Source organism: Sphingobium sp. LMA1-1-1.1, assembly GCF_040676365.1.
GTDB lineage: Bacteria > Pseudomonadota > Alphaproteobacteria > Sphingomonadales > Sphingomonadaceae > Sphingobium.
On record NZ_JBEGHS010000034.1, the window covers coordinates 115343 to 170861 of the forward strand.

The 55519-nt window shown below is 64.3% G+C and carries 59 protein-coding genes (2 of these 59 cut by a window edge); 29 read left to right on the plus strand and 30 right to left on the minus strand.

All coding sequences use genetic code 11. The annotated features are described in order from the left end of the window. The 6 genes in view from MRBLMA1_RS14580 to MRBLMA1_RS14605 are tightly spaced (at most 21 nt apart) and all read right to left on the minus strand, a layout consistent with a single transcriptional unit that may run on beyond the window. Positions 1–407, minus strand: the beginning of a protein-coding gene (locus tag MRBLMA1_RS14580) for an ABC transporter substrate-binding protein (protein ID WP_363737572.1). Its footprint begins 559 nt before the window's first position; 407 of the gene's 966 nt are visible here — the first part of the coding sequence; its start codon is at positions 405–407; the stop codon falls past the left edge of the window. A gap of 3 nt (positions 408–410) precedes the next feature. Beyond that, entirely contained in the window at positions 411–1499 is a 1089-nt protein-coding gene (locus MRBLMA1_RS14585) for an LLM class flavin-dependent oxidoreductase (RefSeq protein WP_363737574.1), read from the minus strand. A 21-nt stretch (positions 1500–1520) separates the two neighbouring features. Beyond that, complete coding sequence (locus tag MRBLMA1_RS14590) at positions 1521–2783, minus strand: rhodanese-like domain-containing protein (protein WP_363737576.1); 1263 nt, start codon at positions 2781–2783, stop codon at positions 1521–1523. Next, positions 2780–3394: a cysteine dioxygenase gene (locus MRBLMA1_RS14595; RefSeq protein ID WP_133652511.1), complete on the minus strand. Its 615-nt coding sequence runs from the start codon at positions 3392–3394 to the stop codon at positions 2780–2782. Before MRBLMA1_RS14595 ends, MRBLMA1_RS14590 begins: the two co-directional genes overlap by 4 nt. Continuing rightward, positions 3391–4173: an ABC transporter ATP-binding protein gene (locus tag MRBLMA1_RS14600; RefSeq protein WP_363737579.1), complete on the minus strand. Its 783-nt coding sequence runs from the start codon at positions 4171–4173 to the stop codon at positions 3391–3393. Before MRBLMA1_RS14600 ends, MRBLMA1_RS14595 begins: the two co-directional genes overlap by 4 nt. Before the next feature lie 2 nt (positions 4174–4175). Beyond that, a complete protein-coding gene (locus MRBLMA1_RS14605; protein ID WP_133652513.1) occupies positions 4176–4994 on the minus strand; it encodes an ABC transporter permease in 819 nt (272 codons plus the stop codon). A gap of 291 nt (positions 4995–5285) precedes the next feature. On the opposite strand from MRBLMA1_RS14605, the gene MRBLMA1_RS14610 reads away from it, so the two are divergent. Then, the gene (locus MRBLMA1_RS14610; protein ID WP_363737581.1) at positions 5286–6122 is read left to right on the plus strand and encodes a LysR substrate-binding domain-containing protein; all 837 of its coding nucleotides are present in this window, start codon (positions 5286–5288) and stop codon (positions 6120–6122) included. Between the two features lie 13 nt (positions 6123–6135). Here the strand turns inward: MRBLMA1_RS14610 and MRBLMA1_RS14615 are convergent, their stop codons facing one another. Genes MRBLMA1_RS14615 through MRBLMA1_RS14630 form a run of 4 tightly spaced genes read right to left on the minus strand, consistent with a single transcriptional unit; the run spans position 6136 to position 9389 of the window. Further along, positions 6136–7083, minus strand: coding sequence for a D-isomer specific 2-hydroxyacid dehydrogenase family protein (locus MRBLMA1_RS14615; protein WP_363737583.1), 948 nt, complete (start codon positions 7081–7083; stop codon positions 6136–6138). A gap of 2 nt (positions 7084–7085) precedes the next feature. Then, entirely contained in the window at positions 7086–8261 is a 1176-nt protein-coding gene (locus MRBLMA1_RS14620) for an acyl-CoA dehydrogenase family protein (RefSeq protein ID WP_363737585.1), read from the minus strand. Between the two features lie 5 nt (positions 8262–8266). Further along, positions 8267–9256: an ABC transporter substrate-binding protein gene (locus MRBLMA1_RS14625; RefSeq protein WP_363737587.1), complete on the minus strand. Its 990-nt coding sequence runs from the start codon at positions 9254–9256 to the stop codon at positions 8267–8269. Then, positions 9246–9389: a hypothetical protein gene (locus tag MRBLMA1_RS14630; RefSeq protein ID WP_166666323.1), complete on the minus strand. Its 144-nt coding sequence runs from the start codon at positions 9387–9389 to the stop codon at positions 9246–9248. The genes MRBLMA1_RS14625 and MRBLMA1_RS14630 overlap by 11 nt, the downstream gene beginning before the upstream one ends. A 104-nt stretch (positions 9390–9493) precedes the next feature. Between MRBLMA1_RS14630 and MRBLMA1_RS14635 the strand changes: the two genes are divergently transcribed. Next, on the plus strand, positions 9494–10846 hold the full coding sequence (locus MRBLMA1_RS14635; protein ID WP_363737588.1) for an FAD/NAD(P)-binding protein: 1353 nt from the start codon (positions 9494–9496) through the stop codon (positions 10844–10846). A 35-nt stretch (positions 10847–10881) separates the two neighbouring features. On the opposite strand, the gene MRBLMA1_RS14640 is transcribed toward MRBLMA1_RS14635, so the two are convergent. Beyond that, complete coding sequence (locus MRBLMA1_RS14640; protein WP_133652519.1) at positions 10882–11475, minus strand: nitroreductase family protein; 594 nt, start codon at positions 11473–11475, stop codon at positions 10882–10884. A gap of 170 nt (positions 11476–11645) precedes the next feature. Between MRBLMA1_RS14640 and MRBLMA1_RS14645 the strand changes: the two genes are divergently transcribed. Then, positions 11646–12983, plus strand: coding sequence for an LLM class flavin-dependent oxidoreductase (locus MRBLMA1_RS14645; protein WP_133652520.1), 1338 nt, complete (start codon positions 11646–11648; stop codon positions 12981–12983). A gap of 148 nt (positions 12984–13131) precedes the next feature. Here the strand turns inward: MRBLMA1_RS14645 and MRBLMA1_RS14650 are convergent, their stop codons facing one another. The 7 genes from MRBLMA1_RS14650 to MRBLMA1_RS14680 form a co-directional block, all read right to left on the minus strand. Next, the gene (locus tag MRBLMA1_RS14650) at positions 13132–14874 is read right to left on the minus strand and encodes an asparagine synthase-related protein (protein WP_363737590.1); all 1743 of its coding nucleotides are present in this window, start codon (positions 14872–14874) and stop codon (positions 13132–13134) included. After that, positions 14871–15581, minus strand: coding sequence for a lasso peptide biosynthesis B2 protein (locus MRBLMA1_RS14655; RefSeq protein WP_363737591.1), 711 nt, complete (start codon positions 15579–15581; stop codon positions 14871–14873). The genes MRBLMA1_RS14650 and MRBLMA1_RS14655 overlap by 4 nt, the downstream gene beginning before the upstream one ends. A 20-nt stretch (positions 15582–15601) precedes the next feature. Continuing rightward, a complete protein-coding gene (locus tag MRBLMA1_RS14660) occupies positions 15602–15721 on the minus strand; it encodes a benenodin family lasso peptide (RefSeq protein ID WP_129927693.1) in 120 nt (39 codons plus the stop codon). 114 nt (positions 15722–15835) lie between these two features. Next, a complete protein-coding gene (locus MRBLMA1_RS14665) occupies positions 15836–16444 on the minus strand; it encodes a GntR family transcriptional regulator (RefSeq protein ID WP_363737592.1) in 609 nt (202 codons plus the stop codon). After that, complete coding sequence (locus MRBLMA1_RS14670) at positions 16441–17313, minus strand: phytanoyl-CoA dioxygenase family protein (protein WP_363737593.1); 873 nt, start codon at positions 17311–17313, stop codon at positions 16441–16443. Before MRBLMA1_RS14670 ends, MRBLMA1_RS14665 begins: the two co-directional genes overlap by 4 nt. A gap of 16 nt (positions 17314–17329) precedes the next feature. Beyond that, on the minus strand, positions 17330–17947 hold the full coding sequence (locus MRBLMA1_RS14675; protein WP_363737595.1) for an acyl-homoserine-lactone synthase: 618 nt from the start codon (positions 17945–17947) through the stop codon (positions 17330–17332). A 57-nt stretch (positions 17948–18004) separates the two neighbouring features. Further along, positions 18005–18778 carry a LuxR family transcriptional regulator gene (locus MRBLMA1_RS14680; RefSeq protein ID WP_363737597.1) on the minus strand — a complete coding sequence of 258 codons (774 nt, stop codon included), beginning with the start codon at positions 18776–18778 and terminating at the stop codon, positions 18005–18007. A gap of 167 nt (positions 18779–18945) precedes the next feature. Here MRBLMA1_RS14680 and MRBLMA1_RS14685 point away from each other — a divergent pair, with 167 nt between their 5' ends. The 3 genes from MRBLMA1_RS14685 (at position 18946) to MRBLMA1_RS14695 (ending at position 20698) form a co-directional block, all read left to right on the plus strand. Next, positions 18946–19170 (plus strand): transcriptional regulator domain-containing protein, encoded by a 225-nt coding sequence (locus tag MRBLMA1_RS14685; RefSeq protein WP_363737599.1) that lies wholly within the window; start codon positions 18946–18948, stop codon positions 19168–19170. Then, positions 19103–19759: a DUF2285 domain-containing protein gene (locus MRBLMA1_RS14690; RefSeq protein WP_363737601.1), complete on the plus strand. Its 657-nt coding sequence runs from the start codon at positions 19103–19105 to the stop codon at positions 19757–19759. Before MRBLMA1_RS14685 ends, MRBLMA1_RS14690 begins: the two co-directional genes overlap by 68 nt. Before the next feature lie 666 nt (positions 19760–20425). Continuing rightward, positions 20426–20698, plus strand: coding sequence for a hypothetical protein (locus MRBLMA1_RS14695; RefSeq protein ID WP_312219411.1), 273 nt, complete (start codon positions 20426–20428; stop codon positions 20696–20698). A gap of 68 nt (positions 20699–20766) precedes the next feature. On the opposite strand, the gene MRBLMA1_RS14700 is transcribed toward MRBLMA1_RS14695, so the two are convergent. From MRBLMA1_RS14700 to MRBLMA1_RS14725, 6 genes are all read right to left on the minus strand, one after another. After that, positions 20767–21183 (minus strand): hypothetical protein, encoded by a 417-nt coding sequence (locus MRBLMA1_RS14700; RefSeq protein ID WP_363737603.1) that lies wholly within the window; start codon positions 21181–21183, stop codon positions 20767–20769. A 95-nt stretch (positions 21184–21278) separates the two neighbouring features. Further along, complete coding sequence (locus tag MRBLMA1_RS14705; protein ID WP_363737605.1) at positions 21279–21524, minus strand: hypothetical protein; 246 nt, start codon at positions 21522–21524, stop codon at positions 21279–21281. A 680-nt stretch (positions 21525–22204) separates the two neighbouring features. Next, positions 22205–23221: a sensor histidine kinase gene (locus MRBLMA1_RS14710; protein ID WP_363737606.1), complete on the minus strand. Its 1017-nt coding sequence runs from the start codon at positions 23219–23221 to the stop codon at positions 22205–22207. Between the two features lie 191 nt (positions 23222–23412). Continuing rightward, the gene (locus tag MRBLMA1_RS14715; protein ID WP_363737608.1) at positions 23413–23802 is read right to left on the minus strand and encodes a PRC-barrel domain-containing protein; all 390 of its coding nucleotides are present in this window, start codon (positions 23800–23802) and stop codon (positions 23413–23415) included. A 68-nt stretch (positions 23803–23870) separates the two neighbouring features. Next, positions 23871–24317 carry a ferritin-like domain-containing protein gene (locus MRBLMA1_RS14720; protein WP_363737610.1) on the minus strand — a complete coding sequence of 149 codons (447 nt, stop codon included), beginning with the start codon at positions 24315–24317 and terminating at the stop codon, positions 23871–23873. 63 nt (positions 24318–24380) lie between these two features. After that, positions 24381–24965: a DUF4142 domain-containing protein gene (locus MRBLMA1_RS14725; protein WP_363737612.1), complete on the minus strand. Its 585-nt coding sequence runs from the start codon at positions 24963–24965 to the stop codon at positions 24381–24383. Between the two features lie 324 nt (positions 24966–25289). Between MRBLMA1_RS14725 and MRBLMA1_RS14730 the strand changes: the two genes are divergently transcribed. Beyond that, positions 25290–25547 carry a GlsB/YeaQ/YmgE family stress response membrane protein gene (locus MRBLMA1_RS14730; RefSeq protein ID WP_363737614.1) on the plus strand — a complete coding sequence of 86 codons (258 nt, stop codon included), beginning with the start codon at positions 25290–25292 and terminating at the stop codon, positions 25545–25547. Positions 25548–25761: 214 nt separating this feature from the next. Beyond that, positions 25762–26115, plus strand: a complete 354-nt coding sequence (locus MRBLMA1_RS14735; protein WP_363738211.1) for a MarR family transcriptional regulator — start codon at positions 25762–25764, stop codon at positions 26113–26115. A 36-nt stretch (positions 26116–26151) separates the two neighbouring features. Here MRBLMA1_RS14735 and MRBLMA1_RS14740 read toward each other — a convergent pair whose 3' ends face one another. Together MRBLMA1_RS14740 and MRBLMA1_RS14745 are read right to left on the minus strand one after the other, a co-directional pair. Further along, positions 26152–26955: an SDR family oxidoreductase gene (locus MRBLMA1_RS14740; RefSeq protein ID WP_363737616.1), complete on the minus strand. Its 804-nt coding sequence runs from the start codon at positions 26953–26955 to the stop codon at positions 26152–26154. After that, a complete protein-coding gene (locus MRBLMA1_RS14745; protein WP_072894987.1) occupies positions 26952–27281 on the minus strand; it encodes a nuclear transport factor 2 family protein in 330 nt (109 codons plus the stop codon). Before MRBLMA1_RS14745 ends, MRBLMA1_RS14740 begins: the two co-directional genes overlap by 4 nt. Before the next feature lie 119 nt (positions 27282–27400). Between MRBLMA1_RS14745 and MRBLMA1_RS14750 the strand changes: the two genes are divergently transcribed. Both MRBLMA1_RS14750 and MRBLMA1_RS14755 read left to right on the plus strand, forming a co-directional pair. Continuing rightward, positions 27401–28294, plus strand: a complete 894-nt coding sequence (locus MRBLMA1_RS14750; RefSeq protein ID WP_072894990.1) for a LysR family transcriptional regulator — start codon at positions 27401–27403, stop codon at positions 28292–28294. A gap of 63 nt (positions 28295–28357) precedes the next feature. Continuing rightward, positions 28358–29470 (plus strand): DNA alkylation repair protein, encoded by a 1113-nt coding sequence (locus MRBLMA1_RS14755; RefSeq protein WP_363737618.1) that lies wholly within the window; start codon positions 28358–28360, stop codon positions 29468–29470. A gap of 271 nt (positions 29471–29741) precedes the next feature. Here MRBLMA1_RS14755 and MRBLMA1_RS14760 read toward each other — a convergent pair whose 3' ends face one another. Next, a complete protein-coding gene (locus MRBLMA1_RS14760; protein ID WP_363737620.1) occupies positions 29742–30011 on the minus strand; it encodes a hypothetical protein in 270 nt (89 codons plus the stop codon). 524 nt (positions 30012–30535) lie between these two features. Here MRBLMA1_RS14760 and MRBLMA1_RS14765 point away from each other — a divergent pair. The 18 genes from MRBLMA1_RS14765 to MRBLMA1_RS14850 all read left to right on the plus strand — a co-directional run bounded on the left by MRBLMA1_RS14765 (position 30536) and on the right by MRBLMA1_RS14850 (position 50070). Continuing rightward, positions 30536–31693: an ArdC family protein gene (locus MRBLMA1_RS14765; RefSeq protein WP_363737622.1), complete on the plus strand. Its 1158-nt coding sequence runs from the start codon at positions 30536–30538 to the stop codon at positions 31691–31693. Then, entirely contained in the window at positions 31690–32109 is a 420-nt protein-coding gene (locus MRBLMA1_RS14770) for a DUF2958 domain-containing protein (protein ID WP_363737624.1), read from the plus strand. Before MRBLMA1_RS14765 ends, MRBLMA1_RS14770 begins: the two co-directional genes overlap by 4 nt. A gap of 110 nt (positions 32110–32219) precedes the next feature. Beyond that, positions 32220–34070 carry a ParB/RepB/Spo0J family partition protein gene (locus MRBLMA1_RS14775; protein ID WP_363737626.1) on the plus strand — a complete coding sequence of 617 codons (1851 nt, stop codon included), beginning with the start codon at positions 32220–32222 and terminating at the stop codon, positions 34068–34070. A gap of 211 nt (positions 34071–34281) precedes the next feature. Beyond that, complete coding sequence (locus MRBLMA1_RS14780) at positions 34282–34620, plus strand: hypothetical protein (RefSeq protein WP_363737628.1); 339 nt, start codon at positions 34282–34284, stop codon at positions 34618–34620. A 2-nt stretch (positions 34621–34622) separates the two neighbouring features. After that, positions 34623–34946, plus strand: coding sequence for a hypothetical protein (locus MRBLMA1_RS14785; RefSeq protein WP_363737630.1), 324 nt, complete (start codon positions 34623–34625; stop codon positions 34944–34946). Between the two features lie 315 nt (positions 34947–35261). Then, complete coding sequence (locus tag MRBLMA1_RS14790; protein ID WP_363737631.1) at positions 35262–35582, plus strand: DUF736 domain-containing protein; 321 nt, start codon at positions 35262–35264, stop codon at positions 35580–35582. Positions 35583–35761: 179 nt separating this feature from the next. Then, positions 35762–35998, plus strand: coding sequence for a helix-turn-helix transcriptional regulator (locus MRBLMA1_RS14795; protein ID WP_363737632.1), 237 nt, complete (start codon positions 35762–35764; stop codon positions 35996–35998). Then, positions 35991–36587 (plus strand): S26 family signal peptidase, encoded by a 597-nt coding sequence (locus MRBLMA1_RS14800; RefSeq protein ID WP_363737634.1) that lies wholly within the window; start codon positions 35991–35993, stop codon positions 36585–36587. Before MRBLMA1_RS14795 ends, MRBLMA1_RS14800 begins: the two co-directional genes overlap by 8 nt. Further along, a complete protein-coding gene (locus MRBLMA1_RS14805) occupies positions 36575–37213 on the plus strand; it encodes a lytic transglycosylase domain-containing protein (protein WP_363737635.1) in 639 nt (212 codons plus the stop codon). The genes MRBLMA1_RS14800 and MRBLMA1_RS14805 overlap by 13 nt, the downstream gene beginning before the upstream one ends. Positions 37214–37539: 326 nt before the next feature. Further along, positions 37540–37905, plus strand: a complete 366-nt coding sequence (locus MRBLMA1_RS14810) for a hypothetical protein (RefSeq protein ID WP_363737637.1) — start codon at positions 37540–37542, stop codon at positions 37903–37905. A 356-nt stretch (positions 37906–38261) separates the two neighbouring features. Then, positions 38262–40250 carry a relaxase/mobilization nuclease RlxS gene (gene rlxS, locus MRBLMA1_RS14815; protein ID WP_363737638.1) on the plus strand — a complete coding sequence of 663 codons (1989 nt, stop codon included), beginning with the start codon at positions 38262–38264 and terminating at the stop codon, positions 40248–40250. Positions 40251–40448: 198 nt separating this feature from the next. Continuing rightward, positions 40449–40664 (plus strand): helix-turn-helix domain-containing protein, encoded by a 216-nt coding sequence (locus MRBLMA1_RS14820; RefSeq protein ID WP_363737640.1) that lies wholly within the window; start codon positions 40449–40451, stop codon positions 40662–40664. 16 nt (positions 40665–40680) lie between these two features. Then, positions 40681–41097 carry a very short patch repair endonuclease gene (locus MRBLMA1_RS14825; protein ID WP_363738212.1) on the plus strand — a complete coding sequence of 139 codons (417 nt, stop codon included), beginning with the start codon at positions 40681–40683 and terminating at the stop codon, positions 41095–41097. Then, the gene (locus MRBLMA1_RS14830) at positions 41084–42577 is read left to right on the plus strand and encodes a DNA cytosine methyltransferase (RefSeq protein ID WP_363737642.1); all 1494 of its coding nucleotides are present in this window, start codon (positions 41084–41086) and stop codon (positions 42575–42577) included. Before MRBLMA1_RS14825 ends, MRBLMA1_RS14830 begins: the two co-directional genes overlap by 14 nt. A 4-nt stretch (positions 42578–42581) precedes the next feature. Continuing rightward, complete coding sequence (locus MRBLMA1_RS14835; protein ID WP_363737644.1) at positions 42582–44120, plus strand: ATP-binding protein; 1539 nt, start codon at positions 42582–42584, stop codon at positions 44118–44120. A 1-nt stretch (position 44121) separates the two neighbouring features. Continuing rightward, complete coding sequence (locus MRBLMA1_RS14840; RefSeq protein ID WP_363737646.1) at positions 44122–47013, plus strand: Z1 domain-containing protein; 2892 nt, start codon at positions 44122–44124, stop codon at positions 47011–47013. Further along, positions 47010–48014 (plus strand): PD-(D/E)XK motif protein, encoded by a 1005-nt coding sequence (locus MRBLMA1_RS14845; protein WP_363737648.1) that lies wholly within the window; start codon positions 47010–47012, stop codon positions 48012–48014. The genes MRBLMA1_RS14840 and MRBLMA1_RS14845 overlap by 4 nt, the downstream gene beginning before the upstream one ends. Continuing rightward, positions 48007–50070, plus strand: a complete 2064-nt coding sequence (locus MRBLMA1_RS14850) for an AIPR family protein (protein WP_363737650.1) — start codon at positions 48007–48009, stop codon at positions 50068–50070. Before MRBLMA1_RS14845 ends, MRBLMA1_RS14850 begins: the two co-directional genes overlap by 8 nt. Positions 50071–50073: 3 nt before the next feature. On the opposite strand, the gene MRBLMA1_RS14855 is transcribed toward MRBLMA1_RS14850, so the two are convergent. The 3 genes from MRBLMA1_RS14855 to MRBLMA1_RS14865 all read right to left on the minus strand — a co-directional run bounded on the left by MRBLMA1_RS14855 (position 50074) and on the right by MRBLMA1_RS14865 (position 54893). Continuing rightward, complete coding sequence (locus MRBLMA1_RS14855) at positions 50074–52755, minus strand: hypothetical protein (protein WP_363737652.1); 2682 nt, start codon at positions 52753–52755, stop codon at positions 50074–50076. Beyond that, positions 52752–53564 (minus strand): hypothetical protein, encoded by an 813-nt coding sequence (locus MRBLMA1_RS14860; RefSeq protein ID WP_363737654.1) that lies wholly within the window; start codon positions 53562–53564, stop codon positions 52752–52754. Before MRBLMA1_RS14860 ends, MRBLMA1_RS14855 begins: the two co-directional genes overlap by 4 nt. A gap of 132 nt (positions 53565–53696) precedes the next feature. After that, entirely contained in the window at positions 53697–54893 is a 1197-nt protein-coding gene (locus MRBLMA1_RS14865; RefSeq protein ID WP_363738213.1) for a Fic family protein, read from the minus strand. A 276-nt stretch (positions 54894–55169) separates the two neighbouring features. Here MRBLMA1_RS14865 and MRBLMA1_RS14870 point away from each other — a divergent pair, with 276 nt between their 5' ends. Then, positions 55170–55519, plus strand: the 5' portion of a protein-coding gene (locus MRBLMA1_RS14870) for a HEPN domain-containing protein (protein ID WP_363737656.1). Its footprint extends 517 nt past the window's final position; the window shows 350 of its 867 coding nt (coding positions 1–350); it begins with the start codon at positions 55170–55172; its stop codon lies off the right edge, out of view.

The window sequence follows — 55519 nt, forward strand, 5'->3', positions numbered from 1 at the left end:
TTGCCGGCCAAGTCCTGTGCGCCCCGAACCGGGGAGCCCGCCTTCACTAGGATAGCGAGCGCTTCGCGCGCCTGATTGGCCGGGGCCTGCACCGCGATCGCCTTGACCGGGCTGCCGCTTTGATAGGCAAAGATGAAGGGCGCGTCCGCCGCCAGGCCCAGATCCGCCGCGCCGCCGCCGACCGCTTCGAGTAGAGGCTGGGCTGCGGGAAATTCCGACCATTCGACCGTGTAGGGCGCGCCTTCAAGGGCGTCCGAGGCGAGCATCATCGCCTTCACCTGCCCCTTCTGGTTGGCGACGCGCAGGACATTGTCGTCATTTCGCGAAAAGGTCGCGGCGGCGAGCCCGAGGCCCGCCACCGCGACGAGGGCCGTCGACAGGAGGACGACAGTCTTCTTTTTCGGCATGGATCAGCCCGCCAGCGCGAGACCGGCCGCTTCGCGCTCGGCCACCCTGGCGCGGACGCGCGGCAGCAGTTCGCGGCCGTAGAGGATGGAGTCTCCCAGCGGATCGAAGCCCCGGATCAGGAAATGGTCGATGCCGATGTCGTAATAGTCCAGCATAGCGTCGGCCACCTGCTCTGGCGTGCCGACAAGGCCGGTGCTGTTGCCGGCCGCGCCGGTGAGCGCCGCGACACCGGTCCAGAGGCGCTTGTCCTGCCGGTTGGCGCTGGCAGTTTCGAGGAGGCGGAGCGAGCCCGCATTGGGCGGGCGATGGCCGGTGAGCGGCAGGCCGGCGGCGACGCGGTTCTCGCGCACCTGCTCCTCGATCTCGGCAGCACGCTTCCACGCCGCTTCCTCGGTGTCGGCGATCACCGGGCGGAGCGAGAGCGAGAAGCCGGGGCTGCGGCCGTAGCGGGCGGCGGACTTGCGGACAGCACGAACGGTGTCCTGCACGGCGGCAAGGGTTTCGCCCCAGAGCGCATAGACATCGGCATGCCGGCCGGCGACCTCGATCGCCTCGTCCGACGATCCGCCGAAGAAGACTGGGAGATTGTCAGGCTTGATCGCGCTATATGCCTGGCGGATGTCGTAATATTTGCCTTGATGGTCGAAGGGTTTGGCGGCGGTCCATTCCTGCCGCAGGATGGTTAGATATTCGTCGGTGCGGGCGTAGCGTTCCGCCTTGACCGTCTTCGTGTCGCCGTCGCGCGCCATTTCATCGTCCGCGCCGCCGGTGATGATGTGGACGGCGACACGCCCGCCCGACAGTTGGTCCAGCGTCGCCAACTGGCGCGCCGCCACGGTGGGCTGGGTGAAGCCGGGGCGATGCGCGACGAGGAAGCCGAGGCGTGTGGTGCGCGCGGCGGCATGGGCCGCGACGATCTGGCTTTCCGGGCTGTTGGAACCGAAGGGAATGAGCACGCGATCGAAGCCGCCTTCCTCCTGCGCCTTCGCCGCGGCATCGACATAGTCGGTGTCGAGCGCACGGCTGCGCACCGCGGATTGTGTTTCGGAGCCGTTGTTGAAGCCGATATAGCCGATGAACTTGACGCTCATGATGCGTCCTCCTGCAAAAAATTAGATGACGTAGAAGCCGTGGGTGCCGTCGCGCTCCAGCTGGGCGACGAGGCCATATTCCCAGTCGAGATAGGCCTGCATCGCGGCGGCCTTGTTGTCGGTGCCTTCATAGGGGCGCTTGTAGCGACCCTCCGGGCCACGCGGCGGTGGCGCGCTGTCGGGGCCGCGCTCCAGCGTGGCGGCGGACCAGTCGATGTCGAGGACATAGACCTCCCACCCAAGCTGGGCGAGCCAGGAGGCGGTCATGTCGGCGCGGACGCCGGTGGGGTCGGTGACAACGATGCGTGCGCCGCGCACCGGGGCGTTATGGTCGGTTTCCTGCACCAGCTGACCACCCTGCGCGTTGCGGAAGCCGGGGAGGTGTCCGCTTTCATATTCGCGGGGCTGGCGCACGTCGTAGAGATAAAGGGTCCGGCCCGTCTCCGCCTGGAGCGCCTCCAGTTCCTGCCAGCCGATCCGCTTGACGCCGGCGCGATAGGCGACATCGCGGGCGTGGGCGCGCGCTTCGTCCGTTGCCGCGTCGTCCACTTCGGGCGCGGCGCGGGTTTGCCCGGTTTCCAGCTCTTGCCCCGCGAGCGTCCAGCCGATCGTACCGTTGCGAAGGGCATAGACCTTGTTCGGGATGCCGGCATTGACCAGCGACTGGGCTCCGATGATCGATCGCGTGCGGCCGGCGCAGTTGACGATGATCGTGGTGTCGGGATCAGGCGCGACCGTCTGCACGCGCAGCACCAGTTCCGCGCCGGGCACGCTGGTGCCGGTCGGGATGCTCATCGTGTTATATTCGTCGTAGCGGCGCGCATCGAGGATCTTGACGTCGGCCTTCTCGCGGATCAGCGCCTGCACTTCCTCGGCCGGCAGGCTGGGGGTATGGCGGCGATGCTCGACCAGTTCGCCGAACGCCTTGCTATAGCTGTTGACGTCCTCGAACAGTTCATAACCGGCCTCGCGCCAGCCAGAAAGGCCGCCTTCCAGCTCGCGCACGTCGGTGTAGCCGAGCGCCTCAAAACGCACAGCGGCCTTGCGCGCCAGCCCTTCGCCATTGTCATAAACGACGATCGGCGTGTCGAGCCGGGGGATGCGCCAGCGCGCTTCCTCATCGATGCGGCGGAGCGGGATCTGCGCTGCGAAGAGCGGGTGCCCTTGCGCGAACTCATGTTCCTCGCGCACGTCGATCAGCGCGATCTCGCTGCCGATCATCAGCGCGCGGCGGATGTCTTGCGGGGTGGCAACCTGGATGCGGTCAAGAATGTCGGTGGTCATGATTGTCTCGATCTGTCCCAGAGGTTGGGGATGACGCGGTTGGCGTATCCCGAGATGAAGGATTTAGGAGTGCCGTCCGGCGCGTAGGTCGCCCGCTCCACAGCGCCGATATTGGCGCCATAGACATGGATGCTGACGGAGGGGCGGTCGGCAAGGCCGTTGGTCACGCGATGGATGTCACCGATGCGCGGTGAAACGGCGTCCACTTCCCCGGCGCGGAGCAGTTCCTCGCCCTGCGCCGCCAGTGCGCCCGAAGGCAGACGGCCAAAGCGCTCCACTTTCTCAACGCCGCGCAGGACGCCGACGAGGCCCCAGACGCTGTGGTCGTGGATCGGCGTGGACTGACCCGGCCCCCAGACGAAGCTGACGACGCTGAAGCGTTCGCGGCTGTCGCAATGGAGCAGATATTGCTGGTAGCGCTCGGGGTTGGGTTGAGCGAACTCTTCCGGCAGCCAGTCGTCGCTGGCGATCAGGCGGGCCAGCAAGGCGCTGCCGCTGTCGAGGATGGCCTGCTCGTCGCGCGTTGCCGCAAGCAGATCGGCGAAGGCAGTGACGAAACCGCGCAGGCGGGTGGTGTCGATCGGCCGTTCGAGGGTGGCGACTGCCGTCATTCGGCCGCTTCCAGCGCGGTCGCGAAGGGGACGACGCCATGATCGTCGCCGCCCAGGGTGGACAGCAGCTTTTCGCGCAGGCGGGCGGAGAAGCTGGCGCGTTCGCCGCGCGGGGCGGTGATGCGTTCTTCGGCGACGATGCGGCCCTGGTCTAGGACCAGCACCCGGTCGGCGAGCGCGATCGCTTCCTCGACATCATGGGTGACGATCAGCACGGCCGGGCGATGCGCCCGCCAGAGCGAGAGGACGAGGTCGTGCATCCGGTAGCGGGTCAGCGCGTCGAGCGCGGCGAAGGGTTCGTCGAGCAGCAGCAGCTTGGGCTCGCGCACCAGCGCGCGGGCGAGCGCTGCGCGCTGCGCTTCACCGCCCGATAGAGTGAGTGGCCAGGCGTCCAGACGATGGCCGAGGCCGACTTCCCGGAGCGCCGCTTCGGCGCGCGGGCGGATGTCTCCGTTCAGGCCGAGTCCGACATTCTTCCAGACCGGCTTCCACGGCAGGAGGCGCGCATCCTGGAAGACGACGGCACGGCTGTCGGGCACTTCCACGTCCTGGCTGCGTACCTCATCTAGACCCGCAAGGGTACGTAGCAATGTCGTCTTGCCTGACCCCGAGCGCCCGAGGAGGGCGATGAACTCACCCGGCGCGATGTCGAGATCGAGCCCATCGATGATCGTGTTCGCGCCGAAGCGGCGGGTGAAGCCGCGCAGGCGCACGACCGGTTCGGGCTGGGGCTGGTGGACGGAGGAGTTCACCGTGGTAAAGCCGAGGCGAGCGTCCATGCTTATTGCTCCACTATGCTGGGGCGCCAGATAAGGGCGCGGGCTTCGATGGCGCGGACCAGCCAGTCGGCGCCAAGGCCGAGGATGGCGTAGACCATCAGGCAGACGACGATGATGTCAGTCCGCATGAAATCGCGGGCATTGTTGATGAGGTAGCCGAGACCCGCCGAGGCGTTGATCTGCTCCGCCACCACGAGGACGAGGATCGAGACGGAGAGGGCGTAGCGCAGCCCCACCAGCAGCGAGGGCAGCGCGGAAGGCAGGACGACGTGCCATATCTGCTCGGCGCGGCTGAGGCCGAAGCTCTTGGCGGCGTCGAGCAGGCGCAGGTCGACGCTGCGGATGCCGCTGTAGAGGTTGAGATAGACTGGAAAGATGGTGGCGAAGGCAATCAGCGCGACCTTGGGGGTTTCGCCGATGCCGAACCAGACGATGAAGAGCGGGGTCAGCGCGAGCGCGGGGATGGTGCGCTTGATCTGCATGAGCGGATCGACCGCCAGTTCCCCGGCGCGCGAGAGGCCGGCGACGAGGCCGAGCGCCAGACCCAGGCCGACGCCGATGAGCAGCCCGGCGGCGACTCGGGCGAAGGAGACGAGAAGATTGGATGGCAGCTCGCCCGAGATCACCATGTCGATGAGCGTGCCGATCACCGCCGAGGGCGCGGCAAGCGTGCGTTCCGGTATCAGGCCGCTGCGCGAGCCCAACTCCCAGAGGAAGAGGAGCAGCACCGGCGAGAGCCAGCGCCCGCCGAAGCGCGACAGTGAAAAGGGCCGCCGGCTCCGTTCTGCGCCGTGTGAATGTTCGATCGCCAAGCTTGCCATATCCAGTCCTTGTCCAGGTCCGGAAAGCCCATCATGTATTCTCTACCAATTCAATTAAGTTTTTGTTGGCCGATCTATGAGCCGTGGTCATATGGCTCGGCCGGGCGCGCAATTGGCTCGCTGCGGCGCGGAAAATCGTCAGGTGCGGGGCGGGATGGGCCAACGCCAAGATTTAGTTGATCCGGCGAAATCTCTACTATTTTGATTGATATATCGGCATCGCGATAAGGGGTTGCCTATTCCCTCCGCTGGGTCGGCTCCTCCCCGCATCCCTTCCAAGAAAGGCCTGCCATGCCGGTCAACCTGCCCACCAATTTGCTGCGCAGCTTCGTCGCGATCGTCGATACCGGTTCGATGCTGAATGCGTCGGAGCAGGTGTTCGTCACGCAGTCGGCGCTCAGCCTCCAGATCAAGCGGCTGGAGGAGCTGGTGCAGCAGACCCTGTTCCTGCGCGAAGGGCGGAGGCTCAACCTGACGCCGGCGGGCGAGGTGATGCTCGATTATGCGCGGCGCGTGTTGCTGCTGCATGACGAGGCTGTCGCGGCGGTGAGCGCCGGGCGCTTTGCCGGGCCGGCGCGGATCGGGATGGTGCAGGATTTCGCCGATACGTTGCTGTCGGGGCTGCTCTCGCGCTTTTCGGAGCTGCACCCCGACGCGCAAATCTATGCACGGGTGGCCGGGACGGCGGAGTTGCAGGCGCTGCTCGACCGGCGCGAGCTGGACATATTGCTGGGTTTCGCCGCGCCCAATGACGCCCATGCGGTGACGGTCGCGCCGATGGCCTGGTATGGAGAGCCGGCGCTGGCCGATCGCAGCATCATTCCCCTCGCCGTACTGGAGGAGCCCTGCCGCTTCCGCGAGGCGGCGATACGGGGGCTGGAGGATGCGGGCCTGCAATGGCGGATCGCGGTGGAGACGCCCAATCTCGCGACGCTCAAGGCCGCAGTCGGCGCGGGGCTCGGCATCACCTGCCGCACGCACCTCTTCATTGGCGAGGAATCGACGCTGACGCATGAGCGCTTGCCCGAATTGCCGCGCGTCGCCGCGATCCTGCGCGCGGGCGACAAGCTGGACAGCGCGGCGCAGCGGCTCGCGGAACTGGCGCGGGAGACGGTGCAGGCGCTGTGATGCGCCTGCCGCATCAATAGCCGCGCGCGGGATCGACCACGTCGGACGGCGTCTCGCCGCGCACGAAGCGGCTGATGTCGTCGCGGACCTTTTCCAGCAGCCGGTGCCGCACTAGCGTATAGTTGCTGGAGATATGCGGCGTCAGGCGAACCTTGGGATGGGTGTAGAGCGGATGGCCTTCGGGCAAAGGCTCGGGATCGGTGACATCGAGCGTGGCGAAACCCGGCCCGTCCGCCCGGTCGAGCGCGCGGATCAGCGCATCCTGATCCAGCACCGAGCCGCGCGCGACGTTGATGATGTGCGCGCCGGGCTTAACCTGCGAGAGCAGACGGTCGTCGAAGAGATGGCGGGTCTGGGGCGTGCCGGGCACGGCGATGACGACATGGTCGGCGCGGGCGACCAGGGCGGGCAGGTCGTTGAGCAGCTCGACCCCGTTGATCCCGGCCTGCGCGCCCGATCGGCGCAGCGCCACTACCTGGGCGCCGAGCGCCAGAACCCGCCGCGCCACCGCCTGCCCGATCGCGCCCAGCCCGACAATGCCGACGGTCGTGCCAGAGACGCGCCCCAACGGCGCCTGCTTCCAGTCGGCGCGAGACCGCACCGTCACCGCCTCCAGATTCTTGGCATGGGCGTAGAGGGCGGCGATAACATAGTCGGCGATCTCGTCCGACGCGACGCCGCGCCCGCAGGTGACGAGCGGCGCGTCCAGCAGCCATTCGGGATAGAAATCGACGCCGGCGGACGCGCTATAGACCCATTTCAAGCGGCCCGGCCAGAGCGAGGGGCGCGCCGCCGGGGGCTGCCGCCATGCGGGCGTCGGGCGGACCAGCAGCAGGTCGGCTTCCGCAGCGGCGGTCCAGGGCTCATCCTCCGCTACGTCGATCACGACCGGGGCGATGGGATGTTGGCCGAGCCCCTTGTTGAAATCGGCGTCGAGCTGGCTGGCGATGACGAGCGACATGGCTATTGTCCCAAAGCCGCGCGGCCGGCCGCGACAAGGATCGTGTCGGTCTGAGGCGAATGGATGCGGCTGCACAGCACGTCGCGATAATGGCGTTCGAGCGGGTTGTGGCGGCTGAGGCCGGGATTGCCAGTAAGTTCCAGGCCGATCTCGACCGCGCGGATCGCGTTGGCGGTCGCGACATATTTGATGCTGTTGACCGCGGCCGCGCCCGGCTGATCGCCAGCGTCGTAGCGCGCGGCGGCGTCGCGGATCAGCGTCGCGTTGACCTGAAGCAGCGCTTCGATCTTGCCGAATTTCTCCTGCACGCGCGGCAGGGTGGCGAGCGACGCGCCGAGATTGGACGGTACGCGATCGTTGAGATAGGTCGCCAGCCAATCGCGGGCCGCGCGCGCCACGCCATCATAGATGGTCGAGATGGCGAGCGCATTCCAGATGGCGAGGCTGGGGTCGCCCGCAGCTGCCGCCCATTGTTCCGGCAGGCGCACGTCCACCGCATGGTCGAGCGGGGTCGGCGTGTCGGCGAAATGGACGGCGTGACTGACGGTCGCGCGCATCCCCAGATGATCCCAGGCGGGTTCGATCGTCACGCCGGGGCTGCCGGCCTTCACCAGGAAATTGCCGACACGCGGATTTTCCTCGTCGGTCTTAGCCCAGACCGAATACCAGTCCAGCCCGGTCGATCCGGTCGAATAGATTTTGGTGCCGCTGATCGCCCAGCCGTCAGCCGTGCGCCGCGCGATCGTTGCCGGCAGGCCGCCTCGAACAGGGGTGCCGAGTTCGGGTTCGACGCGCAGCCCGCCGATGAGGCCCCGGCCCGCGACCGCATCGGCCGCCAGCCGCTCGTAGATCGCGGCGGGCCAGCCCTGCGCGCGGAGCGGGTTGGCGTGATAATGATAGGTCATGAAGAGGATGAGCGCGGTAGAGGGCTCGCCCTTCGCCACGGCGGCGAGCACGCGCAGGGCTTCCGAAAGGTTCGCGCCGCGCCCGCCCAGTTCCGGCCGGACGGTGAGGCCGATCAGTCCCTCGTGCGCCAGCAGGTCGAAGGGCGCGCGGGGAAATTCGCCGCTGCGGTCATAGGCTTCGGCGTGCGACGCGAGTTCGCGCGTCAGCCAGTCGAGATAGTCGGCGGTGATCGTAGACGGGGCGCTGTCGGGCGTGGCGAGACGGGTTGCCATGATGGTCAGCCTCTTTTCGGAATAGCGGAATTGAAGCGGTCGTCCCAGAGCGGGCGGACATCGACCGGCTTGGGCAGCAGCTTCTGGGCGTAGAAGAGGTCGGCGACTTTCTGCTGCGACGCGATGGCCTCAGGCGTGACCGGGCGCAGTTCGTACACGTCGCTCTTGCGCTTGAACTGATCCTGCACATAGGCGAGCGGCACGCCGATATCCCTGGACACGATGACCGCCCACTCATCCTGATGCGCCGCGGCCCAGGCATAAGCTTTCTGGGCAAGGCCGAGATAGTCGGCGATCAGTTTCGCCTTGTCGGGATCGGCGAGCGCGTCGACATGCGCGGCCACCAGATAATTGCCCGAAAGGATGCCGTAGGCGGTGCGCAGAATGCGCGCGCCTTCGGTCGCGATCGCGCGCTGGATCGGAAAGCCGTAGATCGCCCAGGCGTCGAGGGCGCCCTGGGAAAAGGCCGCCGCGCCGTCGGTCACGCCCATCGCCACCGGCTTGATATCGTCCCAGCCCAGGCCAACCTCCTCCAGCATCCGGATGAGGAAATATTGCGAGGTGGTGGCGCGGACATAGCCGACGCGCTTGCCCTTGAGGTCGGCGATGCTCCTGGCGGTCGAACCCTGCGGCACCAGCACGACCTGATTGTTGACGTCGCCATGCGCGACCGCGATCTGGCGGAAGCTCTGGATGGTCGAAGCGGCGGCGAAGATCGGCGGGATCTCGCTCATCCCGCCATAGTCGAGCGAGCCGCCATTCAGCGCCTCGACCACGAGATGGCCCGACTGGAACTCGTTATAGGCGATGTCGAAGCCTTCGGGCTTTATGCTGGCGGATTTGAAGAGCAGCCGCGAATCGCCATCGCCCTTGCCGGTGATGGACACGCGCAGCGTGGGGCGGCCCGCCTTGCCCGATCCGCAGGCGGCGAGCAGCAGGCAGGAGGCTGCGCCGCCGCCCAGCATCAACCGGCGGGAAAGACCCTCAGCCGCCACGGGCGCTTGTCGCGGCCGGCGCGGATTCGGGCGCGCGGTCGAACAGGATGACGTTGGGATCGCGCAGAAACTCGCGCGCCGCCGCCGCCTTCCAGCGCCGCCATCCGGCGATCAGGGGTTGTAGAGGGGTCATGACAACGCAGCTCCAGAAAATCGAATTGAGGCTATTTATCTATTGAGTAAGTAGAGATATGTCCCACAAGCAATGCTGCCCAAACCATTAGAAATGCTTGATCCATGCTGAGCGCCAATCATGTCGCCATCGTTGGCGGCGGCTTTTCCGGCACGCTGCTGGCGATCAATCTGCTGCGCCATGGCGCAGTGCGCGTCACGTTGATCGAACGGCGAGGCGACCGCTTCGGGCGCGGGCTCGCTTATGGCGCCGCGCAGCACGACCATATTCTCAACGTCCGCGCCGCCAATATGAGCGCGCTGCCTGACGAACCTGGCCACTTCGCCGACTGGCTGAGGACGCGGGCCGCAGGACAGGATGCGAGCTTCGCCACGCGGCAAACTTACGGCCTCTACCTTCGCGACCTGCTGGAGGCCGCCAAGGCTGCTGCCGGGGCACGGCTGCGGCTGGTGGAGGCGGAAGCCGTCGATCTCAGGGTGTCGGACGGGGCAGCGACAGTGCGCCTCGCCACCGGTGCGCAAGTGAAGGCGGACATCGCAGTGTTAGCACCGGGCAACCTGCCGCCGCACGCCCTGCCCGCCTTTGCCGGCATTGCCCATCCCACCTATGCCGATGATCCCTGGGCGCTGGGGCTGGCCGATGGATTGGGGCCGGAGGATCAGGTGCTGCTGTTGGGCACCGGCCTGACAGCGGTGGATTGCGCGCTCAGCTTCGACACGGCTGGCTTTGCGGGGCCGATCGTGGCGGTGTCACGGCGCGGGCTGCTGCCCCGCGCCCATGCACCGGCGCAGGCGGCGCCCGGCCTGTCGGAGCGGCCGAACGGCTCCGCCTCGGCGCTGGTGCGGCGTGTGCGTGCGCGCGCGGACGCGGTTGGCTGGCGCGCGGCGGTGGACGAATTGCGGCCCTTTACTCAGGATATGTGGCGTGCCGCCGATGCCTCCGACCGTGCGCGCTTCCTGCGCCATCTGCGTCCCTATTGGGATGTGCACCGACATCGCATCGCGCCTGCGGTAGCGGACAGGCTGGCGGGGATGCGGGCCGCCGGGCGTCTGGAGATCGCCGCCGCAAAGGTCATGGAAGCAAGACCGGACGGGGCGCGAATCGCGGTTGCGTTGCGCTCTCGGGGCAGCGATGCGGTGGCTTGGCGGCATTTCGCGCGTGTGGTCAATTGCACAGGTCCGCTCGGCGACCTCGGCCGCACGCGTGACCAACTGCTTCGCGCGCTGGCGAGCCAGAGCGCGATCCGGCCTGATTCCTTGGCGATCGGCATTGACGTGGATCGCCAGTGCCGGGCGATCGGCGCGGGTGGCGAGGCACGGGATCGCCTCCGTGTCGTCGGCCCAATGACGCGCGGCGCGCATTGGGAAATCGTCGCCGTGCCAGACATCAGGCGGCAGGTCTGGACGCTCGCCCGGGACATCAGCAACGCCCATTGGGTTGAAGCCGCCGGTCTGTAGGCCAGCCGCGCCCTCGCCCGGCGGCGCGGGACGGGTCAGCCCGGGAACGCGCCAGCGAACGTGAACGCCTCGATCGGCTTGCGACCGCTGGGGACTTCCCGCTCTCGCAGGGCCTCGGGTAGGCTGGCCTTGTCGCCTTGTCGTCCGATCGCCACTGCCGCCTCGATCCGAAACCGCTCCGGCGCATTCAGCGCGATCCGCGCCGCGTCGAAATCGACGCCGGTCATGCCATGAGCATGATAGCCCAATCTCGTCGCCTGCAACGCGATCAGAGCCCAGGCCGCGCCGACATCGAAGCTGTGGCTGTATGACGCCTTGGGATCCGACCCCGGACCCTGTTCCATCAGCGTATCGGACAGAAGATACAGCAGCACGGCGGCATTCTTAGCCCAGCTCTGGTTGAAAGGAAGCAGCGGGTCCATAAAGCGCTGCCAATCGGGTCTGCCCCGATGGGCGTAGACGAACCGCCAAGGCTGATAATTGAAGGCGGACGGCGCCCAGCGTGCTGCCTCGAATATGCTGTCCAGGGCAGCTTGGGGAATCGACGAGCCGTCATAGGCGCGCGGCGACCAGCGCTTGGTGAACAAGGGCTCAATCGGATGCGCCGGGGTGCGAGCGGACGTTGTCATTCTGTCTCCTCATGCGGGATGCCGCAGGCCAACATCAGCGCGGCAGAAACAACATCAAGGGGTATTTGCTCAATTCATATGCGCATGAGGACATTGCGTTGGTTGCCGACCAAGCGCTGGCCTAGATGGGGTCGGCTCATCCTCCTCTTTTCCTGCATCAAGGACCGGCCATGGCCAAATCCCCGCACATCAAACTCGGCTTCATCCTGCACGGCGTCGGCCGCACCTGGAACGATTGGCGGCACCCCGACCGCGAAGTGAACGCCAGCACCAGCTTGTCCTATTATCAAAAGCAGGCCGCGACGGCGGAACGCGGCAAGTTCGATTTCCTCTTCGTCGCCGACAGCCTGTCGATCACCGAGAAATCCAGCCCCCATTATCTCAATCGGTTCGAGCCGATCACCATATTGTCGGCGCTTGCCGCCACGACATCGCGCATCGGCCTCGTCGCGACGCTGACAGTCAGCTATTCCGAGCCGTTCAACGTCGCCCGCCAGTTCGCCTCGCTCGATCATCTGAGTGGCGGACGCGCCGGCTGGAATGTCGTCACGTCCTGGCTTGGGGATACGGCGGCCAATTTCAGCAGGACCGAGCATCCCGCCCATGCAACCCGCTACAAGATCGCCGCTGAATATCTCGACGTGGTGAAGGGGCTATGGGACAGCTGGGAGAAGGGTGCGCATGTCGCCGATAAGGAGAGCGGCCAGTTCGTCGATCCTAACAAGCTGCATCGGCTGGAACACAAGGGCGAGTATTTTCAGGTGCGCGGGCCGCTCAACATCAAGCGCACGCCGCAGGGTCAGCCTGTCATCTTCCAGGCCGGCGCGTCCGACGACGGACGCAGCTTCGCCGCGCGCCATGCCGAAGTGATCTTCACCCATGCGCCGACCAAAGAGGACGGCCAGGCCTATCTCGCCGATGTGAAGGCGCGGGCCAAGGGCTTCGGCCGCGATCCCGACCTGTTGTTCGTGCTGCCGGGCATCGCGCCGATCATCGGCGATACGGAAGAGGAAGCGGAGGCCCGCTATCGCGAATTGGCGGCGCTGGAATCGATCGACACGGGCCTTGGCTTCCTGTCGCGCACCTTCAACGACCATGACTTCCGTCAATATGATCTCGACGCGCCCTTCCCGGACGTGGCGCATATCGGGTTTGACAGCCAGCAGAGCGCCACGCTGCGTATCCTCGCCGAGGTGCGGGCAGAGAACCTAACGCTGCGGCAGGTGGTCGAACGGCTGGCGACACCGCGCGGGGCGTTCGTCGGATCACCTGAGACGGTCGCCGATCGCCTCGAGCGTTGGTTCGAGGAAGGCGCGGCGGACGGCTTCGTCATTTTCGAGCCGCTGCCGGGGCAACTCGACCTGTTCGTCGACAAGGTAGTTCCCATTCTGCAGGCGCGCGGCTTGTTCCGAACCGATTATGAGGGCGCAACCTTTCGCGCGCATCTGGGCCTGCCCGAGCCGGAGAATCGCCATACGGCAAGCCGTTCGAAACGCAGCGCTGCCTGAACCGGTCGATCACATGCTGCCCAATCGCCAACGCCTTCCAACCACGGCCCGCAGTTCGGAATGTGACTTCACGCTGGCACATGGTAGCTCCCATCCTTTGTCCCCTCTCGGCATTGCTGGATGGACGTACCGTCTGAGATTGCCGCCTCTAGCTTTGGGATGCAGCCCACGCTTCAGCATCGACCAGTTCCATGATGCGCACGAAGCGCAGGTCTCGAACCGGACCAAGCATAAAGAGTAGCTGTGAAATCTTTCTTTCGTCGATGAGACGAAGGTCAGCCAGCTTGCCGCCAAGCAGCATGTCGCGAATGGTCTGCCGATGCCGGTCGAAGATGGTCGCGACGAACCCGGTGGGCGTGCCCTTCGATCGACGCGACACGATGGCCTTGGGAAGATCGGGCGCGAAGGCGCTGCGTGCGATCGCCCGGTCCCGATCGGGTGCAAGCCAGTTCCAGCTCGGGACACGCAGGCAGGCCTCAACGACGGGCTGGGAAACCAGTGGCGATACCGCGCGCTGTTGGGCCTGGGCATTGATGGCCTCGACCATATTCTGTGCCGGGGCGAGCAGGGCCACATGGCTGGCCCGACCGGGCAGGACGCCGTCGGGTGGCGTGAACCAGGGATGGGCAGGAGCGTCCTCGACGATCGCCCTTGCTGCGTCAGACAGGAAGTCGATCGCTGGCGGCTGGCGCGGGGCTGGCGAGCGCAGCCAGGCGCGATGCACCGCGCGCCAGGTCAGGGCCCATGTCCCGGTCTGGCCCAGGTCGCCGAGTGCCCGTGCGGCGCTCCAAAAGCGCTTGTCCAGACCGCCGGTGGCGAGGCAGTCGGCGAGGATCGACACGGTGCGCGAAGCGAAGAAGACATTGTCGCCACCGCCGCCATCGATGAGGATATCGGCTCCGCATAGCTCGGCGGTTTCGGCCGCGACCGCGTCCTGCGCCTGCGTGAAGCAGCGATGCACTGGATAGGGCATATGGGCCGCACCCGAGCGGCGGACATCGACGCGGTCAAGGTCGAATGTCCGCGTCAGCAGTTCGATGCCGGCAGACCGGGCGACCATCCCGGCATAGCGCCTTTCGTCGCTTGCCGCGTCGTCGCCGACGAGGTTGAGGCCGATCACATCGGTGCCGGTCGCCTTCAGGCTGGCGGCCACGATCGCCGAATCGAGCCCGCCGGAAAGGAGCAAGAGGGCGCGATCATGGCTGGCGGTGCGGGCACGCGCGGTAAGATGCACGGCGTTGCGCACGGCGCGAGCCGCTTCCCCGGAATCGTCGATCATCCGATCCCGAGCGACGAAGGCCCAGGGCGACCATAATGTCTCGTATACTACCCCATTCGCCGAGACGAGCAGGCGATCGCCGCCGCGCAGTTCCTCCACGCCGTCGAGGCAGGTCTCGCTGCGCCGCCATTCGGGATAGGCGATGTGACGCGCCAGGGCATCGGGATCGACGCTGAAGCGGCATCCGAGGTCCCGCAGCAGGGCGAGATCGGACGCGACCAGGAGCACGCCGCCTACCCGGGCGTGGTAACATCCCTGATCGCCCATGGGCGCCCGTATGATGGCGGCGGCGGTATCGCTGGTCGTGAAGGCGACATAGCTGCCCCAGTAGCGTTCGATCAGTCTCTCGCCTCGCGACCGGGCGATCGCCGTCCATGCCGCATCGTCAAGCGTGGTTTCCGGGCGCGTGCTGCCACGATCGAACAGTTCGCCGACTATCGCATGGCCGCCAACCTGTGCGATCCCGTACCGGTGGTCGCTCCACAGCATGAAGCGGTCGGTTTCGATCAGCGGCACGAACGACACCGAGGCCTTGCGCGCCCTGTCGATCCGCCCCGGAGGAAGCGGCTCGGCGCTGGTCGCGATCAGCGCGAGAAAGCGGCGCCTCATCATAAGACCAGGATCGGGGTGAAGGTCCGCACCATGTCGATGCGGTCGTTGACGAGCCGGTCCTCGTGCTGGACCCAGCAGTGGGCGGAAAATGGCCCGAGTTGCACCCCCAGCACGACATCGGGCCGTATTCCCTTCGCGATCATGCGCGATGCCACCGCGATGGAGTTTGCAAGACACAGGTCAATCTGGCTGGCAAGGTGCGCCGCCGAAACGAACCCGGCCATGATCCGCTCTACCTGCCCCTCCGGCAGGGCACGGGACGTCGGCAAGCACGACTTGCGGGTCGACAGCCAGGAAAGGGTCCGGCCGAGACCCGCCATCTTCAATCGTACGCGCGTGGCGGCAAGGCAGCACAGAGCGCTGGTCGTCCCGGCGAAGGCAGGCAGCGGAAGGTCGAGATCGAGAAGACTCGTCTGCGGCATGACGATCGGGGGGCAGGCGGCCGGTGCCTCCGGAGTCGCCGACGCCACTAGCAGGCCGCGCGCCAGCAGTCCCTGGACGTGCACATCGTCTGGGGGCGGGGTGCCGCCTTCCGCGAGCAGCAGGAAGCTGTGCTCGGCGCTTCGCGAGAGGCAGAAATAGCGGTCTGCCTCGATATCGAGAAAGATGATCCGGTCGCCGACGCGGCAGAAGGAGATGCCATTGCGAAGGGTGAAGCCCATGATCGAACGCCCAGGATCGAAGGCCAGATCGGCGCGCGATCCCATCGGACCGCGCGCCGACGCCGTCAGTCGTCGGCAATGCCGAAGAGCTGCTGGCCATTCTTGGCATCGATGACCAGGCCGGCGCCGCCCTTGGTTTCGATGCTTGCGGTGCCGAGGTCGATCACTTCGTCTTCACGTTCCATGATGCACTCCTTCGTCCTGCTGCGAAATGCAGCCATGGCAGACTATGGAGGGCGGTCGGCTATCCGAACTTTATACGGATTCTATATCGATTTTGTTTGGCAGGGCGGCGGGCGTCAGTCCGCGCGGTAGACGGCCCGCACGATGTCGGCGGCAGCGCGGCGGCGGCGGCGATGATAGCTGCGGCACAGGATTTTCAGGTGCTTGCGTTCGGCGGTCCTGACGGCCTGCCACAGCGCCTGCAGTTCAGCGTGTGTGCCTTCAAGCACATGCTCTTCGACGGTCCTGACGGCATGAAGGCGGGCGTTGAGCCGGTCGAGCGCGAGCGCATGCTCACGATTGGCGGAATGGCGGGCGACGGCCAGAAATGTCGCCGCAGTCCGGTCGGCCAGGGCCGCGTCGTCCGCGAGGTCGCCAAGGGGCGGAAGTATGGCCGGGCGTCGCCATGCGTTGATGGCAAGCAGGACGAGTTCGGCCGACCAGTCATAGAGATCCTCGAGGCCCGGTTCATCGAGCGCAGGGACATGGAAGCCGCCGGCGGTGCGCGTCTCCACAAGACCCTCGCCGGTCAGCCTGTGGAGCGCGTCGCGCACGGGCGTGACGCTCGCGGCGAGCGGCGCGGCCAGCACCGCCGGGTCGAGCCTGTCGCCTGGCCGGAATTCGCGGCTCATGATCCGGAGGCGCAGCGCCTCATGGACCCGTTCGGCGGTCGCTCCGGCGTTCACCGCGCGTCTCGCTGTTCCTGCACAAAGGCATCGACCAGCACCTGCTGGTCGGGCCGCAGCGCATCGACAGCGCCGAGTGGCCGGTCCGCGCGTCCGCCCAGCAGCACCGAAGGGCATTGCCCCTCGAAATTGCCGAGATTGGGCCGATGCTGGCGATAGCCGACCAGCGCCGCCAGATCGGACGGGAACGCGCGCGCGACCTCGGGCGGATAGGCGAGCCATTGGTTTTCATAGGGCTTGAGCCAGCCCAGTGCATAGCCGATCACGATCCCGCGTCGCACCTCCCGCGTGCGGTTTGCACCCGCGCCGTGGAGCGTCGAGCCGAGGAACAGAAGCGCCGCGCCGGGAGCCATCTCGGCGGCGAGAGGCGCGCCGCCCGGCTCGGCCAGTGCGTTCGCACCGTGGCTCTCCGGCCAGATACGCGTGGCGCCGTTCTCCTTTGTAAAATCGGTCAGCGACCACATCACGTTGACGAGATATTCGATCTCGCCGACCGGCCCGCACCACATGTCCTGGTCGCGATGCGGCAGTTGCGCCGGTGCGCCGGGATGAACGGCGATCGCCTGGGTCGTATTGAGCTGGATGCACTCGCACCAGGGCGCGAGCACGGCCTCGACGATACGGAGAATGCGCGGGTGCTGGACCAGCGCCGCGGCGCCGGCCGCACGCGTGAGCAGTCGGCCGAACCGCTTGGTGGTGCTGCCGTAGAAGCCGCCCTGGCCGAACGGCGTCGCCGCGAAATCACCCGCCAGTTCATCATCGAGCGCGTGGACCTGCGCGGGCGGCAGCGCATCGGGAAGGATGCACCAGCCATGGTCGAGAAGGTCGCGCGTGCTGCGGGCGATCTCGTCGTCGATCCTGTCGATCATCGTCGTTCTCCTTGCGTCAGGCCGCGATGCGCCGGCTGTCCCGGATGGCCGGTGTCGCCTGGATGCCCGCCGCGGCGAGCAGGCCGGGCGTGTCGGGGGCGATGTCGATGCGCAGCGCCGCCAGCATCGCGCCATTGACCAGCCGGGGCAGCCCGAGCGGACGGCAGCGCCAGCCGAAGGCGAGGATCTGCTGGAACCAGCCCATTTCGGCGATTGCGCTGTAGCCGGTGATGCCGTGGTCCAGCGCATGATCGACGAGCGCGGTCACCAGCGTGTCGCGCACCGTACGGCGCTCGATCGCGCGCAGCCGGCGGTCGAGGCAGAAGCGGGTGATCTCGTAGATGTCCGGCGCGCGCGGCGGCGCGTCCTCGCACAGGCCCGGATAGAGGCTGTCGAGAATGTGCGGTCGCATGGTCGGCAGCAGACGCACCGAGCCCAGATGCGCCCCGTCGGGTTCGGCGAGAATCAGATAGATGGCGTTGAGATCGTCGAACTGGTCGACTTCATAGCGACCTTCGAGGACCGGGACGTCCCATTTGAGCAGGTCGACGAAGACCGACTTGCGCGCGGCGAACATCGCGCGCAGCGCCGCGTCCGACGCGGACGGCGGGGCGGATTGCAGGATATGCAGCATGGCTCTTGCTCCCTTGGCCCTGATCGGTCGAGGGTCGGCGAGATGCCGGTCGCAGCGCTATGCCCGAAAAGGGGCATAGCGACGGCGGAAGATATCCGAGAAGGTGAGGGTTCCGTCGAACAGCGTCCGGATCACCAGCAATGTCCGCTTGTTCACGCCGTAGCGTTCGCAGGCCTGCTTGATATGCCGGGCCACCGTCTCTTCGCTGATCCCGAGGATGCGGCTGATCTCCCAGTCGCCCTTGCCGCGCGCGACCCACAGGACGCAGTCGCGCTGCCGGTCGGTCAGTGCAGGCCCCGGACGCGGCAAGAGCCCGCCGCGTCCCGTCCACAATCGGCGCGCCGCTTCGAACGCGAAATTGCCGGCGAGTTGCGCCAGCGGCAGCATGGCCTGCGGGAGCGGCCGGTCCGCTTCGCTCGCAAAGGAGCAGGAGCCGCGCGCCTCGCCTGGAACATGCGCCGGGACGGTGAAGCCGTCGCCGATGCCCTGTGCGCGGCCGAGCGCCAGGATCCGAAGATCGCCCGGCGTCAGCGGGATCATCGCCGCCATTTGCGACCAGGGGAAGCCGATGCTGGTGACATGGCTGGCGCGGTGCACCGGGTCGCTCACGCCCAGAGCGTTCTGGTCATAATAGTCCGCCCAGCGCCGCGGATAATTATGCAGCCGGATCGCCGCGTCACCGGCCGTGGCCACATCGACATGATGGCTGAGCGCGAAATACTGGAAACCCAGTTGCACGCTGATGGCAGCCATGGCCGCCGCAAGCTCGTCCGCGTTGCCGACCGTTTCGACGATGCGCGCAAGCTGCATCGCCATGCCCGAATAAGGCATCTGATCCTGTCGCGACCGTCGGCGGCGTCTCGTGCGGCCCGGATCCCGGCGGTCGCCCTTCCTTGGTCCTGTGGGCCAGGCGGCGGGGCCTCAAGCCGTCGCCGGGCGACTCCTGTCATGGAAGCGTCATATCATGTTGTGCAGGCGCGCAGAAGTTGTCTTGTGCGATGCAGCATATATGCCCCCGCGCTGTTCGCGGGTTTCGGCCCGTGACGCTGCTGCAGGCGTGGCGTGAGAGCACCGCTTACGCACGGCTGCGCGGTATCGATCGCGCCGGGATCATGTGGGAGTGGCTGCGTCGCAATCCTGATTATATCGCCTGGCATGCCCGGGCGAGCAGCGTTACCCGCGGCCGCGTCGATCCGCGCGCGTGGGGGCTGCACTTTCGCTGAAGATCCGGCCCGGTCGGCACCCGAGGCACGGATCATCTGGCATGCCGATCTCGATCCCGCAACCCTGTCCGTTATAGCGATTTCCACCGATCGCGCCGATCCCGATGGTCTTGATCTGGAGCGTGTCGCCGCTTGGCTGACCGTCGTCACCGATCCGGACGGCTATGACCATGCCGTTCTCTCGGACGGTCGCCACCATATCCGGCTCGATGTGGCGCAAGGCCGGCTTGCCGGTGAGACCTTGGTGCATCTCCACTATCGGTTGCATGGGCTTAGCAGCGCCGAGGCGGGCATCCTGCCGCTGCGCCGCCTCCTCCATCTCCAGCACCATCGCCGCTTTGCCCGCTCGCTGTACCCGCGCGACCCCTGGATCGAACGCGGCATCCAGTTGCTGCGCGTCCATGACGCGCTGGCCGACGGCGCGACCCAGCGCGAAATCGGGGCCGTTCTGTTCGGCGAGGCGCGCGTGGCCGAAGACTGGAACGACCGATCCGACTCGCTGCGTTCGCGTGTCCGGCGGCTGGCGCGCGAAGCGAAGACCCTGGCGTTGGGCGGGTATCGCGACCTGATGCGGCGGCGGTACCGATGAGGTGGGGCGGTGGTTGTACGTCGGCGAGGACGTCCAGACGGGGCGCCTCGCGCCGGGCGCTGCGCCAACCGGCACGACCGCGCTCTATGGCTCGGCGTTTGTTGCGCCAGCGCACCGACGCCTGCACCACCGAGCCCCGGCCAAGCCGGGTCTCAGCCTTGCGGTGACGATCGCTGGCGCGGCCACAGCGACCGACAGTCCGTGCAGATCGTCAGGGCCTGCCGCGCGGTTGACGGAAGCAGGCCATCGGCGGATTTGACCCGGAAACGACCGGATTCTCCGCCTGCCACCTTTGCAACATGGCTGCGAGATTCGCCATGATGCCAACCTCGCGTTGCGCGATGTCGACGCTTGACCATGCAATTCTGAAAAGAAACGGTTCGACCGAACGTGGGACAATTCTGCCATTCCCGGGCGCAACCTTGAATGACGGGTTTCGCCGAAACATGTCATTGGCAGAGACACGATCAGAAAATGCCGTGCCGTGACGCGACAATTTACTATCATCGCCCTAATGTGCCCTATCCCCGCTCTACGTAATGCGGGTCATACAGGGCTCTTCGGGTTCGCTCAATTGTGATAAGGTGAAACATCACCCGGTTCTAGTCGCAAGCATCCCGTGACTGAGAGACTCGAGCGCTCCCGCTTGCTGACGCGGAGTTCATCATGATTACTGATACTAAAAACAAGGCCGGACCTGCCGAATGGGCAGATTATGTCATCCGTGCTGCTGCTGGAATAGCCAGCGCCGGATCGATCTTCGGCTATGAGAAAATCGTCGCTGCCCGGATTTGGCTGGCAGAACGCCACGGGCGTTCGCTTGCAGAGGCTGCTGACAATGAGTTGCACGGTCAGCCTTGGTGGAGCCGGGGGAGGAGAGATGAACTCGCCACTGCCCTCGATGAATGGGAGAACGAGGGCGGTGGCATCTCGAGGTAGGTGGAGCGAAGAGCCCGCGCCGCCGTATGTTCGGTAAAGCGCGAACTTTAGTGCGGGCTCTCGCGGCTTTATACTGTATCGGCCTGTCGCGCTATCGCCAGTTCAATCGCCCTGATGAATTGATCACCATATTGCTGCGTGGACACATAATCCTGTTCATCCTCTCCCAAGACGTGACCTAGACTGAACGTTTGTTTGAGGCGCATCAGAATGTCGGGCTGCTCTTCTGCGATATGACGGATTAAGGCCCGTAATATGCGTTCATGGGCCAGAACCCGGCGTTCCAAATCCGTGTTTTCAATATTCATTGCTGAGACATTCCTCTGTTCACGCTTTTGGGAATCGCTTGGTGATGCGGCTTTCTGCTGAAGCACGTATTTCACACGGCCTTCTGCTGCCGCGTTTCGTTTGTCAGCCATTCCTACTTCTTCTGCTGCCGACCGAAACGCGCTGAAGCGCCTTCGCTTTCCTTGCGTATCAGACATGTTCTACCTCCATTTGAGGATAGTTGCGATTTTGAAACCGGGCGGCCTGGATCCAAGTTTCGTTTGCGAAAGAGGTGATCCAGGTGGATCCCGCGTCAGAGGTTGTTACGGTGCGTCAAGTCATCGAAAGCCTTATTGAGCCGGCGTATTTCAGCATGAGTCAGAAGTTCGCCGCGGGCCACCTGGTCACGCGCGCTGGTGAGAAGGCCTTCAAGAATCTGCAGACGCGTTTGAGTTCTGTTGGGCAGCCTTTCGAGGCGAGACTGGGCATTGATGATCGTCGCGGCGAAATCCAGGCTATTTGCGGTTGGACATTTGTTGGTTTCTTGAACGACTTCCACTTTTCCAGCCTTAATTGTAGATCAATACGAGGATGGTCGCGGCAATCAGAATAAGTGATGCGTTCATGATCACCGCGCGGGCTAAGGTATCATCACGGAAGAGACCGGCGCTGAACCGAAGCATTGTCGAAACGCTTGGAGTATGGCAATTGGAACGGTGTGCGTGGTGAGGTGGACATGTCACTCTCCTCGTCGGGCGGGAGCGCGATAGTCTCTCAGTCACGGCGGCCATGGACGGAGTCGAAGCCGGGATGCGCCAGTATACCACGTCTCACACAGCGATCCTAAAGCCGTTTTCGTGAATGAATAGCATCCCGAATTTGTGGCGGCCCCAGGCAAGCCGATCGGCAGGGTTTGGAACCAGGCGCTAACAGCGCTTCCAGGTTCAGCTTCTCGGAGAGGGTGTGACGTAGCCGCGAAGAGATGTCGCAGGTAAGGCTGCAGTTTGGCTGGAACGGAGTGGTCGATACTGGAATAAAGCGCCTGCCACGACTGGATACCGCGCTGAGATCATCTAAGATCGTGCTTGATGACAAACTCGTCGAACAGTCCGAGCTCATAACCGTGTCCAATGTACCCAACCTCCTGGGCGTGACAGTCTTGAACGGCGCGTCTTTCGGGCGACAGCTCCCGCCCCGATCCTTGGAGATCGATCCCGCCGTGATCACGGACCAGGAAGTTCAAACCTCGCTGTGCGTGACTGAGACCGTAGTTCCAGGGTATCCGCCCTCGGTTTCGACGGTGGCTTCCAGTTGATTGGCCAGTGCTTCGACAATGCTGGTGCCAAGACCCGGCCTGGCGTCCGCCAGCGACTCCGGTGTGCCCACGCCGTTGTCGCTGACTGACAATGTCCAGTTTGCTTCATGGGAGTGGTAATCGACCAGGATCTTGCCGCTGCGTTCGCCCGGGAAAGCATGCTTAAGCGCGTTAATCACCAGCTCGGTGACAATCAGCCCCAGACTGACCGAGATATCCGCGTTCACACTGCTGCCGTCGGCCGTAACCGCGATCGACAGTTGGTCATGATCGTGGATCATCGAAGCACCGAGGCTTTCGCAGAGTTGGGTGAAATAGCCACGCAGTTCGACATCGCCGAGCCTCGATGCCGCAAGCTGCTGTTGAAGGGTCGCGATCGACATTACCCGGTTGTGGGCGTCGTGGAGATGGCCTCGTGCCTCCTCGGATTGCACCCGCCGCGCGCTCTGCATGAGCACGCTGGCGATGATCTGGAGGCTGTTGGCAACGCGATGCTGGAGTTCCTTGAGCAGGATCGCCTTCTCGCGCAGCAGGTCATCCTTGAGTTTTTCGCTGATGCGCGCTTCGGTCACGTCGGAGATGGTCAGGAGCAGGCGAACCTGTTCGGTGTCGCCATAGTCGAGCTTCTGGGCATTGAGCATCAGCCGCCGTGGAGCGGCACCGCCCTTGAGGTCCATTTCATAAGCCTCGATCCTTGCATGACCGCAGAGCGTTGCGCTGAGCAGCGAGCGAAGCTGCGGTACGTCCCACTCACCGGCGCCGAGTTTGAATACAGGCCGTCCGGCCACGTTTTTCGGCACAAGAGCGAAGGCGGCGTAGAAGGATGAGCTGCCGGCTATCACGGTGAGATCTCCGTCGAGCAGCAGCGCAGGCGCGGTGGATGAGGCGAGGATCGCCAGCGCCAGATTGCGCACGACGTCAGGATGGATAACTCGGTTCACGATGATGCCCCTTTCCGGGGAAACCGGAAAGCTCGCGGGGTGAAAGCCGGGTCCGGGTAATCGCGAAGTGAAGGCTCTCAACGTGAGCGCAGGGATTCGCAGACGCACCTTAGCACGGTTTGCACGACCACCCTGCGTCTATTCGACACCGGTCAATTACCTATTTTTGCCGCCCCTTTATGGGCTGTTGATCAGCCGGTGGCGGCAGGCGGAAGCCGAAAATAGTCTGTCACGCGCCGGCCATAGGCATCGTCGAAGACAGGCGCTGAATCCGGCCGGAAGCTGGGGGCACCCTCCAGCAGCCGTTTGTCGATGGCGGCTGCATATCCACCCTGCGTCTCGTCATAGCGGAACGCCGACCAGGGTATGGGATGATAGCTCTGTCCCAGCCCGAGGAAACCGCCCGTGGACAGGATGACATAGGCCACCTGTCCGGTCCGCTCGTCGAGAATGAGTTTGTCGACGGTACCGAGCTTGTCACCATCGCGGCCATGCACTGTCTTGCCGCGCGCATCGTCGGCGGAAATCAGGATGCGGCTTGCGAAAGGACGGGCAACGGGTATTTCTGTATTGGTGGCCATGGCCATTCTCTGTTCAATAAATCTCCGGGGCGGCAGGCAATTACCCACCGCGCCGAAAATGTGCCTTCTCAGACCAGGCTGTGCTTGAGAGCGCTCGCCTGATCATGGCCGGCCTTAACCGAGGTGAAAGCATCGCGAATGATGGACCTCGTTGCCGGCGCCAGATCGGCATCCTTCAGCGCGATCTCGAACTTCGCCTTGATGTGGTCCTCGCCGCGCTCGACCTCCTCGATGATCGCCTTGTCGTTCTTGCCGGTGAACGCCTGTTTCAGGTCCATGAAGCTACGATGGGCGGCGCCGAGGAAGCTTGCGCTGTCCTGGGGCTTGCCGCCGATCGCGCGCACTTCGGCCTGCATCGAGGAGACGACCTGTCCGCGATCACGCGCGAAATCGGCGAACAGGGCCGCAAAACGGGTGCTCTTCGCATCTTCGGCAGCGTCCTCAAACCCCTTCATGCTGTCGAGGGTCGTGGTGATCAGTCCATTGAGGACGGAGATATCATGCTTGTCGTTCATGTCATGATCCTTGATTTGAAGGCGGCTGGCCGGCCAGGCTTTTTCCTTGGCCGGCCAGACCACTCAGTTCGCAGAGAGCGACGAAGGCAGGAGCGCGCTGCCCTGCTGAAGCTGTTGTTCGATGATCGGCACGCCGTTGCCGGCTACCTGCTTCAGCGACTGGTCGGCGCCATCTTCGGCATAACCCTTGTAGGTCGCCCAGTTGCCCTGCTGCACCTGGGCGGATTGGGTAAGATAAAGATTGTCAAATGACCCGCGCGGCGTACTGCGAAGCATCTTGAGCATCGAGGCGCGCTCGGCCGACAGGCGAGTGCTGGGCCGGGCGATCTTGCGCTGGTCGTTGCTCAGCGACGCCATCAGCGTCTGCTGGGAGGTCTTTGATTCCGAAATGATGCGCCGGGCATAGTCCTTGACATCGCTGCGTTGCGAGCGCGTCAGGCTGAGGCGGCTTGCCGCGATCTGGAACCCATTGGCATCGGAGGCGGCGGCGGAGAAAGCTGGGCCGTCGAGGCCGTGGATGGGAGCGGCGCCCACATTCATGCTCGAATAGCTGCCCGTGGTAGCCGGCGTCGTGGACTGGGCTGCCGCAATAGTCGCGGCGCCAAGTGCTGCCGTCCCGACGAGGACGGCGAAAACGTTATGTTTCATGGTGTTATTCCTTACAGACGTGGCATCCACAGGCTTTTTCCTGTGGGAAGTTGGCGTCTATTGTTGGGCTGGAAACGCACCATCCAGGATGGAAAGGCATCGCTTGGAGCATTCAGACAACGATCCGCACGTGACAATGTTACGGTCGGCAGATTTTATTTTTATTTTTCGCGCTAATATCATGAATAAGCGCCCAAACTATTTCATCTCGTCTGGTGTATCCAAAGTCTTTGGAACGCTTCTGCCAACTGAGGGGTTAGCAGATATTCCGGGCACGATGCGTCAATGCGGCCAAATCGTCTTCTGGATTGCAGGAGAACGGTTATGGGAATTATCATGTGGCTCGTCGTTGGCGGCGTTATCGGATGGCTTGCCAGCATCATCATGCGGACAGATGGTCAGCAGGGCATCATCCTCAATATCGTGGTCGGCATTATCGGCTCCTTCATCGGCGGCCTGCTCCTCTCCCGAGGTGACATCAACAACGCCCCGCTCACAGTCATGACATTCCTGGTCTCGCTGGCTGGTGCGATCATATTGCTGGCGATCGTCAATCTCGTTCGTCGCGGTTCAATACGCTGATACTGTCCTCCGTACAGCCGCCCCGGGAGGCCATCGGCTCCCGCACCGTTAGAATCACGCCACATGTTCTGCACGATTGAGAGCTGCAACAGCTGTGCTTGATTAGCCGTGGCCTGCTCGCAAGCTCACATGAATGTAAGGCGAATGTCCGGTTGCGGAGAAACCGGCCACTCGCGCGGCTAGCTTGGACCGGCGGTTCCTGGTCGGTAGCGGAATGGGGAGTGCGGCGGCATCCCGACCGGATGCCCAAACCGTTGGCAGCGTGGCTCAGCAGCTCGCCCTCGAATCGAGCACGCTCACACCCCTTCTCAAGCGGCTGGAAGCCGCCGGCCCGGTCCGCCGAACGCGAAACCCGGTCAATGAACGACAGGTCGTCATCGCACTTACGAAGGAGGGAGATGCACTTCGTTTTCGCGCGGGATGCCTGGGCGACACATTGCTTGAGGCATCGGGACAGACACCTGCTGCCCTCGCAAAACTGAACGGTGAGATCAACATACTGCGTAACGCCGTCTATCGGCATATTGGCGGCTGGGCGGTGTCCGAGACGCCGGCCGAAGCGGACTGAGTTTTCCTGCTCGTGGCCGGTGATCGTCCGGGTTGCTCAGACCGTCGGCACCGTACCGCCGTCGATCACATATTCCGTGCCGGTGATGCTGGCCGCACGGTCGGATGCGAGGAAGGCGATCAGGTCCGCCACCTCTTGCGGCTTCGCCGGACGCCCAATCGGTATCCCGCCGAGCGAGTCCATGATCATCTTCTTGCCCGCCTCGATATCTCCGCCGTGCTCGGCCGCGAGCCGCGTCGCCAGGTCGATGGATGCCTCCGTCTCGATCCAGCCGGGCGATACGCGCACGACGCGAACGCCTTGCGGTGAGACCTGCTTGGACAGGCTCTTGCTGTAGGTCGAAAGAGCAGCCTTCGCTGCGGCGTAGGCGGTGGTCGCCTCCGGCAGGGGCAGTTCGCGCTGGATGGACGTCACATGGATGACGACGCCGCTACGGCGCGTCACCATGGCCGGAACGAGTTCCCGGTCGAGCCGCACGGCCGGCATGAGGTTGAGGTCGAGTTCGCTTGCCCAGATCGCGTCGCTGAGGGCCTCGTAGCCCCCAGCCGGAGCCGAGGAGCCGCCGAGCATGTGGACGATGATATCCACGCCACCCATCCGTTCCTTCACGGCAGCCGCCAATGCTAAGCAACCGTCCGCGCTTGTCAGATCGGCCGCGACGAACAGCGATTCCGGAAAGTCATCGGGCAGGGTTCGGGCGGTCGTCAGAACCTGCGCTCCGAGTTCCCGAAAGAGATTGACGGTTGCGGCGCCCGCACCGCGCGTGCCGGAGGTAATCAGCGCGCGCTTTCCGCCCAGATCGAGGAACGGATGGCTACCGCCTGGAACGGGCACGCTCACAGCGTGATCTCCAGCCCAGCGATCTTTTGCCCTTCAAGGACGAACAGATAGCGCAGGTCCACGGGACTTCCGGGGAAATCACCAGCGAGATGGCTGAACACGGTCGTTCGCTCGCCTTCCGTCGAGATCGAGAAGGGCTCCACGCTGTAGGTGTACTTGGTGGAGGAGTCTGCCTTCCATTGCCGGATGGCGTCGCGTCCAGTGTAGGTATGTCCCTCGTCCATGACGACGGCGGCATTGGTGAAGCAGTCGGCAACAGCTTCAGCGCTTCGTTTCCTGTCGGCGTCGAAATAATCGGCGATAATTTCGGGCAACTTGAGGGTCATTATACGTCTCCATTGTTCCGGAAAAGCGCTTTGCTTCTCTTGGTGACGCCAACTTAGGGCTGGACCTTTGCGATGATAATCGGGATAGATCGTCATGCGATGTTGCGAAAAGTAGGACAATGCACCAGGACGGTTTGGTCGAGTTTGATGCGGTATTGGCCATCGCACGGCGCGGATCGTTCCGGGCGGCCGCGCTGGAGCTTGGTCTGTCGACTACCGCGCTGAGTAATGCCATCGCAAAGCTGGAACGGCAGCTCGGCGTCCGCCTGTTCAATCGCACGACCCGAAGCGTTGCCCTGACTGACGCTGGACGCAAGTTTGTCGATCAGGTTGGCCCTGCAGTTAGGAATATTCATGATGCGATGGACATCGCGCGTTCGCAACAGGAGACGCCCTCCGGAACGCTCCGTATCAACGCCTTCCCAACGGCAGCCCGTGAAATCCTCGAGCCGCTCCTTTTGCAATTCCTACGTCGCTATCCCCAGGTGCATGTCGATCTCGTCACCGAGGGGCGGATCGTGGACATCGTGGCCGAGGGTTTCGATCTTGGCCTGAGGAGTGCCGACCTTGTTCCCAGCGACATGATCGCCATCCCCGTCGGCCCACCCCGCAGCTTTGCCGTCGTTGCGACCCCTGCTTACTTCAAGGCGAATGAAAAGCCTCGCGTCCCTCCCGACCTGCTGGGCCATGCGTGCCTTCGCATCCGGCTCCCAAACGGTGCGCTGCACCGCTGGCAATTCGAGAAAGACGGGCAGCCTGTTCAGATAGACGTGCACGGCCCGATCACGCTCGATGAGGCCAGTCTCTCGCGTATCGCGGTGCTGGACAATGTCGGCATAGGCTACTTCATGGAGTCCGACATCCGCGAAGACATCGAGGCAGGGCGTCTCGTTCGCGTTCTGGAAAACTGGACCCCGCCGTTGGTGCCTTTGTGTCTCTACTATCCCAGCCGGCGCAATCCATCGGCTGCATTCAAGGCTTTGATCGGAATGGCCCGTCAAATCGCCGGATGACGGCAAGCCGGGCGCATTGTTCAAAGGTCATTTGGCGACAATGAGATTGGAAACGGCTTCGCGATGACGGACGAGACTACACCTGCCTTGCTCAAGGACATACTCGGTCCGCAGGCGCTGACCATCATCGCCGACGCTGGCGGTTCAGTATCGGCGCGCTTCGATCGCGCCAGCTTTCTCAGCGCCGCGTCGGAAGGACTCGATGCGCTGTCGATCATGGAGCGCGTGCGCCATATCGCTGACGCCCTCCATGTCGCACTACCGGCCCGATATGAGGATGCGCTTGAGATCATCCGTGCCATGGCGCCACAACTCAATCATGGTTTCCAGGTGGTCGCTGTCACCGAGTTCGTGGCGCGATACGGGCTTGGCGATTTCGACAGATCGCTGGATGCGCTTACCGATCTTACCCGCTTCGGATCCGCCGAATTCGCCATTCGCCCATTTCTCGCTCAGGATAGCGGGCGGACCCTTGCCGTCATGGAAGGGTGGGCCAGCCATGCTGACGAGCATGTCCGTAGGCTTGCCAGCGAAGGCAGCAGGCCAAGGTTGCCATGGGCATCGCGCATCCCGGCTCTTCGGGACGACCCGACGCTCGCAGCCTCAATCCTCGAAGCGCTCAAGGCTGATCCCAGCGCTTATGTTCGCAAGTCGGTCGGCAACCATCTCAACGATATCGCAAAGGATCGCCCGGACTGGCTGCTGGATCGTCTTGCCGGGTGGCCGACCGACAACCCTCAAACGGTCTGGATCATCCGTCATGCGTTGCGCACGTTGATCAAGAAGGGCGAACCACGCGCGCTGGCTCTCATTGGCGTTGAGCACGGCGCCTCAGTCACGGTACGCCGCTTTTCGATTGAGCCTCAGGTTGTGCGTCTGGGCGAAACAATCGCTGTCGATGCCGAACTCCTGTCGACTTCCCCCGATAATCAACGCCTGGTCGTCGATTATCGCGTCCACTATGCGCGTGCCGGCGGCAAGACTGCGGCCAAAGTTTTCAAGCTGAGGACATTTGACCTTTCCGCCGGGCAATCCGTGAAGCTTGGACTACGCCAAGCTATCCGGGATTTCAGTACGCGGCGCCATCATCCCGGCCGCCACGAGGTCGAACTCATCATCAATGGACTGACCATGGCAAGCACTGCGTTCGACATCGCGAGCGATCCCGCCGCCTGAGGCAACCACAGCAGCCATCGGCCAGATTTGTCGCTCCCCCTTTTTCAGCGCGAGGCTGCTCAAGGGATTTAAACATTTGCTCGCAAGCGGCCTCGCTTAGGATCCGGCCACGCAGCCCTCGAAGACATTGGCGCTCGCGGAGAAGCTTGGTTTCCAGCTCCGTTAAGCGGAGCGGGTCTTCAGGTTGGGATGAACGGCAGGTTCTGTCATGGGCGGCCGTTCACCCGATGACTACCGAACGACGTATGCTGGTCGGAAATTGCCGGTCGCGCTAGCGGCTCGGGAATGGAATAACCGTGGCGCTGTCAAGAAAGGAGGTCATGCCTTCCTCGGAAACCGCCTGTCGGAATGCATCCAGAGCGGCCGCGTCCGTAGCGAACTGATCATCCCACACCGTCGAAGTGCCACTGGAGTTGACCACTTCGAGAGACCAGTCGGGTTCGTCCTCGAGCCGGACAATATTGACCTCCACGGTGACACCGTCCTGTGTGACGGTGCCGGAAAGTCCGGAAACGACAAGATTGGGATCACGATCGGCCATGGACATAATCTATGGTGCCGAGGTGGTCGTGTAAATCACACTCTGTCGGTGGAAAGAGAGAGCGGTCCTCGAAGGCGCCTCGCGCCTGACGGCGCGACCGCGCTCTATGGCTCGGCGACGTCAAAGGCTTTCCGTCCTCTTCGCCACCGAGCCCCGGATTTCACCGGGTCTCGTCCTGACGGTAACGATCGGCTGGCGCTAGCGGACGGGCTGTGCCCGTCCTTGACGCGGTCGCCGCGCGGGTGCGCGGCGGCGCTGTCGGTGGCCTCTCCCGGTCAAGCGCGGGTGGTCGGCGCTCCCTGCTAGGCCCGCCCGCGTCGCCGGCAAGCCGGCCCTCGACTGCGCTCGGGACCGGCTCCTCCACTATCGTTCCGGCCCTGCGCCACCCCGTCGCTGGCGCGACGGGGACCCCGGCTTGGGTGCAGGCGCCGCTCGCGGCGGGCCTTTCCGGTCGCATCTTGCCGCCCACCCCCGCTTTTCCGGGGAGGCCATGGTGGTTTTCGGGCGGCTTGAGGAGGTGAACGATGCGTTCTTCCACTTGTCCCAGCGCGACCGGCAAGGGTCGCAAACCCCACGCGAACAAGGGCGGGCAAGCGGTGCCGGCCAAGACCCGGACGGAAAGTGTAGGGGCCGAGGCATCCCGAGCGAACCTCTATGACGAGGTGACGGCGCGGATCATCGGCGAGCTTGAGGCAGGCCGTTTCCCATGGGTTCAGCCGTGGGGCCAGCCCGATGCGGACGGCGGCGCGATCGGTCCCGGCCTGCCGCGCAATGCGCTGACCGCACGGCGCTATTCGGGTGTCAACGTCCTGATCCTGTGGGGCGCGGTGATCGAACATGGCTATCCCTCGCAGGCCTGGCTGACCTTCAAACAGGCGCTGGAAGCGGGCGGCTGCGTCCGCAAGGGCGAGCGTGGCACCACCGTCGTCTATGCCGACCGATTTGTTCCGAAGCAGACGGATGGAGCGGGGCTCCGGGGGAGCGCCGCGCCGTCTGCTCGGGGCGAATGGCCCGAAGCCGAGAAGGCCCGCGCCCGCGACGAGGGCGGCGAGGCGCGCGCCATTCCCTTCCTGAAGCGCTTCACCGTGTTCAACGTGGCGCAGTGCGAGGGACTGCGTGCCGGGCTGTGCCCCGAACCCGCGCCTTTGCCCGAACGTGAGATCGTGCCGGTCGCCGAGGAAGTGATCGCGGCGAGCGGCATCGATTTCCGCGTCGGCGGCAACCGCGCCTTCTATGTGCCCTCGCAGGATTATGTGCAGGTGCCGCCGCAACCGGCCTTTTTCGAGCAGATCAACTATTACCGGACCTGCCTGCACGAACTGACCCACGCCACCGGCCACGGCTCGCGGCTGGCGCGCAATCTCACGACCGGCTTCGGCACCAAGGACTATGCCCGCGAGGAACTGGTCGCCGAACTGGGTTCGGCATTTCTCTGCGCCGCGCTCGGAATCGTCCCGACCGTCCGCCATGCCGACTATCTGGCAAGCTGGCTGGACGTGCTGCGCGAGGACAATCGCGCGATCTTCCGCGCCGCAAGCGCGGCCAGCAAGGCTGCCGACTGGCTGCTGGCGAAACACGCCGCCGCCCAAGCCGAAACCATCCAACCCGAGGCCGTTCAGACCGAGGCCACCCACGGTGACACTTCCCGCAATGACTTTGGCGAACGGAGGGCTGCGGCATGATCCTGCTCACCCAGACCTTGCGCGCGCAGCTTCGTGCCCATGCCGAGGACAGCGCGCGCAATTCCCGCCACGACCCTGCGCCGGTCGTCAAATTCTTCAACCCTCTGGGAGCGGCGACATGGCTCGCGACCGAATTGCTTGACGATGGCGATACGCTGTTCGGCCTCGCCGACCTGGGGTTCGGCTGTCCAGAACTCGGCTATTTCTCGCTCGGCGAGATCGCGCGGCTTCATCTGCCGTTCGGCCTCACCATCGAACGCGACATTGGCTTTTCGACCAGCGCCAGCCTGTCGGTCTGGGCCGACACCGCGCGCCGGGCCGGTTCGATCCGAGAGGCCGAATCCATCATCTGGCGCATCGAAGCAGCGCCGGTTTCTAAGCTTCCGAGCGATCCCGACGAGGGGAACGGCGGATGACGCGCGGCGCGTAACGCCGCTTTCCGCAAAGCCGGTCCGCCAACCCCGGAAAGATCGACGGACCGGTGAGGGAGGCAAGCGACTCCCGAACCCTCATAAGGAGTGCTGACATGAAACTCGAATTCATCCCGCTCGACAAGCTGGTCGTGAGCAAGGCCAACATGCGTTACGGGCGGAAGGCTCCCGATGTCTCCGACATCCTGCCGACCGTGCGCAGCCGTGGCGTTATCCAGCCGGTCCTCGTCCGCCCGAACTGCGCACCTGAGGGCTATGAAATCATCGCCGGAAGCCGCCGCTTCCATGCCGCGAAGATCGTCGCCGAGGAACGGCGCGCGGCAGGCGACACGACACCCGAACCGATGGCGTGCGCGATCCTCGACGATGGCGACGATGCCGCCGCCATCGAGGCGTCGATGATCGAGAACATGGCGCGGCTCGACCCCGACGAGGTGACTCAGTGGGAAACCTTCACCCGCCTCGTCCGCGAGGGCCGCAAGGTGGAAGACATCGCCGCGACGTTCGGACTGCCCGACCTCACCGTCAAGCGCGTGCTGGCGCTCGGCAACCTGCTCCCCGCCATCCGCGACCTCTATCGCAAGGAACGGATCGACGCTGCCACCGTGCGCCATCTGACAATGGCGTCGAAGAGCCAGCAAAAGGCATGGCTGGCGCTGGCCGACGACGAGAATGCCTATCTGCCGACCGGCCACCAGTTGAAATCATGGCTGTTTGGCGGGCAGTCGATCCCGGCCCGTCACGCGCTGTTCGACATCGAGGCGAGTGGGCTTGCCACGGTCGCCGACCTGTTCGGCGACGACCGTTATGTCGCCGATGCCGATGCCTTCTGGACCGCGCAGAATGCCGCCATCGAGGCCCGGCGCGCCGCCTATGTCGAGCAGGGCTGGGCCGATGCGATCATCGTGCCGCCGTCCGATCATTTCTCGACTTGGGAATATGAGAAGGCGGGCAAGCGCAAGGGCGGGCGCGTCTATCTCGACGTGCGCGCCACCGGCGAAGTGATCGTTCACGAGGGCTATGTCAGCCGCAAGGAGGCTGCGCGCCTTGCCAAGGTCGAAGCGAACGGTAGGATCGGGACCGGGCAGAAAGCCGCCCGGCCCGAAGTGACGAGCACGATGCAGACCTATATCGACCTGCATCGCCACGCCGCCGTTCGCACCGCGCTGACTGGCCATCCGGCCATCGCTCTACGCTTGATGGTGGCGCATGCCATGGGCGGTTCGCACCTCTGGCGCGTCACGCCCGAGCCGCAATCCACCCGCAACGAGGACGTCCGCGACAGCCTCAACAACAGCAAGGCTGAGGCCGATTTCGACGAGCGCCGCCGCGCGGTGCTGGCGGTGCTCGGGTTCTCCGCCGAGGAACCGACCGTGACCGGGGGTAGCTTTGCGGATGGGGGCGACGACTATGGCGTCGTCGGCATCTTCCACCGGCTGCTCGACCTACCCGATGCGGTCGTCATGGAGGTGATCGCTATCGTCATGGGCGAAACCTTGGCGTCGGGCAGCGCCGCCGTCGAGGCGGTGGGCATGGAGATCGGCGTCGATATGGCCCGCTGCTGGCGGGCCGACGATGCCTTTTTCGAGCTGATCCGCGACCGGGAAGTGCTGACCCGAATCGTCGCCGAGGTGGCGGGCGAAACCGTCGCCAGCGCCAATGCGGGCGAGAAGACCAAGACGCTGAAACGCATCGTCCGCGATCATCTCGACGGCACCAACGGACGCGCACGGCGCGAGAATTGGGTGCCGCGCTGGATGGCGTTCCCGCCCGCCGCCTACACGGCGCGCGGCGGTGTCGGCACCGTCGCGGCCCATGCCAAGGCACAGGCCGCGCGCGAGATCGAGCGGTTCCGCCCGAGCGACGACGATCCTGATCCGACCGCACCCGGCGCGGCGATAGCCCTGCCGGACCCCGACGAAGAGGCCGACCGCCTCGCCGCTTGATCCATTGCGGGCGGCGGGAAGCCGCCGCCCGCATCCTTGCCATTGTCGAAAATTCAGCCGCGCGCCCTCGCCCTGATGGGCTCGGCCGCGCGGGAAAGGAGACCATCATGGCCGACCGCGTATCCGCGAGCATCACCATCGGCGGCACCCTGCCGCGATCCCTCCTGCCCGATCTCGCTGCTCTCGTTCAGGAGCAGGGACTGTCCACCGAATGGGACGGCGAACCTTCACGCCCGCGATGTTTCGGGAGGGCGTGCCGCTTGAACTCATGGCGCATGAAGTGGCCCGGGGCCGGTTCGAGGGCCTCGAAAGCTGGTGCATCACGCATGGCTTGTCCTTCGCCCGCTGGTCAGGCGCCTATTCCGGCCAATGGGGCGCCGAGCGGGCGGTGTTCACCGGCGAGGGCGAGGTGCAGTGCTATGCCGCCGACGAGGACGATTATCTCCTGATCGGCCGTTGCACCGTAGAACGTCTCGGCAGCTACGAGGCGATCCTCGCCCACTTCGCGGCGGGCGATTTCGCCGTGCCGCCGCTGCGGCTGATGCCCTGAATATGCGCCGCGCCCCGGCCTGCTGGCGCGGGCCGTGGCGCGGCTATTCCCTTGTACTCATCAGCGTGGGCGCACGCACCAGTCGGGCTTGCGCCAGCGCGGCCGCGATCAGCAGCAGCGCGGCGCAGTTCGCCGGCAGGCGGATGGCGATCATCGACATGGCGCTGACCTTACCGCCTTTCGTACCGCACCAGGAACCCTGGCCCGTCGTTGTCCGCCGCACAACCGGCAATGGCGGCAGCGTCGCGGTGCGTGCCCTGGACGATCGATCCGTTGGTGCGGCGGTGCGTCCGCGCAGTCCACGACCAATCCATCGCGAGGGTTGAACCGGCGGCATTGTCGTCGTTACCACTGCGTGTCCCACACCGTTTTCGGCTCCTCGGGCGCATGACCTGGGACGGCCGCAGTCCCGCGAAACCATCGCCGTGCGGCTTATTTCCCCGCCCGCGCCCACCCCACGCGGCACACCGCTTGGGGACCCCGAGCTTGCGGGCTCCTCGCGGGCGCTGCGCTTCAAATAAGTCTCCGGCTCCGGTCCTCCGCTGCCGCTCCGGCCTCCGGTTCGCAGGCCTGCTTCGACCGTCCCTCCGGTCCGCCCATCGCCCGGAAACGGTTCGGGGCGACTTTTCAGGAGACGAACAATGCCAGCCATCGGTTATGTCACCCGCGACGGAAACGGCTTCAAGGGCCAGCTCAAGACGCTCTCGATCCGCACCGACATCGAGATCATTCCCAACACCCGCAAGTCCGGCGACACCCAGCCCGACTATCGCGTGTCGGCGGCAGGCGTCGAGGTCGGGGCCGGATGGGTCCGGCGCGGCGAAATGAGCGGCCGCGACTATGTGTCGCTGTCGCTCGCCGCCCCCGAATTCGGCCCGCGCCGGCTCTACGCCAATCTCGGCCGCGCCGCCGGGCAGGACGACGACGACGCCTTCGCGATCATCTGGAACCCGGCCGATTGAGCGAGCCGCCCCGCGCCCGAGCCGGGTGCGGGGCACTCGCCGTCGGCCCCAAGCGTCGCCGCGACAAGGGGGTCGGAATCGCATGGGTCGATTTGCGACCCTGCCGAAGACGGCCGGATCGATCCATTCCGCTCCCATCAGCCGGCGCACCAAGCGGCGGCTTGGATGGACGGAAAAACATGGACGACACCGCGAAAGATATCGGGGCACGTGCGCAGGCCGCGCGCGAGACCTGCCCCTTTCTCACCGCCAAGCAGGCGGCCTTTCACCTCGGCCTCGCCTATTCGACGCTCAAGCGCCTTCGCCAGACGGGAACAGGTCCGAAATGCCGCCTGCATGGCCGCACCTGGCGCTATCATATCGACGATATCGAGGCCTGGTCGGCGGCCCGCGCACGCGGAGGCGAGCATGGTTGAGCCGCCTCCCAAGACCCGCCCGCTGCCGCTGTTCGCCTGGGAAAAGCACCAGCGGGCAGAACGCCAGCGCATGGCTCGGGTCCGCCGTATATGGGTGCGCCGGACCACGCTGCTTGTGATCGGCGTGGCCGTCCTGGGCCTCACGATCGCACGGCCGCCATTGCCCCGGCTGGTCTGGAATGCCAGCGCCAGTGCGCCGATCGGCTTCTATGCCGTCTCGCCCGGCATGGCCCCTGGACGCGGCGACATGGTGATCGCCTGGCCGCCGCCGGCGGCGCGGCAAGTCGCCGCGCAGCGCCGCTATCTGCCCGCGAACGTGCCGCTGGTGAAGCGCGTCATGGCGGTCTCGGGCGACACGATCTGCGCGGCCGATCGCACCGTGATGGTGAACGGCCGGCCGGTTGCGCTGCGCCGCGCCGCAGACGCCGCAGGCCGTCCGCTGCCCGGGTGGCAGGGCTGCATCCGGCTGGTCCCGGGCATGGTGTTCCTGCTCATGACCGAGACCCCGGACTCGTTCGACGGGCGTTATTTCGGGCCGACAGCGGCGCGCGATGTCATCGGCAGGGCGACCCCGCTGTGGCTGCCCTGAGGAGGCTCGCGCTTGGTTTCGCGCTGCTCTTTGCCGCGCCTGCCAGTGCCAATTCGCAGGAAATCGATCCGGTAGCCCGCTGGCACGCCGAGATCGCCGACGCCTCGGTACGGTTCGGCGTGCCCGTGGCCTGGATCGAGCGGGTGATGCGCGCGGAAAGCGGCGGCATGACCATGCTGGACGGGCGGCCGATCACGAGCCGGGCGGGCGCGATAGGGCTGATGCAACTGATGCCGGCGACCTGGGCGGCGATGCGGGCGACATACGGCCTGGGCGGCAATCCGCATGATCCGCACGACAATATCCTCGCCGGCACTGCCTATCTGCGCGCGATGTATGACCGCTTCGGCTATCCGGGGCTGTTCGGCGCCTATAATGCCGGTCCCGGCCGCTATGCCGCATATCTCGCCACCGGGCGCCCGCTGCCGGGCGAGACGCGCGCCTATCTCGCCACGCTATCGGGCACGGGTCCGCAGGACATGCGGCCGACGCCATCGGCCTCGCGCGGTTCGCCTCCACCGCTGTTCGTGGTGCTCAGCACCGCTGCGAATTCCAGCGACCAATCACCATCGCGCGCGCCGGACGCCTCACCAAATCCGCTATTCGCCGTTCGCGCTCGCCGCTGAGCGAGCACGAACGGCAGCATCGCAAAACATTGGTGGCGAGGACAGTGCGCATGGCAGAGGTGGGAGGGGGCTCGTCTCGGCAAGGCTTAGTATGACGGGCGGCAAAGCGGCTGTGCAAGGCCGGCGGCCCCTCCAATTTTGCCGCGATCCGGAGGCTGCTGCGCAGCCGATTCTTTTCGTTCTGGCGCAACAAAATCGGTTCCTCCGCCGCCGCTTCGCGGCGCTTCCGGCTGCGCCTCCAGCGGCCCTGACAGCCGCTCCGCCACCCTTCGCGCGAGGTCTGTCCTCGATGAGGAGGACGTCAAGCGAAGGAGGCGATCATGACAATGTTTCAGACCATCGGTGCGGCGTCGGCCAAGGAGAAGGATCACGTGATGGCAACGCTCGTGGCGGGACTCGAAATCGAGTTCGGGCGGGGTGCGGGCGAAGCTTTGGCCGCACGGTTTCTGGAGGCCGAGGAGAGCGATTTCCTGTGGGATGCGAGGGTGTCGGAGCGCTGGCTCGGGGCCTATCCAGCGCAGGACGAGGAGAATTTCGAGCTCGATCGGGTGGCGATCATGGGCCGCCTGGATGGCCGCTGGTTCGTCGCGGTAAGCATCGTCGATGGCGATGGAAACCCCCACGGATTGATGGGGCAGCGCGAGTTCGGAAGCGAACGCGCAGCACGCGAAGCATTCGCGGTCACGCATTGATCGGGGTATCAAAACGCCGGGGCGCAGGTGCCGGACAGGCATCGGCTTCCCGGCTTCTTTTTGCCTCGGTCTTACGGAATCGCCGCCGGTGTCGGGGCGCGGCGGGATAGCGGATGACGGGGAACAGAAGCGGTTCGGACGGGAGGGCGGCGTAAGGCAAGATAAAGCTATGGCACTGCCGTTCCATAAACCTTTGTCTGCACATCGTTATTTGGCCGGATCGACGGCACTGCTCTTGACGTGCTGGTGCCATTGCCTGCGAAACTGGCGGAAATCCGCGACGCTCAGTGACACCGGTTTTCATCTGTTAGGGCGCAGGTCATGCTCGCCCGCCCAAGCCTTTCGGAAGCAGGAAGATGGCCGACGACAACAGTTTCGAGCCGCGCCTCGGGCGCCAGCGCAGCCAGGGCCACAAGCGCGCCCGGCGCTATCTCGGCCGCGTGCTCGCGGCCGCCAATCTTGCCCGGAGCGGCGCGGCAGGACCGAACCTTGCCAGGGGCAGCTTCACAGGCAGTCGAAGCGGTCGCGGCGCGGGCGTCGGCCGCCTTCTCGCCAGCCGCGGCGGCCATGCCGCTTCGAGCCGGCGCCGCGTCATCGTCAAGGCGAGCATCGTCAAGCTCACCGGCAAGGGCGCGTCGGCCGCCGCCGCGCACCTGCGCTATCTCCAACGCGACGGCACCACGCGCGAGGGGGAACGTGGCGCACTCTATGGCCGCGACGCCGATGCCATTGACGGCAAGGCGTTCGGCGAGCGGGCGGCAGGCGATCGCCACCAGTTTCGTTTCATCGTATCGCCCGAGGACGGCGATCAATATGACGATCTCAGACCCCTGACCCGGCGGCTGATGAACCGGCTCGAAGAGGATCTGGGGACCAGGCTCGACTGGGTCGCGGTCGATCACTTCAACACCGGCCATCCGCACACCCATATCGTCGTGCGCGGCAAGGACGAACGGGGCGCCGATCTCATCATCGCCCGCGACTATATGACGACCGGCATCCGCGAACGCGCCGCCGAGTTGGTCGACCTCGACCTGGGACCACGCACCCATCGTGAAATTCAGCAAGGATTGCGTGCCGAAGTGGAGCAGGAGCGCCTGACCTCGATCGACCGGGCCTTGCTCAAGGGCGCGGACGCCGACCGGGTGGTGACGAGCCACGGCCGCGATACCTTCGACCAGACGCTGCGCGCCGGCCGGCTGGCGAAGCTGGCCCGCCTTGGCCTCGCCGAACCGCTCGGCGCCGGCCGCTTCCGGCTCGCGCCCGACCTTGCCGCTACGCTGCGCGCGCTGGGAGAGCGCGGCGACATCATCCGCACGATGCAGCGCGAATTTTCCCGCGCCGCGGTCGAACGCGCTGCGGCCGACCAGGCGATCTACGATCCCGCCGCGCCCGATGCCCGCCCGCTCGTCGGCCGGGTGCTGGTGCGCGGGCTCGCCGACGAGCATGCCGATCGCTATTACCTGATCGTCGATGGCGTCGATGGGCGCAGCCATCACGTCGGGATCGGCAAGGGTGTGGAGACCGATGCGGTTTTGACCCATGGCTCCGTCGTGCGCATTGAGCCGATCCGGCCCGAAATTCGAGAAGTCGATCGCACTGTCGCCAAGATCGCTGCAGCCAATGACGGTCGCTACGATGTGGATGCCCATCTGCGCCACGATCCGACCGCGACCCAAGCCTTTGCCGAGACCCATGTTCGCCGGCTCGAGGCAATGCGGCGGACGGCGGGCATCGTCGAGCGCGAGCCGTCGGGTCGCTGGATCATCGCGCCTGATCATCTCGAACGCGTGGCGGCCTATGAGGCAGCGCGGCTGCGCGACCGTCCAGTGGTGATCACCACGCTGTCGGCGCAGCCGCTCGACCGGCTGGTTGAGGCCGATGCCGCGACCTGGATCGACCGGGAGCTGGTGTCAGGGGCGCCCGAGCCCGTCCGCGATGCCGGCTTCGGGCATGATCTGCGCGCCGCCCAGGCGCGCCGCCGGCAGTGGTTGGTGGCCCAGGGATTTGCAGAGGAGACGGGCAGCGGCCCGACGTTTCCGAATGGCATGATCGCTGCGCTCCAGCGGCGCGAGCTGCTGCGGGTCGCGGGACAGCTTTCCGGCGAGCTCCAGATGCCGTTCCGGGAGGCTGCCGAAGGCGGCCGCATCGAGGGCGTCTATCGCCGATCCGTCGACCTCGTCAGCGGGCGCTTCGCGCTGGTCGAGCGATCCCGGGATTTTACGCTCGTGCCGTGGCGCCCGGTACTGGAGCGCCAAGTCGGCAAATCGGTTTCGGGATTGATGCGTGCCGACGGCATCAGCTGGTCGATCGGCAGGGGTCGGAGCGGGCCGACGATTTCGTGACAAGCATTTTGTATTCCAGCCTTCTTTCCAGCTTCTCGGGACCGTTTGTCCCTGCGGCTTGCGCAATTGGTTGAAGCGTCCAAGCTAAGTTTGCTTGCTCGAACTACGGCCACGCCGTATGGAACGTGTGTAGAATGTATGGTCAGGAATCTGACCAAATTGATAGGGACAATCGCGGTAGTGAAGGGCGTGACTTAGATGCAGGACATTGACGTCCGGTCCGTCAGGCGCGGGCGAGGACTGACGCAGAAGGCCTTTGCCGACACCTTTGGCTTTACAATTGGCGCGGTTCGGGACTGGGAGCAGGGAAGGAAGCGACCGGATCGCACCGCGCGAATCCTTCTTGCGGTCATTCGATCGGCGCCTGATACCGTAGCTGAAGCAGTGGCACGGGCCACACCCGGCGACCTCTGATGTGCGGTAAGAAATGATGGATACTGTGTCCGTAGAGAAGCGATCGGCAATGATGCGCAACATCAGGAGCCGCAACACTCGACCGGAACTTGCAGTTCGTCGCACCGCGCACCGGCTCGGATTGCGGTTCCGACTGCATCGCCGCGACCTGCCGGGCGCGCCAGACTTGGTGTTTCCCCGAAGAAAAACCGCGCTTTTCGTCAATGGCTGCTACTGGCATCGCCATTCCGGATGCAAATATGCGTACACGCCGAAGTCGAATGTTGAGTTCTGGCTGAACAAACTCCAGACTAACGTCGCTCGGGATATCCGCACAAGGCAGGAGCTCGAAGACAGGGGGTGGAATGTCGTCGTCATTTGGGAGTGCCAAACCAGGGAAGAGAAGACCATCGCCGACATTCTGACGCGCGAGGTCTGCAATGCTGCCTGCTGAACGGTCGGCAATCAGGCGCAGCAAGGCTGCCCGCCTGCGTGGTGGAGAGACTCCGCGCCTGCTCGAAATCTGCTCGGGTTGTGGGGGGCTTTCGCTCGGCCTTTCCTCGGCGGGGTTCGCGCTGGCGGCCCATGTGGAAATCGATCCCGAAGCGGCCGCCAGCTACGCGCTGAATTTCGGGAACGGGCGTTCCGCCGATGACCCCTGGGCGATTGCCCGCGATATGGAAGCCTGTTCGGCGGACGACATCGTCGAGGAGCTCGGATTCGGCGTTCCGACCGCCCAGGCATTCGACGTTCTGGCGGCGGGGCTGCCGTGCCAAGCGTTCGCCCGTATCGGCCGCTCGAAACTTCGCGAGGTCGCGGGCAAGGACGATGCCTTCCAGACGGACCCGCGCGCCGCGCTGTATCGTCGCTTTCTGGACTATGTGCGCGACACGCAGCCGCTTGCCATCGTCATCGAAAATGTTCCCGACATCCTGAACTTCGGTGGCCACAACGTACCCGAAGAAATCTGCGACACGCTCGAAGCCGAAGGGTATCGGACCGCCTATACCATCCTGAACGCCGCCTATTTTGGCGTGCCGCAGGTCCGCGAGCGACTGTTCATCATCGCCATCGCCAATACGCTCGGCGTCGATCCGGCATTTCCCGATCCCACGCATTTTCTCGAGCTCCCCCGCGGCTATGAAAGCTCTCGCCGCGTGGCGCTGAAGCACGTCGATGAGAACAGCCCCCATTTTCGCGAGGTGCACAAGCCGTCCGAAGAGCTCCCGCGTGCGGTCGGCGTGCGGGCCGCGCTGGGCGATCTTCCGAGGATCGCCGAACACAGGACCGATCCACGAGCGATGCGCCGGCGCAAGCTCGACGATGTCCTGCCATATCGGGAACGCAAAAGCGGCCCGTCCGACTATGCCCAGCTGATGCGTCAATGGCCGGGCTTCGCGACAGAGAATGGCACCGGCGGGCATCTGGTGCGCATCACGCCGCGAGACTTTCCGATTTTCCGTTCGTTGCCGCATGGCGCCGACTATCCGCAGGCGCGTCAGCTTGCAGAGAGCATGTTCAGCGCTGCGGCGGACGCGAAGGGGCTGACCGGCCGCGACGAGGGCACGGAGGAATGGGAGGCGCTCCGACAGTCCATCGTCCCCCCTTATGATCCCGGCAAGTTTCCAAACAAGTGGTGGAAGCTCGAGCCGCTCAAGCCGAGCCGGACGCTGACCGCGCATATCGGCAAGGACACCTATTCGCACATCCACTACGACAGCTATCAGAGCCGGACGATTTCGGTGCGCGAGGCCGCGCGGCTTCAGTCCTTTCCCGACGGCTTCCGGTTTTCCGGGGCCATGAATGCCGCCTTCCGGCAGATCGGCAACGCCGTGCCGCCGCTGCTGGGCAAGGCTGTTGCAACGGCGCTAAAGAAGCAGATCGATTCCGGTGTCGCGTCGATGGACGAGACAATCGATCTCGAAGCCGCCTGATCGCATGGGAAAACTAGCGGTCGAACTCGAGGAGGATTTTGATCACGCGCCGCCGGGAGCGAGCGCCATGCTCGAATCGCTTCGCGGCATCGGCTATTCTCCTCCCGCAGCGATCGCGGATTTGATCGACAACAGTATCGCAGCTGGAGCGACGCATGTACGCGTCGATTTCGAATGGCGCGGGTCCGGTTCAATCGTTCGCCTCACCGACAACGGCCGCGGCATGGACCGGCCGGCACTGGTCGAAGCAATGCGCCCCGCCGGACGGCACCCCTTAGAGCCGCGAGAGCCCGCCGATCTCGGCCGATTCGGACTCGGATTGAAGACTGCCTCTCTTTCTCAAGGCAGTCTGCTGGCCGTGGCATCGCGCGTGGAGAACGGCAGCATTGAGGCGCGCTACTGGGATCTTGCGCATGTCGCTGACGTCGATGCTTGGCAGCTGCTGCGCGGGATGCCCGCCGAGATAGCAGCGGATGCCGATATTCTGTCTGATCGTCCTCACGGGACAGTCGTGGTCATCGCCCGCCTGGACCGTATGCTGGGCCGAGAACTGACCGACGACGCAACCGACCGGCAACGCTTCTACACGCTAGCCCAGATGGTCGAGCGCCACCTTTCGATGACGTTCCATCGGTATCTCGAAGGGCCGAACCCGCGTCTGGTCATCACCTTCAACGGCGATGACGAGGCTCAGCGGGTCATTCCCTGGGATCCGTTCATATCGCAGCACAAGGCGACCGCACCGACACCGGTCGAGACCATTCGCCACAGCGGAGGCTCGGTCGAAGTTCAGGGATTTGTCCTGCCGCATCGCGACCGGATGAGCAGCGCCGAGTTCGGCAAGGCCGAGGGTCCTTCGGGCTGGCAGGCGCATGAGGGCTTCTTCGTCTATCGCGGCGAGCGTCTTCTGGTGGCCGGCGGATGGCTCGGCCTGGGTCCGGGGCGCGGCTGGGCGCAGAACGGCATTCACCGCCTCGCGCGTATCAGGCTCGACCTGCCGACCAGCGGGGATCTGGACTGGAAGGTGGACATCCGCAAGTCGATCGCGGTCCCTCCGCCGTCCCTTCGCAAACGCCTGCAGGCACTGGCCGAGAATGTCCGCCGCGATGCGCGGGAGATATTCGCGCAACGCGCGGGCGCAGGTACGCGGAAACAGCGCGAACAGCTGGTTCGCGCCTGGGCGCCAGTACACACGAGCCGGGGCGTATCATACCGGGTCGACCGGGCGCATCCGTCGGTGCGTCACGCACTCGACGCGGTGGGGAACAAGCGGCAGATCGTCGAGGACATGCTGGCGGTGATCGAGGCGACCGTGCCCGTGCAGCGCATCTGGATCGACGTGAGTGAGGCCGCCGACTCGACTGCCGCGAAGGCCGGGCCGGCGATGTCGACCGAGGAGGCAGCGGCGCTGACCTCGCTCTATCACCACATGCGTACGGGGCTGAAGCTCGGCGCCGACGAAGCGCGTGCTAGGCTGATGGTGCTCGAGCCTTTCTCGTCCTATCCAGAGGCGATCAGGAAGCTCCCTGACGAGGTCCGCTGACATGGCGATCAATCCCGATTTTCAGCTTGAGCTCGTGCAGATGGCCCAGCTCAGGCTGTCGCAGCGAGCAACCGACGTCCCGCTATCACGGGACGAGATCGGCGCGACGCTCGATCGTCTGCTTGCTGCGTTCCCCGAATGGCGGAACGAAATATCGCGCGATGCGGCGATCGCCCAGCTCGGCACGATTTTCAGTACCTTCATCGGCGAGGAGTCGGTCCTGCGCGCCGACGACGGACATCTCCCCTGGCTCAATGAACGGCGTGACGATATCCGCTGGAAATTCTGGGAGCGCTACAGAAGCTTCCTCATCCGGCAGCAGCTGCCGCAACCGGCAATCAATTCGCTCAATCGCATCACCGACCGTATCCTCGACCTCTGCGGGAATCCCGCGAGCGAAGGGAAGTTCGATCGCCGCGGTATGGTCGTCGGTGACGTCCAGTCCGGCAAGACCGGCAACTACACGGGCCTGATCTGTAAGGCGACCGATGCCGGCTACAAGGTCATCATCGTTCTGACCGGCCTAAACAACAATCTGCGCAGTCAGACGCAGATCCGGCTCGACGAAGGGTTCATTGGCAAGATCAGCGTCCCGATCGGCGAGACCAGCTCGCGCGTTATTGGGACGGGTCAGATCGATCCTTCGGCAATCGTCGACTGGGCGACCAACCGGACCGAGAAAGGCGACTTCAACTGGAAGACGATGTCGCAATTCGGCGTGCATCCGGGAGGACGCCCGCTGCTGCTCGTCGTCAAGAAGAACGCGAGCGTCCTCAACGGCGTTCTCGAATGGATTCGCCTTACCGCCAATTCGAGGGACCAGGGCAGACCGCGGTTTACCGGCATGCCGCTGCTCGTGATCGATGACGAGGCCGACAATGCCTCCGTCGACACTCGTCAGCAGCGGTTCACCGATGGAGTCGCAGACGCGGACCACAAGCCGACCGCCATCAACGCGAAGATCCGCCAGATCGTCGGAAGCTTCGACCAGGTTTCCTATGTTGGCTATACAGCTACGCCCTTTGCCAACATCTTCATCCATCCCGATGCCGAGACGGGGAAAGAATTTCAGGATCTCTTTCCGCGCGATTTCATCGTCAACATGCCGACCCCGGACAATTACATCGGCGCGTCGCGCATCTTCGGGTACACGCGGGAGGAGCAGAGCGACGACGAAGTTGCCGGCCTTCCCGATCTGATCGTTCCGATCGAGGATCATGCCGACAGCCTGTCCAGACGGGAGACGCTCGGCTGGATGCCGCCCGTTCACAAGGTCTTCCACGTTCCGCTGGTGAACGGCGAGGACATCATCCCGGATTCACTGATAACCGCGATGCGATGCTTCGCACTCGTCGTCGCGGCGCGGCGTGAGCGCGGCCAGAGCCGTGCGCACAACAGCATGCTCATCCATGTCACACGGTATCAGGCGGTCCAGAAGCGCGTGATCGCGCAAGTGCAGGAAGCACTCGACACGCTGACCAACGACGTTCGCTATGGCGGGAAGGAGGGGCTCGCCCCGTTCAGGACGCTCTGGGAGACCGAGTTCGAACCGGTCACCCGCGACCTCGCGCTCGAAGATTGTCCGCCCGTCGCCTGGCCGGAGCTGGAAGTGGCGCTGCGGGCGACCGTCAGTTCGATCGGCGTGCGTGAAATCAACGGCAGCTCGGCCGACGTCCTGGACTATGACCTCAACAAGGATCAGGGCCTCAACGTGATCGCGGTCGGCGGGGACAAGCTGGCACGCGGGCTCACGCTCGAGGGCCTGTCGATCACCTACTTCCTGCGTGGGTCGACGATGTACGACACGCTCATGCAGATGGGTCGCTGGTTCGGCTATCGCCAGGGCTATCTCGACCTTTGCAGGCTGTTCACGACGCAGGATCATATCGACTGGTACGGACATATCGCGCAGGCGAGCGACGAGCTTCGTCGGGAATTCGACCGGATGGAAGCGATCGGCGCCGACCCGATCCAGTTCGGCCTACGCGTCCGCAGCCATCCAAGCCTGACGGTCACCTCGCGGGCCAAGATGCGGCACGGCACCGAGCTGCAAGTCTCCTTTGCGGGCGATATCTCGGAAACGACGGTCTTCTCGACGTCACAGCGAGCCCTCGAACAGAACCATGCTGCCGCGTCGGACTTCATCGGACGGCTGACCGCTGCAGGAATTGCGCATGTTCCCGATCCCGAGCAGCGCCGGCCGAGCGGCCGTGCAAACCGCTGGAAGGGATCGCATCTGTGGACCGGCGTTCCCGCGGACTATGTCCTGGCGTTTCTTGACAGGTTTTCCACCCACGAAGACGCCGCCCGCGCCAATGCCCCTGTCCTAGCGAAATATATTCGCGAGCAGGTACGGCGCGGCGAGCTCGTCAACTGGAATGTCCTTCTGGTCGGCGGTGACGGTGCGGAAAGGGTTCAGCTGGGCCAATGGAGCGTTGACGCCGTCATCCGGCAACCGAAAGGCGGCTATGGTCCGGATCTGACCCAGCCCAGGATCATCAGATCCGGGGAGCGGTTTGTCATTCGCAGGCTGCTGAATCCGCGCGACGAGGCCGTCGATCTCGACTCCGATGCCTACGCCGCAGCAATGGCGGACACCCTGGCCGCCCCGCCGAAGCGCAAGCGCAAATCGGACAAGCCTCCCGAAGCGCCTTCCGGCGTGTTCCTGCGGCAGTACCGCCCCGCCGAACGGGGACTCCTCCTGCTCTATCCGCTGGCGCGCCGCCAGGAGATCGACGACAACGGCCGCAAGTTTGACCATGTCTTCCTGCCCGTCGACATCGCACCGATCGGTCTCGGCATCAGCTTTCCTGCAAGTTCGAACGCCAAGTCGGTCAGCTATGTCGTCAACAGCATCTACGGCGCTGGCGACGACGACGAGGGTGATGCATGAGCGTCGTGGAGGAGGCCTGGAAGACGTTGGGCGCCGAGCACCGAACCGAGACCGGATGGCATCTTCGCCGGATACATCCGGGTGCTGCGTGCGAGATCCTTGCCGGCATCCATCGGCCTGACGGAGCGCCCGGATTGATTGTCGAGGTTGAGGCCTCCCTGGTCCCGCCCTCGATCCGTATTCCCAAGTCGGCCGGTTTCCGGGTCGATACGGTGCTGCTTGGACACAGCCATACCGGCCGGGTCCGGTTCGCCCTCTCGCTGGCACACGTCGCCTATTCGGCAGTGTTTGCCGTCCTGTGCACCGACACCGCCGACGTGGCAGCCTCCCAGGCTGACGCGCAATCGGCCCTGTCCGCATTCATCGGGCGTCTCCACGTGTGGCAGGCCTTCATGGCTCGCCACGGGCCGGACGGCCTTTCCGAAACCGCCATGATCGGACTGATGGGCGAACTCCACGTCCTGGCCGATCATCTGGCGCCTCTGATCGGGATCGAGCGGGCACTTGCCGCCTGGGCCGGCCCGCGAGGCGAGCCCAATGACTTCAGTCTCGCCGCCGGCTATCTGGAGATCAAGACGACGGCACGCCAATCGCCGGAGAGCATCGCGATTTCCAATGCTGCGCAGCTCGATATCGCGCGGGGGCGCATCCTGCTCGGTCATCTGCGCTTTCGACAGGTTCCGGAAGGCGCAACCTTGCCGGAGCTGGTGGAGCGCGTCCGTTCGCGGCTTGCCGACGAAGCGCCGGCCGCGATCGCCGAGTTTGCGGCGCTGCTGCTTGCGGCGGGTTATGTCGATGCGCACAGCGAGAATTACGTGCTGCATCTCGAACCCGATGGCTTGCAGCTGTTCGAAGTGACCGCGGACTTCCCGCATATTGCGCCCGGTGATCTGCGCGCCGGAGTCCGTGACTGCTCGTACACCATCGATCTGGGTGCCTGCGCTTCATGGGCCGTTCCTGGGTCGACTCTCGCTTCCCTCGCCGGACCTGCGCATGGCTGAAGACCGCGATCTGCAAAAATTTGCATCCGACCTTCAATCGGAGATCGCCGACCGGGCGCTCGGCGATGCGGAGGTCGGTGACTTCACCGAAAACGCATTTGTCGACGTCGTCGCCGAGCATCTGGCCGATATCGGCATGATCGAAAATCCCGTTACCTGCCATTTCACCGGGAAGGTCGGCACCGGGAATGTCAGGGTGTCCGGTCATGCCATTCCCGATGACGGCGAGCGGATCGACCTCATCGTGGCAATCTTCGGCGGCACCGGCAGTCCCGCAACGATATCGACCGCAGACGTGACGCGCCTCGCCGGACAGGGCGCGCGCGCCCTGCTGGCTGCCAGCCGGCAGATCCATCTCGAACTGGAAACGGCGAGTGACCGCTATGCGATGATGGAGCGTATCAGCGAGCTGCTCGCCGCGGGAACGAAACAGGCGCGCGTGATCGTCATCACCGACGGCACCTCCACCGTCCGGTCGCTCGACGATACGACCGTGGCCGGTGTCGCTGTAAGTTTCGAAATCTACGACATTCGCCGCCTGATGCGGACCATGCGCTCGGGACAGACGCGAGAAGTCATCGATATCGACCTTGCGGCGCTGGGCATGCCGCCGATCCCCTGTGTAGAGATGCCGCCGGGTGCGGAGCCATATGAAACCTATCTCGCGATCTTCTCCGGCGATACGCTGTACGAGCTGTATGAAACCTACGGGCCGCGCATCCTGGAGTTTAACGTGCGCGCCTTTCTCCAGGCGACGGGCAAGGTCAATCGCGGCATCCGCGACACGATCCGCGATCGGCCAGGCTATTTCATGGCCTACAACAACGGTATTTCGATAACGGCGGACGAAGTGCGGACCGGCACGGTCGCTGGCGCGACCGTCATCACCGGCTTCAAGGGCATGCAGATCGTCAATGGAGGCCAGACCACGGCTTCGATCCACCGCGCCCGAAAGCGCGACCGGCTCGATCTATCCCGTGTTCATGTGCCTGCGAAGATCACGCGCCTCCCACCGGAAAGCGTGGAGGAGATGGTTCCCCAGATATCGCGCTATGCGAACACCCAGAACGTCATTCAGGAAGCAGACTTTTCCTCCAACGAGCCGTTCCACATCGCGGTGGAACGACTGTCGAAGGATGTCTGGGCTCCCGGCGAGCGGACACGGTGGTTCTACGAGCGCTCCCGCGGCCAGTATCAGACGGCGCTGAGCATCGAGGGAACCACGGAGGCGCGGGCACGCGCATTCCGCGAACGCACTCCTCCGGGCAACAGGATTTCGAAGACGGACCTCGCCCGCTTCCTCAACAGCTGGAGCCGGCTGCCGCACGTTGTCAGCGGCGGCGTTCAGAAAAACTTCATCGCCTACATGCGTCGGATGCGGGAGAGCCGGGGTGCCAAGTGGGAACCGGACGAGGGATTTTATCGCGATGCGATCGCGCAGGCGATCCTGTTTCTGGCGGCACAGCGAATTGTGCGGCGCGAAGGGTTTCCGGCTTATCGCATCAATATCGCCACCTATCTTGTCGCATATCTTTCACATCGGACCGGCGGCAAACTGCGTCTCGACCTGATTTGGCAGCGCCAGTCCCTGTCGGATGAACTGGAGACGTTGTTGCGTACTTGGTCTCACGCCATCGACCGACAGATTCAGTCGAGCGCTGCCGGACGCAATGTCACCGAATGGGCCAAGAAGGAAGCATGCTGGACGGCGCTTCGGCAGCTGGACCTGCCGATCGACGGCGATCTTCCGGAAGAGTGGGGAAGCGACGAGCGATCGGTGTCCGCGGATGATCCGTGGACGTCCCAGGACGATCATGCTTCGTCCGCAGCCTGCATGCGGCTGTCGTCGGAGCAGTGGTTCGCGCTTCACCTCTGGGGTACTCGAACGGGGCATCTGGCCAAATGGCAGAGCGGGATAGCGCATACGCTCAGCAGTTATGCCGGCAACGGGTGGGAGCGTGCGCCGACGGCCAAGCAGGCGCGACATGGCGTGCGGATTCTGGAGATTGCCGCCGAGCAGGGATTTAAAGGCGGCATATCAGGCGGTGAGGTCTGATCGCTACGGCGCACGCCTGCCGAAAGCGGCATTCATTTCCCGCAGACGCCGCAGGATTTGGATGTCGGACGCATCCGGGGAGAGGCCGTAGGCCTGCAGCACGAGTTCGTTCAGCGGACGCATTGCCTGCAGATTTTCGCCGGGACGATGTGCTTCCTTCCAGCTTCCCGGAGGCAGGCTTGCGAGCGTGCGTTCGATATACTGCCCGACCTCCTCCGCGAGTTCGCCCAGTTGCGACGGAGCGCCGTCCGCGACCAGCGCGGCGAGGCTGCCCTCCTGCCCGACGATGCGGAAAATGTCGGCGATCGGGAAGCCGCCGAAGGTATTGGCGATGGAGAACCTGGCCATCCAGCTGCTTGCCGCGGGCAATGTGGCCCGCGCCCAGACGGCAAAAACGCGGGACCGGAACAGGGCCGGCACGGCATAGTCTCCGTCGATCACGAATAGATCCTGCAGGGGAACTTCCTCGGGGCGCAGTTCGAGCACGATGCCGGGCACGGCTCCGTCAACGATCGCATAACGCCGGAAACCCGGCGATGGCGGTGTCCAGCATCTCAGCAGGTCCGCGGAGCGCTTCATTGGCCGGAAAGGCGGTCGCTTGTCCTGCGACGAAATCAGGGAAAGAAGCCGCTGCGCCGCCGGATCGGAGCTGAGGACATATTCGCGCAGCAGCAGATGATCATTTCCGGACTCGCCATAAGGACGCGTCGCTGACCGTAGCGGTCGTGCGTTGTGGCGTGCGCCCGTTCGCTGGGCGGCGGGAACGCTGTCCAGCCATTCCGAAAGAAGATCGTAGCTGACGCGAACCACATCCCGCTGATCAATGCCACGGGTGGCAAGGCTTCTGTTGATCTCCATCGACTGGATGGCGCCGATGTGGATCTCGTCCGGAAATGTGGCACCCTCTTCCGTCCCGTCCGACAGGCGTCGCAAGGTCGCCGCATCGGTGTATCGGGCCACCTTCCAGCCCAGGTGATCGGCCTGCTCGACCGTATCGAGCGACGGTGTCTCTGCTGTGACTGCGAGATGGAATCCGCGCGATCCGCTGCCGATCGCAAAGGCGCCGGCGTACTCGGGCGCGCGCATGGTTTCGCGAATTTCGCCCGGCAGATCGGGGAATTGCTCAAGCCGCCCCTTCGGACCAGTGGATCGCCGATTGTCGCGGCCGAGGAGCGGCGCGATCACGGAACTGGCAAACTCGGGAAACCTGTTCTCGCGCCGGCGCCCTTCGACGATGATCTGGTTCGCGTGGCGATAGCCCTCGACCTCGTCGGGATTGATGCGAACCGAAAACAGAATGGCAGGATCGCTTCGTTTGGGATCGCCTGTCACCCAGCTCGCTTCGGAACCGAGCTTAAGACCGTCCGGTTCAACCCGCTCTTTCGTATAGGGTGCCGTGCCTACGGACAAGATGGGGGGTGCCTTTCCTGGCCGGTATTTCAGTAGTTCGCGGCGTACTACTTGCGAACGTACAGCACTGACTGCAAGCTGAAGGACGTCAGAAACACGCCTGTCAAATGAGCGATTGGCACTCCCCCACCAGAAGGGGGAGCGGGCGATTGCGGTGTCCAGGATTGCATGCGCTATAGGAAGTTGTTTACTTCCAGACTGATCAAAAAACTTAGATGGCTGCATTGGTGGTAGCGCAGGAACTAGTAGAATGAGGGCGCCTCTAGCCGCCTGTCTATCGAGAAAGTCTTCCAATTTACTCTGAGATCGAGCAATCGCTGTGTCATCTTCGCTAAGAACGAGCGCGATGACGGATCTTGTGTAAGTTTCGTCAAAAAGTGGAAGCTCGGCTTCTCCGTCCGAAAAAATGTCCCACCCCTGCTTTAACTGATATGATTCGCGTTTACGCTCTGATTTGAGGTGACGCACAACTTCACGTGCGCGCTTGCCTTCAGCGACTATAAGAATTGGGATGTCGTTCCAGACGGTAGGAGCTGCCGGCGCGAAGGGCGGAGACTTGGTAACAGGTTCGGGGGGCGCTTCTATTGGCAGCATCGGTGCGAGCGAAGCGCCCATAAACGCTGCCAATTGTGAGATGCCTCCGATTGAAGCTTCAACATCATCTCCCGAACAGACTGATGCTAGCTCTTCAGGTAGATCGAACGTCAGGATGTTTGTAGTTTCCTCACGGAGACAAACCGCTTGGAACAGCCTGTCGTCATGCTGGTGGTGCGCAAGCGCCTGCCGGAGTGCGACTTCGGCCTGTTGCCGCACAAACTGTCGTCGCCAGCTTCGCGCCTTGGCCTCGCCAAATCGTTCACGGAGAAATCCGAACGCAACCCCTGCCAATGTGGAGACTTCATCCCGACTCGCATGGACAGCCAAGTCCAGCAAACTCAAAGGTGCTCGGGCCTCGACATCTGGATGCAGCGGCGTCAACTCAGCCCAGAGTTGCGCGGGAGTTCCCACATACGCGGCATCGTTCCACAGAAATACGTCCCGCCAGGGTTCGCCGACCTCAACCAGAAAGGATTCGCCCGGAGGGAGGCGACGTTGATCGTCAACATTGATCGGCTCGAAGGCCGCAATCCTCGCTCCATGATCACCCGACACTGCCGCTCGTGCGACATAAAGTGTGTTGGCTCCTTCGCTCTGACCATAGAGCGGCATCGCGAAACCGTGGCCGGCGCAACGATAGTAGCCGATCAGACGGAGACTGAGTTGTGCATCGCTCACAGCTGGTCACTTGTTTCGAGGTGGTCGCGAACCAGCCTGCTGATCTCGCTATGGAAATCAGCTGGCGCGCGGTTCGGGCGCCATTGATAGGTTTCCCAGGATACTCCAGCAGCAGTGAGTCTGTCGATCATGTCAGTGTTGGGGCCGTGCGGGTCTTCAAGAAACTGATACGGCAGGACGGCGAACTTCACGTCGCTCAGCGGCACGTGCCGAGCATAGGCCACTTCTATGGCGGAAGCCCGCCGATCTGGGCGATTGCTGCCCGCTGATGCGAGTCTGGCTATCTTGGCAAAGGTCTTAGGACCGGTATCCCAGTCGGGAATGTCCTTACCAAACTCTGTCCTCAGCTTGCCGTCGTAATAGTTAGCAGGGGTCTCGAATGCCCACAGGATGTGGTCGTTGACGGCTTGAAGCGTCTCTTCGAGCGCATAGTCTTCAAGATAGACTGCCGGACTGGCCCCTTCATCGAAGGCGCCCTCAAGGGCTCCGCCCGTATCGAACGGATAGGCGTGGTAGGGAGGACCAAGATTGTCGGTGCTGACCAGGAATACGAATGGGAAAAAATCGAGAATGTCATTCTTCTGATCTGCATCCCGCAACTTGTACGCAGGGCGCAAAGCAAAGAAATATACGAGGTTCGCGCCCAGTGCTTTGCAAACGCGAGTCTCGATCTGCCCCGTTCTGATAATTTCGCGGGCAATCCCGACAGCGGTCACGTGTACGAGGAAGAAATCTCTCGGCGCAGCGGTCGCGCGACCTCGGAGAGAGCAATTTGCATCGCCACTTGTTCGGCGCTTCAGTACGGCCATGTTTTATGGTCCTGTTTCTCGATCATCAATTCTTGCCTAAGATTTTTGCCAGCTGGAAGAAAGAACATATCGTGGAACTTTCGGCACGTCACAAATTCTTCAGAGGCTCCTTCGGAACGGCTCCGCTATCCACTAAGCCATCCCCTCCGGCATTAGCGACTTCAGTGGCTCCGTGCCCTCGCTGAGGATCGCCAGATATCGGCGATAGGCAAACACACGGCCCCGTCGCTTGCCAGTGATCTCCTCGACCACGCCAAGGCGTTCGAGATCAGAGAGCGCCGCATTGACAGTCGGCGCCGACAGTCCCGTCCGTTCGACCAGTTGATTCGCGGTAAAAAACGGGTTCTGCTGGAAAAGGTCGTGGACTCGTAACGCTGAACCGGCACGATCGCTCTCGACCGTGATGCGTTCGCGATCTTCCTTGAACAGATCGACGATGCGGGTGGCGGCGTCGAAGGCTTTGTTGGCTGTGTCGGCGACGCCTGCAAGGAAGAAATCAAGCCAAGCCTCCCAGGCTCCCCGCTCGCGGACTTCCTGTAGAAGCCGGTAATAATCATTCCGGTGAGTCTTCAGATACAGGCTCAGGTAGAGCAGCGGCTTGCGCAGCACGCCGTTGACGCACAGGTACAATGTCACCAACAGCCTGCCGATGCGGCCGTTGCCGTCGAGGAATGGGTGGATCGTCTCGAACTGGACGTGAAGTAGGCCCGCCTTGATGAGCGCCGGCAGGCGAGACTCCTCCTCGTGCATGAAGCGCTCGAGGGCGTCGAGGCAACCATCGAGGTCCGTGGTTGGAGGCGGGACGAACAGCGCATTGCCGGGGCGGGTGCCGCCAATCCAGTTCTGCGACCGGCGGAATTCTCCGGGGCTCTTGGTACCACCCCGACCGCTTTGCAGCAGCCGCTCGTGCATCTCGCGAATGAGGCGAAGCGAGAGCGGCATTTCCTTTAGGCGTTCCAGGCCATACATCATGGCATCGACGTAGTTCGATACTTCGCGGATGTCGTCGATCGGCTGGCCGGCCTGCGCCTCGGTTTCGAAGCGAAGCAGGTCCGTGAGCGTCGATTGCGTGCCCTCGATCTGGGACGAAAGCACGGCTTCTTTCCTCACGTACATGTAGAGGAAGAGTTCCTGGCGCGGCAGTAGCATGGTGATGCCGTCCAGGCGACCCAAGGCGCGTTCCGCGAGGCTGAGCCGGTCGAGCAACGCCAGCACGTCGATGGGCGGTGCCGGCGGCAGCGGGGGCGGTACGAATGCCCTTACCACCTCGCCGGCAACGGGAGTCTCCACGAAGCGACCGAGCCGCGGATTCGATTCTGGATCGACCATGGAGGCCAATATGCACAGCGTGCCTTATTTAAGCAATCGGCACTTCACTTAATTAGCAGATGAGCTAAGATAAGCCGGCTTAAATAAGGGAGGCGAGCCAGGGATGTGCGATCATGTGGGACATGCACGGGATGCCGTTTGTGCGTGACATGCGATCATCGGCGTACCCGTTGAGGCAGTCAAGCCTTGCCAAGTGCATGGTCTCTCGCGAAAATCGCGTCCGTGCGAAATGACGTCGACCACCTGCCACCGGTCCAGCAAGGCGAACTGGACCGCGTGAAGCAAACGCTCATGGGCGAATTTGCCGATGCGATCTCGCGCGCGAACCAGCCGTGGAAGAAGAACGGGCGCATCCTCAAGATCATCCTGTTCGGCAGTTATGCGCGGACCGATTGGGTGGACGAACCGGACAACGGCTACCAGTCGGACTTCGACCTGCTGGTCATCGTCAGCCACCCGGACCTCACCGACGTCGCCGATTATTGGTATGTCGCCGAGGATAAGATCCTGCACGACAGCGCGATTGCGCGGCCGGTGAACATCATCGTTCACACACTGGACGAGGTGAACCAGGCCCTTAGCCGGGGCGAGTATTTCTGGACCGATATCGCCCGCGATGGGATCGT

Coding starts and splice junctions, on each gene's coding strand:
- MRBLMA1_RS14725 (WP_363737612.1), bottom strand. CDS start 24,965: ATGAAACATAACGTTTTCGCCGTCCTCGTCGGGACGGCAGCACTTGGC.
- MRBLMA1_RS14835 (WP_363737644.1), top strand. CDS start 42,582: ATGGGAAAACTAGCGGTCGAACTCGAGGAGGATTTTGATCACGCGCCG.
- MRBLMA1_RS14675 (WP_363737595.1), bottom strand. CDS start 17,947: ATGCTGCATATCCTGCAATCCGCCCCGCCGTCCGCGTCGGACGCGGCG.
- rlxS (WP_363737638.1), top strand. CDS start 38,262: ATGGCCGACGACAACAGTTTCGAGCCGCGCCTCGGGCGCCAGCGCAGC.
- MRBLMA1_RS14615 (WP_363737583.1), bottom strand. CDS start 7,083: ATGTCGCTCGTCATCGCCAGCCAGCTCGACGCCGATTTCAACAAGGGG.
- MRBLMA1_RS14790 (WP_363737631.1), top strand. CDS start 35,262: ATGCCAGCCATCGGTTATGTCACCCGCGACGGAAACGGCTTCAAGGGC.
- MRBLMA1_RS14775 (WP_363737626.1), top strand. CDS start 32,220: ATGAAACTCGAATTCATCCCGCTCGACAAGCTGGTCGTGAGCAAGGCC.
- MRBLMA1_RS14680 (WP_363737597.1), bottom strand. CDS start 18,778: ATGCCTTATTCGGGCATGGCGATGCAGCTTGCGCGCATCGTCGAAACG.
- MRBLMA1_RS14735 (WP_363738211.1), top strand. CDS start 25,762: ATGGGGAGTGCGGCGGCATCCCGACCGGATGCCCAAACCGTTGGCAGC.
- MRBLMA1_RS14785 (WP_363737630.1), top strand. CDS start 34,623: ATGCGCCGCGCCCCGGCCTGCTGGCGCGGGCCGTGGCGCGGCTATTCC.
- MRBLMA1_RS14770 (WP_363737624.1), top strand. CDS start 31,690: ATGATCCTGCTCACCCAGACCTTGCGCGCGCAGCTTCGTGCCCATGCC.
- MRBLMA1_RS14765 (WP_363737622.1), top strand. CDS start 30,536: ATGCGTTCTTCCACTTGTCCCAGCGCGACCGGCAAGGGTCGCAAACCC.
- MRBLMA1_RS14585 (WP_363737574.1), bottom strand. CDS start 1,499: ATGAGCGTCAAGTTCATCGGCTATATCGGCTTCAACAACGGCTCCGAA.
- MRBLMA1_RS14860 (WP_363737654.1), bottom strand. CDS start 53,564: ATGGCCGTACTGAAGCGCCGAACAAGTGGCGATGCAAATTGCTCTCTC.
- MRBLMA1_RS14755 (WP_363737618.1), top strand. CDS start 28,358: ATGACGGACGAGACTACACCTGCCTTGCTCAAGGACATACTCGGTCCG.
- MRBLMA1_RS14825 (WP_363738212.1), top strand. CDS start 40,681: ATGGATACTGTGTCCGTAGAGAAGCGATCGGCAATGATGCGCAACATC.
- MRBLMA1_RS14730 (WP_363737614.1), top strand. CDS start 25,290: ATGGGAATTATCATGTGGCTCGTCGTTGGCGGCGTTATCGGATGGCTT.
- MRBLMA1_RS14820 (WP_363737640.1), top strand. CDS start 40,449: ATGCAGGACATTGACGTCCGGTCCGTCAGGCGCGGGCGAGGACTGACG.
- MRBLMA1_RS14670 (WP_363737593.1), bottom strand. CDS start 17,313: ATGATCGACAGGATCGACGACGAGATCGCCCGCAGCACGCGCGACCTT.
- MRBLMA1_RS14630 (WP_166666323.1), bottom strand. CDS start 9,389: ATGACCCCTCTACAACCCCTGATCGCCGGATGGCGGCGCTGGAAGGCG.
- MRBLMA1_RS14795 (WP_363737632.1), top strand. CDS start 35,762: ATGGACGACACCGCGAAAGATATCGGGGCACGTGCGCAGGCCGCGCGC.
- MRBLMA1_RS14865 (WP_363738213.1), bottom strand. CDS start 54,893: ATGGTCGATCCAGAATCGAATCCGCGGCTCGGTCGCTTCGTGGAGACT.
- MRBLMA1_RS14810 (WP_363737637.1), top strand. CDS start 37,540: ATGTTTCAGACCATCGGTGCGGCGTCGGCCAAGGAGAAGGATCACGTG.
- MRBLMA1_RS14640 (WP_133652519.1), bottom strand. CDS start 11,475: ATGACAACGTCCGCTCGCACCCCGGCGCATCCGATTGAGCCCTTGTTC.
- MRBLMA1_RS14635 (WP_363737588.1), top strand. CDS start 9,494: ATGCTGAGCGCCAATCATGTCGCCATCGTTGGCGGCGGCTTTTCCGGC.
- MRBLMA1_RS14840 (WP_363737646.1), top strand. CDS start 44,122: ATGGCGATCAATCCCGATTTTCAGCTTGAGCTCGTGCAGATGGCCCAG.
- MRBLMA1_RS14780 (WP_363737628.1), top strand. CDS start 34,282: ATGGGACGGCGAACCTTCACGCCCGCGATGTTTCGGGAGGGCGTGCCG.
- MRBLMA1_RS14845 (WP_363737648.1), top strand. CDS start 47,010: ATGAGCGTCGTGGAGGAGGCCTGGAAGACGTTGGGCGCCGAGCACCGA.
- MRBLMA1_RS14715 (WP_363737608.1), bottom strand. CDS start 23,802: ATGGCCACCAATACAGAAATACCCGTTGCCCGTCCTTTCGCAAGCCGC.
- MRBLMA1_RS14690 (WP_363737601.1), top strand. CDS start 19,103: ATGCCCGGGCGAGCAGCGTTACCCGCGGCCGCGTCGATCCGCGCGCGT.
- MRBLMA1_RS14660 (WP_129927693.1), bottom strand. CDS start 15,721: ATGGAACGTGAAGACGAAGTGATCGACCTCGGCACCGCAAGCATCGAA.
- MRBLMA1_RS14610 (WP_363737581.1), top strand. CDS start 5,286: ATGCCGGTCAACCTGCCCACCAATTTGCTGCGCAGCTTCGTCGCGATC.
- MRBLMA1_RS14605 (WP_133652513.1), bottom strand. CDS start 4,994: ATGGCAAGCTTGGCGATCGAACATTCACACGGCGCAGAACGGAGCCGG.
- MRBLMA1_RS14645 (WP_133652520.1), top strand. CDS start 11,646: ATGGCCAAATCCCCGCACATCAAACTCGGCTTCATCCTGCACGGCGTC.
- MRBLMA1_RS14760 (WP_363737620.1), bottom strand. CDS start 30,011: ATGGCCGATCGTGATCCCAATCTTGTCGTTTCCGGACTTTCCGGCACC.
- MRBLMA1_RS14720 (WP_363737610.1), bottom strand. CDS start 24,317: ATGAACGACAAGCATGATATCTCCGTCCTCAATGGACTGATCACCACG.
- MRBLMA1_RS14750 (WP_072894990.1), top strand. CDS start 27,401: ATGCACCAGGACGGTTTGGTCGAGTTTGATGCGGTATTGGCCATCGCA.
- MRBLMA1_RS14800 (WP_363737634.1), top strand. CDS start 35,991: ATGGTTGAGCCGCCTCCCAAGACCCGCCCGCTGCCGCTGTTCGCCTGG.
- MRBLMA1_RS14685 (WP_363737599.1), top strand. CDS start 18,946: ATGCAGCATATATGCCCCCGCGCTGTTCGCGGGTTTCGGCCCGTGACG.
- MRBLMA1_RS14745 (WP_072894987.1), bottom strand. CDS start 27,281: ATGACCCTCAAGTTGCCCGAAATTATCGCCGATTATTTCGACGCCGAC.
- MRBLMA1_RS14830 (WP_363737642.1), top strand. CDS start 41,084: ATGCTGCCTGCTGAACGGTCGGCAATCAGGCGCAGCAAGGCTGCCCGC.
- MRBLMA1_RS14850 (WP_363737650.1), top strand. CDS start 48,007: ATGGCTGAAGACCGCGATCTGCAAAAATTTGCATCCGACCTTCAATCG.
- MRBLMA1_RS14620 (WP_363737585.1), bottom strand. CDS start 8,261: ATGGCAACCCGTCTCGCCACGCCCGACAGCGCCCCGTCTACGATCACC.
- MRBLMA1_RS14655 (WP_363737591.1), bottom strand. CDS start 15,581: ATGGGATCGCGCGCCGATCTGGCCTTCGATCCTGGGCGTTCGATCATG.
- MRBLMA1_RS14600 (WP_363737579.1), bottom strand. CDS start 4,173: ATGGACGCTCGCCTCGGCTTTACCACGGTGAACTCCTCCGTCCACCAG.
- MRBLMA1_RS14590 (WP_363737576.1), bottom strand. CDS start 2,783: ATGACCACCGACATTCTTGACCGCATCCAGGTTGCCACCCCGCAAGAC.
- MRBLMA1_RS14595 (WP_133652511.1), bottom strand. CDS start 3,394: ATGACGGCAGTCGCCACCCTCGAACGGCCGATCGACACCACCCGCCTG.
- MRBLMA1_RS14650 (WP_363737590.1), bottom strand. CDS start 14,874: ATGATGAGGCGCCGCTTTCTCGCGCTGATCGCGACCAGCGCCGAGCCG.
- MRBLMA1_RS14700 (WP_363737603.1), bottom strand. CDS start 21,183: ATGTCTGATACGCAAGGAAAGCGAAGGCGCTTCAGCGCGTTTCGGTCG.
- MRBLMA1_RS14695 (WP_312219411.1), top strand. CDS start 20,426: ATGATTACTGATACTAAAAACAAGGCCGGACCTGCCGAATGGGCAGAT.